General features: G+C 70.7%; 46 protein-coding genes and 1 pseudogene (2 of these 47 only partly in view). 17 read left to right on the plus strand and 30 right to left on the minus strand.

What is annotated here, in order from left to right:
- The 3 genes in view from WMF46_RS26655 to WMF46_RS26665 are tightly spaced (at most 41 nt apart) and all read right to left on the minus strand, a layout consistent with a single transcriptional unit that may run on beyond the window.
- Positions 1-235 carry the 5' end (the start) of a PEGA domain-containing protein gene (locus tag WMF46_RS26655; protein ID WP_437979779.1) on the minus strand. 1,016 nt of this gene lie to the left of the window's left edge, so only the first 235 of its 1,251 coding nucleotides appear in the window; its start codon is at positions 233-235; the stop codon falls past the left edge of the window.
- Positions 232-2,964 carry an FG-GAP repeat domain-containing protein gene (locus WMF46_RS26660; protein WP_437979780.1) on the minus strand — a complete coding sequence of 911 codons (2,733 nt, stop codon included), beginning with the start codon at positions 2,962-2,964 and terminating at the stop codon, positions 232-234. The genes WMF46_RS26655 and WMF46_RS26660 overlap by 4 nt, the downstream gene beginning before the upstream one ends.
- A 41-nt stretch (positions 2,965-3,005) precedes the next feature.
- The gene (locus tag WMF46_RS26665) at positions 3,006-4,718 is read right to left on the minus strand and encodes a serine/threonine-protein kinase (protein ID WP_437979781.1); all 1,713 of its coding nucleotides are present in this window, start codon (positions 4,716-4,718) and stop codon (positions 3,006-3,008) included.
- A gap of 272 nt (positions 4,719-4,990) precedes the next feature.
- On the opposite strand from WMF46_RS26665, the gene WMF46_RS26670 reads away from it, so the two are divergent.
- A complete protein-coding gene (locus WMF46_RS26670; RefSeq protein WP_437979782.1) occupies positions 4,991-5,773 on the plus strand; it encodes a hypothetical protein in 783 nt (260 codons plus the stop codon).
- Between the two features lie 136 nt (positions 5,774-5,909).
- Here WMF46_RS26670 and WMF46_RS26675 read toward each other — a convergent pair.
- Positions 5,910-6,122, minus strand: a pseudogene (locus WMF46_RS26675) (Hsp20/alpha crystallin family protein); the annotation flags it as partial.
- Positions 6,123-6,212: 90 nt separating this feature from the next.
- Here WMF46_RS26675 and WMF46_RS26680 point away from each other — a divergent pair.
- From WMF46_RS26680 to WMF46_RS26695, 4 genes are all read left to right on the plus strand, one after another.
- A complete protein-coding gene (locus WMF46_RS26680) occupies positions 6,213-7,343 on the plus strand; it encodes a hybrid sensor histidine kinase/response regulator (protein ID WP_437979783.1) in 1,131 nt (376 codons plus the stop codon).
- Positions 7,333-9,342, plus strand: a complete 2,010-nt coding sequence (locus WMF46_RS26685; RefSeq protein ID WP_437979784.1) for a PAS domain-containing hybrid sensor histidine kinase/response regulator — start codon at positions 7,333-7,335, stop codon at positions 9,340-9,342. The genes WMF46_RS26680 and WMF46_RS26685 overlap by 11 nt, the downstream gene beginning before the upstream one ends.
- Positions 9,343-9,454: 112 nt before the next feature.
- On the plus strand, positions 9,455-10,222 hold the full coding sequence (locus tag WMF46_RS26690) for a phosphotransferase enzyme family protein (protein ID WP_437979785.1): 768 nt from the start codon (positions 9,455-9,457) through the stop codon (positions 10,220-10,222).
- Between the two features lie 339 nt (positions 10,223-10,561).
- Positions 10,562-11,260 (plus strand): transcriptional regulator, encoded by a 699-nt coding sequence (locus tag WMF46_RS26695; protein ID WP_437979786.1) that lies wholly within the window; start codon positions 10,562-10,564, stop codon positions 11,258-11,260.
- Positions 11,261-11,279: 19 nt separating this feature from the next.
- Here the strand turns inward: WMF46_RS26695 and WMF46_RS26700 are convergent, their stop codons facing one another.
- Entirely contained in the window at positions 11,280-12,182 is a 903-nt protein-coding gene (locus WMF46_RS26700; protein WP_437979787.1) for a nucleoside hydrolase, read from the minus strand.
- Between the two features lie 132 nt (positions 12,183-12,314).
- On the opposite strand from WMF46_RS26700, the gene WMF46_RS26705 reads away from it, so the two are divergent.
- A complete protein-coding gene (locus WMF46_RS26705; protein WP_437979788.1) occupies positions 12,315-13,130 on the plus strand; it encodes a hypothetical protein in 816 nt (271 codons plus the stop codon).
- A 227-nt stretch (positions 13,131-13,357) separates the two neighbouring features.
- Positions 13,358-14,521 carry a PAS domain-containing protein gene (locus tag WMF46_RS26710; RefSeq protein WP_437979789.1) on the plus strand — a complete coding sequence of 388 codons (1,164 nt, stop codon included), beginning with the start codon at positions 13,358-13,360 and terminating at the stop codon, positions 14,519-14,521.
- Positions 14,522-14,665: 144 nt separating this feature from the next.
- Here WMF46_RS26710 and WMF46_RS26715 read toward each other — a convergent pair whose 3' ends face one another.
- Entirely contained in the window at positions 14,666-16,111 is a 1,446-nt protein-coding gene (locus tag WMF46_RS26715) for a hypothetical protein (RefSeq protein ID WP_437979790.1), read from the minus strand.
- A 413-nt stretch (positions 16,112-16,524) separates the two neighbouring features.
- Positions 16,525-17,193 (minus strand): glutathione binding-like protein, encoded by a 669-nt coding sequence (locus WMF46_RS26720; protein ID WP_437979791.1) that lies wholly within the window; start codon positions 17,191-17,193, stop codon positions 16,525-16,527.
- A gap of 76 nt (positions 17,194-17,269) precedes the next feature.
- On the opposite strand from WMF46_RS26720, the gene WMF46_RS26725 reads away from it, so the two are divergent.
- Positions 17,270-18,238 carry a LysR family transcriptional regulator gene (locus tag WMF46_RS26725; protein ID WP_437979792.1) on the plus strand — a complete coding sequence of 323 codons (969 nt, stop codon included), beginning with the start codon at positions 17,270-17,272 and terminating at the stop codon, positions 18,236-18,238.
- Between the two features lie 21 nt (positions 18,239-18,259).
- Here the strand turns inward: WMF46_RS26725 and argC are convergent, their stop codons facing one another.
- The 7 genes from argC to WMF46_RS26760 form a co-directional block, all read right to left on the minus strand.
- Complete coding sequence (argC, locus tag WMF46_RS26730; RefSeq protein WP_437979793.1) at positions 18,260-19,210, minus strand: N-acetyl-gamma-glutamyl-phosphate reductase; 951 nt, start codon at positions 19,208-19,210, stop codon at positions 18,260-18,262.
- A gap of 54 nt (positions 19,211-19,264) precedes the next feature.
- Positions 19,265-19,675, minus strand: a complete 411-nt coding sequence (locus WMF46_RS26735; RefSeq protein ID WP_437979794.1) for an RNA polymerase sigma factor — start codon at positions 19,673-19,675, stop codon at positions 19,265-19,267.
- A complete protein-coding gene (locus WMF46_RS26740) occupies positions 19,675-19,779 on the minus strand; it encodes a YgaP-like transmembrane domain (RefSeq protein WP_437979795.1) in 105 nt (34 codons plus the stop codon). The genes WMF46_RS26735 and WMF46_RS26740 overlap by 1 nt, the downstream gene beginning before the upstream one ends.
- Positions 19,780-19,839: 60 nt before the next feature.
- Entirely contained in the window at positions 19,840-22,887 is a 3,048-nt protein-coding gene (locus WMF46_RS26745) for a hypothetical protein (RefSeq protein ID WP_437979796.1), read from the minus strand.
- A 201-nt stretch (positions 22,888-23,088) separates the two neighbouring features.
- On the minus strand, positions 23,089-23,490 hold the full coding sequence (locus WMF46_RS26750; RefSeq protein WP_012237604.1) for a group II truncated hemoglobin: 402 nt from the start codon (positions 23,488-23,490) through the stop codon (positions 23,089-23,091).
- Positions 23,491-23,537: 47 nt separating this feature from the next.
- Positions 23,538-25,076 carry an FAD-dependent monooxygenase gene (locus WMF46_RS26755; RefSeq protein ID WP_437979797.1) on the minus strand — a complete coding sequence of 513 codons (1,539 nt, stop codon included), beginning with the start codon at positions 25,074-25,076 and terminating at the stop codon, positions 23,538-23,540.
- An 86-nt stretch (positions 25,077-25,162) separates the two neighbouring features.
- On the minus strand, positions 25,163-25,810 hold the full coding sequence (locus WMF46_RS26760; protein WP_437979798.1) for a TetR/AcrR family transcriptional regulator: 648 nt from the start codon (positions 25,808-25,810) through the stop codon (positions 25,163-25,165).
- Positions 25,811-26,010: 200 nt separating this feature from the next.
- On the opposite strand from WMF46_RS26760, the gene WMF46_RS26765 reads away from it, so the two are divergent.
- A complete protein-coding gene (locus WMF46_RS26765) occupies positions 26,011-27,645 on the plus strand; it encodes a hypothetical protein (RefSeq protein ID WP_437979799.1) in 1,635 nt (544 codons plus the stop codon).
- Positions 27,646-27,781: 136 nt separating this feature from the next.
- On the opposite strand, the gene WMF46_RS26770 is transcribed toward WMF46_RS26765, so the two are convergent.
- The 3 genes from WMF46_RS26770 to WMF46_RS26780 form a co-directional block, all read right to left on the minus strand.
- Positions 27,782-28,339: a chlorite dismutase family protein gene (locus tag WMF46_RS26770; RefSeq protein WP_437979800.1), complete on the minus strand. Its 558-nt coding sequence runs from the start codon at positions 28,337-28,339 to the stop codon at positions 27,782-27,784.
- 211 nt (positions 28,340-28,550) lie between these two features.
- Positions 28,551-29,576, minus strand: a complete 1,026-nt coding sequence (locus WMF46_RS26775) for an S-adenosylmethionine:tRNA ribosyltransferase-isomerase (RefSeq protein ID WP_437979801.1) — start codon at positions 29,574-29,576, stop codon at positions 28,551-28,553.
- Positions 29,573-30,385, minus strand: coding sequence for an SDR family NAD(P)-dependent oxidoreductase (locus WMF46_RS26780; protein ID WP_437979802.1), 813 nt, complete (start codon positions 30,383-30,385; stop codon positions 29,573-29,575). The genes WMF46_RS26775 and WMF46_RS26780 overlap by 4 nt, the downstream gene beginning before the upstream one ends.
- Before the next feature lie 90 nt (positions 30,386-30,475).
- On the opposite strand from WMF46_RS26780, the gene WMF46_RS26785 reads away from it, so the two are divergent.
- On the plus strand, positions 30,476-31,036 hold the full coding sequence (locus WMF46_RS26785) for a helix-turn-helix domain-containing protein (protein ID WP_437541399.1): 561 nt from the start codon (positions 30,476-30,478) through the stop codon (positions 31,034-31,036).
- Positions 31,037-31,072: 36 nt separating this feature from the next.
- Here WMF46_RS26785 and WMF46_RS26790 read toward each other — a convergent pair whose 3' ends face one another.
- From WMF46_RS26790 to WMF46_RS26840, 11 genes are all read right to left on the minus strand, one after another.
- Complete coding sequence (locus WMF46_RS26790) at positions 31,073-31,663, minus strand: TIGR00730 family Rossman fold protein (protein WP_437541404.1); 591 nt, start codon at positions 31,661-31,663, stop codon at positions 31,073-31,075.
- Positions 31,664-31,816: 153 nt separating this feature from the next.
- Positions 31,817-33,301 carry a type VI secretion system contractile sheath large subunit gene (gene tssC / locus WMF46_RS26795; RefSeq protein ID WP_437541406.1) on the minus strand — a complete coding sequence of 495 codons (1,485 nt, stop codon included), beginning with the start codon at positions 33,299-33,301 and terminating at the stop codon, positions 31,817-31,819.
- 3 nt (positions 33,302-33,304) lie between these two features.
- Positions 33,305-33,796 (minus strand): type VI secretion system contractile sheath small subunit, encoded by a 492-nt coding sequence (tssB, locus tag WMF46_RS26800; RefSeq protein WP_012237614.1) that lies wholly within the window; start codon positions 33,794-33,796, stop codon positions 33,305-33,307.
- 163 nt (positions 33,797-33,959) lie between these two features.
- Positions 33,960-35,639: a type VI secretion system protein TssA gene (tssA, locus tag WMF46_RS26805; RefSeq protein ID WP_437979803.1), complete on the minus strand. Its 1,680-nt coding sequence runs from the start codon at positions 35,637-35,639 to the stop codon at positions 33,960-33,962.
- A 164-nt stretch (positions 35,640-35,803) separates the two neighbouring features.
- Positions 35,804-36,778 carry a type VI secretion system-associated protein TagF gene (gene tagF / locus WMF46_RS26810; RefSeq protein WP_437902400.1) on the minus strand — a complete coding sequence of 325 codons (975 nt, stop codon included), beginning with the start codon at positions 36,776-36,778 and terminating at the stop codon, positions 35,804-35,806.
- A 342-nt stretch (positions 36,779-37,120) separates the two neighbouring features.
- Positions 37,121-40,837, minus strand: a complete 3,717-nt coding sequence (tssM, locus tag WMF46_RS26815; protein WP_437979804.1) for a type VI secretion system membrane subunit TssM — start codon at positions 40,835-40,837, stop codon at positions 37,121-37,123.
- A gap of 41 nt (positions 40,838-40,878) precedes the next feature.
- Positions 40,879-41,556: a DotU family type IV/VI secretion system protein gene (locus WMF46_RS26820; RefSeq protein WP_437979805.1), complete on the minus strand. Its 678-nt coding sequence runs from the start codon at positions 41,554-41,556 to the stop codon at positions 40,879-40,881.
- A gap of 34 nt (positions 41,557-41,590) precedes the next feature.
- Positions 41,591-42,952, minus strand: a complete 1,362-nt coding sequence (tssK, locus tag WMF46_RS26825) for a type VI secretion system baseplate subunit TssK (RefSeq protein WP_437979806.1) — start codon at positions 42,950-42,952, stop codon at positions 41,591-41,593.
- A 181-nt stretch (positions 42,953-43,133) separates the two neighbouring features.
- Complete coding sequence (tssJ, locus tag WMF46_RS26830) at positions 43,134-43,925, minus strand: type VI secretion system lipoprotein TssJ (protein ID WP_437979807.1); 792 nt, start codon at positions 43,923-43,925, stop codon at positions 43,134-43,136.
- Positions 43,926-44,018: 93 nt separating this feature from the next.
- Positions 44,019-46,718: a type VI secretion system ATPase TssH gene (tssH, locus tag WMF46_RS26835; RefSeq protein WP_437979808.1), complete on the minus strand. Its 2,700-nt coding sequence runs from the start codon at positions 46,716-46,718 to the stop codon at positions 44,019-44,021.
- Between the two features lie 36 nt (positions 46,719-46,754).
- Positions 46,755-48,632, minus strand: coding sequence for a transglycosylase SLT domain-containing protein (locus WMF46_RS26840; RefSeq protein ID WP_437979809.1), 1,878 nt, complete (start codon positions 48,630-48,632; stop codon positions 46,755-46,757).
- A 201-nt stretch (positions 48,633-48,833) separates the two neighbouring features.
- Between WMF46_RS26840 and WMF46_RS26845 the strand changes: the two genes are divergently transcribed.
- Together WMF46_RS26845 and WMF46_RS26850 are read left to right on the plus strand one after the other, a co-directional pair.
- A complete protein-coding gene (locus tag WMF46_RS26845; protein ID WP_437979810.1) occupies positions 48,834-50,126 on the plus strand; it encodes a type VI secretion system-associated FHA domain protein in 1,293 nt (430 codons plus the stop codon).
- A gap of 90 nt (positions 50,127-50,216) precedes the next feature.
- Positions 50,217-50,909, plus strand: coding sequence for a hypothetical protein (locus WMF46_RS26850; RefSeq protein WP_437979811.1), 693 nt, complete (start codon positions 50,217-50,219; stop codon positions 50,907-50,909).
- Between the two features lie 244 nt (positions 50,910-51,153).
- On the opposite strand, the gene WMF46_RS26855 is transcribed toward WMF46_RS26850, so the two are convergent.
- Complete coding sequence (locus WMF46_RS26855; protein ID WP_437541431.1) at positions 51,154-52,071, minus strand: hypothetical protein; 918 nt, start codon at positions 52,069-52,071, stop codon at positions 51,154-51,156.
- 507 nt (positions 52,072-52,578) lie between these two features.
- Here WMF46_RS26855 and WMF46_RS26860 point away from each other — a divergent pair.
- The 5 genes from WMF46_RS26860 to tssG all read left to right on the plus strand — a co-directional run bounded on the left by WMF46_RS26860 (position 52,579) and on the right by tssG (position 57,122).
- Entirely contained in the window at positions 52,579-53,094 is a 516-nt protein-coding gene (locus tag WMF46_RS26860) for an Hcp family type VI secretion system effector (RefSeq protein WP_437541433.1), read from the plus strand.
- A gap of 136 nt (positions 53,095-53,230) precedes the next feature.
- Positions 53,231-53,716 carry a type VI secretion system tube protein TssD gene (gene tssD / locus WMF46_RS26865; protein ID WP_437979812.1) on the plus strand — a complete coding sequence of 162 codons (486 nt, stop codon included), beginning with the start codon at positions 53,231-53,233 and terminating at the stop codon, positions 53,714-53,716.
- 46 nt (positions 53,717-53,762) lie between these two features.
- Positions 53,763-54,182: a type VI secretion system baseplate subunit TssE gene (gene tssE / locus WMF46_RS26870; RefSeq protein WP_437541436.1), complete on the plus strand. Its 420-nt coding sequence runs from the start codon at positions 53,763-53,765 to the stop codon at positions 54,180-54,182.
- Positions 54,183-54,255: 73 nt separating this feature from the next.
- The gene (gene tssF, locus WMF46_RS26875; RefSeq protein WP_437541438.1) at positions 54,256-56,025 is read left to right on the plus strand and encodes a type VI secretion system baseplate subunit TssF; all 1,770 of its coding nucleotides are present in this window, start codon (positions 54,256-54,258) and stop codon (positions 56,023-56,025) included.
- The gene (gene tssG, locus WMF46_RS26880) at positions 55,989-57,122 is read left to right on the plus strand and encodes a type VI secretion system baseplate subunit TssG (RefSeq protein ID WP_437292886.1); all 1,134 of its coding nucleotides are present in this window, start codon (positions 55,989-55,991) and stop codon (positions 57,120-57,122) included. The genes tssF and tssG overlap by 37 nt, the downstream gene beginning before the upstream one ends.
- 72 nt (positions 57,123-57,194) lie before the next feature.
- Here tssG and WMF46_RS26885 read toward each other — a convergent pair whose 3' ends face one another.
- Positions 57,195-57,305 carry the 3' end of a hypothetical protein gene (locus WMF46_RS26885; RefSeq protein ID WP_437979813.1) on the minus strand. Its footprint extends 597 nt past the window's final position, so 111 of the gene's 708 nt are visible here — the last part of the coding sequence; its start codon lies off the right edge, out of view — the gene reads right to left on this strand; the stop codon is at positions 57,195-57,197.

The following is a 57,305-nucleotide window of genomic DNA, read 5'->3' on the forward strand; positions in this document are numbered from 1 at the left end:
CGTACAGGCGCCGGTAGGCCTGGGCCAGCGAGAACAGCAGGGCAGGGCGCGGCGCCTTCCTGTACGCCGCCTCGAACGACTGCACCGCGTCGCGGTACCGCGTCGCCGCGTAGGCCTGGGCGCCGGCGTTGTAGAGCGCCTTGGCCTGCTCGATGTCCTCCTCCGCCGAGGCCGCGCTCGGCGCGAGCGCGGTCGCCGCGAAGGCCATGAGCACGACGCACAGCGAGGTCTTCATCGGCGGATCGGGACTCCTTCGTGGACGCGGAGCGCGCCGTCGCTGAGCACCGCGAGATCGTCGACCCCATCGCCGAGGACATCGCACGTCGCGATCGCGGAGCCGCCGGGGATGCCGTCCAGCTTGCGGAGCTGGTGCTGGCCGAGATCATGGCAGCCCGCCGCGCCGTCGCCGCACACGTCGAGCGCGTAGGCCGCGCTGCGCGTGAGCACGACGAGCGACCTTCCCATCCCGTCGTCGACGCGGGCGAAGTCGGCGCTGGTGACCTCGCTCGCGAGGTACTCGAGGCTGGGGTCGGGCACCTCGAGCTCGATCGGCGCGTCGAGCGCGCCCTCGCCCGTGTTCCAGAAGACGGCGAGCCGGCTCGCCGTGATCGTTCGCGTCCCTGGCGCCAGCTCGTACGCGATGCCCACCACGTCCGCGTGGCCATCGCCGTCCATGTCGCCGGCGCGGAGCCCCCCGTACAGCGTGTGAGGCGCGGGCGAGAAGGCCGCCTCCGGCGCCTCGAAGGCGCCGCTCGCGCCGCGGCGCACGAGGGTAATCGCGCCGGCCAGGGTCGGCGTCCCCGGCGCCGCGGCCGCGTCCTCGATCGGCAGCGAGAGGACGAGCTCGTCGGTTCCATCGCCGTCGAGATCGACGGCGACCCCATCCAGCGCCCACGCGGGCTCCCGGGAGGGAACGAGCTCCGCGGGCAGCGAGACGCGGTGCTTGGCCTCGTCGACCATGGCGATGGCGCCCGCGTCGACCGCCGGCAAGAGCCAGAGCTCGGCCGAGCCCCGGGAGGAGCCAGGGCTCGGAGGAGCGATCGTCAGCGAGGCGACCTCCGCCCGATCGCCCCCGAAGCGGCCGGCGACGCTCCTCACGGCGCGGAGCTCGCCTGCCTGCCGCACGTCGCCCGAGCGGACGAGCGGCAACGGCGGCAGCAGCGACCGCGAGCTGCTGCCCTCGATGAGGCTGAACGCGACGTCGCCGCGGTGCGAGAAGAGCACGCTGATGTCGTCCACGGCGTCGTCCGGCTCGGGGAGCCGCACCGCCGCGATGTCGAGGAGCCCCTCGAAGGCGCCGAGCCGCACCGGCGACTCCGGCGCCTTCATGTACCGGCCGAAGCAGACGGCCAGCGTCGGGTGCTCCGCGCTCGACAGCGAGCTGCCGGCGCTCTCGGCGAACAAGAGGTCCGGCAGGAGATCGCCGTCGAAGTCGCCAACGACGAAGCTCGAGACGTTGCCCAGCGTCGGGATCTTGAGCTCGTTGAGCTTGAAATCGGCGGCCTCGGCGCCGGGGACGCCGTTGAAGAACGTCAGATCCGTCGCGTCCGCGGAGCCGGCGACGACGTCGGGCGCGCCGTTGCCGGTCAGGTCCGCGATCACCGCGCTGGTCCAGCGCCGGCCGTTCGCCGGCGCGAGCCGGTCGAACTCGACCTGGTAGGGAGGAGACGGCCGGATCTTTCCGAGCCTCACGGCGTCGGGATCCACGATGTCGAGCACCCCGTCGTCGTTGAGATCGCCGATCGCGACGGGGGCCCCGAAGCCGGGCAAGCGCCCGGCGCTCATGCCGCCCGCCGGGTACGAGAGATCGCCGTACGGCGCCATGCCGCCGAACGCGCCGCCGCCTGCGCCCTCCGCGACGTCGAGCTCGTAGCAAGGCGCGCCCGCGGGCAAGCGGGGGTCAGGCTGCGCGCACGTGGCGCCCACGAGCAGATCGAGGACCTCGTCGCCGTTCACGTCCCGGAGGAAGGCCGCGCCGGCGATCCGCGCCCCTGCCGGGAGCTCCACCGCGGTGTGCGCGCCGTCGTCCGGCGAGTAGATGTGCACGGCCGAGTCGTCCGCGAGGGCGACGACCACCTCGTGCAGCGGGCCCCCGCCGAGCTCCGCGCTCGCGAGCGGACCGGCGACGTCGCGCAGCCCGCGCTGCCGATCGATGAACGACAGCCGGCCGCTCTCCGACCCTCGCACGACGGCGATGACATCCTCCGGCGCCGCCCCGCGCGTGTCGGTCCCGACGACCAGGGCGACCCACGTCTGTCCTTCCTCGCGCGTGCTGCCGACGGGCAAGAGCCGCGCGCCGCGGAGGGTCGTCGCCTCGGGCGCCGCGCCGAGCAGCGAGCCCAGGGGAAACACCGACGCGAGCACGGGGACCGGCGCGAACGTGCGGCCCGGCTCGCCGCTCAGGATCGCGACGCCAGGCCCCACGCTGAGCGCGATGTCCGTCGTCTCATCGTCGGTGAGGCGCGCGAGCGCGGGCGTGTCCCCTGCCGAGGGGATCGACACCTGGGTCCCCACCGTGCTGTTCGCGTCGAAATAGAGCGCCTCGAGGCTCGTCGAGCCGACGCCCACGAGGTCGCCGCGGCCGTCGCCGTCGAGATCACCCGTGATGAGCCGCTGCGCGCCGAGCGGCAGCGCGGCGCCGAGCGGCTTGAAATTGCCCGTGGAGACGCGGCACACGCCGTCGACCCCGCAGCCCCACCCGCTCGGGCACGTGCGGTCCACGTCGGTGCACACGAAGCGGCACTCGTTCTCGCTTCCGCGCGGGTTGCACCAGCTCGTCGAGGTCGCGCCCTGCGCGTCCTGCGTCTTCACCTCGCAGGGCGCGCTGGCCTCGAAGCAGTCGCAGTCCTCGTTGCGCGACGGCTCGATGACGCCGTTGCCGCACACGCCCGGGGAGATCTCGCCGAGCTCCACGCACCCGGCGGAGCCGGCGGCCGCGACGAGCAGCGCCGCGGCTCCCCCCATCGCGCGCACGTATCGCCTGGAGCTGGGCCGCGCGCGCATGCTCACTGGAACGGGTTTTCCAGGTCGCCCTTCCTGACGGCGCCCCTCGCGGTCGGCGCCGCCCTCTTCAACGACACGGCGATCGCGCCGTCCCCTTCGGCCGGGACCTCCTGCGCCTGCTCCTGGTACCCGGGCGCCTTGAAGGTGAGCTTCACGGCGCGCCCGCGCGGCAGGCGCAGCGGCCCCGGCGCCTTGCCGACGAGCTTGCCCTCGCTCCACACCTCGAGCTCCTTCGGGGTCGCCTGGATCCGGAGCTCGACGTCGGGCGGCGCCGCGTCGGCGCTCGCCGCGGCTGCGGCGGTCGCCTCCAGCGACGGAGACGGCGCGGCCGACTCCGGCGTGGCCTCGGCGACGGCGGAAGCCGGCAGGACGGGCGCGACCAGCGCGGCCTCCGTCCTCGGCATCGCCGCGCCCGACGCGGGCGCGCCCGGGGCGTCGGCCGCCGGCTCGCTGTGCCCGAGGTGCAACGTGAGCGCCGCGGCCGCGCCGACGCCGAGGATGGCGACCGCCGTGAGCGCCGCCCTCCGCCGCGACGCCGTGGTCGACGTGCTCTCCGGCTTGCTCGGCAGCGATCCCTGCAGCAACGTCTCGTTCCCGTGCAGCCCCGAGCTCGCTTCCGCGGCGTGGCCGCGCTGCGTCGGCGCGAGCCCAGCGTCCAGCGCCTCCACGGCCGCGCGGCGCCGCGCGGCGGCGTCGCCGGCGCCTCGCCCGACGGCGGCGTCGCTCGCCCGCAGAAGGCCACCGGGCAGCTCGTACCCCGCGCCGCGCGCGGCCTCCACGAGCGCCGCGGTCGCCTCGAGCAGCGACGCCGGGCGGCTCGCGGGGTCCTTCTCGAGCATCCGCAGGAGCGGCGCGTCGAGCGCCGGCGAGAGGTGCGTCGCCACCGTCGACACAGGGGGCGCCGCCTCCGACGTGTGCTTGATGAGGAGGTCGAACGCGTTCTCGCCGTCGAACGGCGGCGCGCCGGCGAGCAGCTCGTGCGCGAGGATCCCGAACGAGTAGATGTCCGTCCGGTGATCGACGTTCTTGCCGCGGCACTGCTCGGGGGACATGTAGAGCGGCGTCCCGATCAGGTGCCCCGTCCGCGTCTTGTGCACCGCGCTCGAGGACTCGCCGAGCAGCTTGGCGATGCCGAAGTCGAGCAGCTTCGGGAAGATCGCGCCGTCCTCGTCGAAGACCAGGAACACGTTCTCGGGCTTGAGGTCGCGGTGCGCGATGCCCGCCGCGTGCGCCGCGTCGAGCGCGCGCGCGATCTTGACGAGGATGGGCAGCGCCTCGGCGGGCGGGAGGCGCCCGCGCTTGCGGCGGTAGGCGTCGAGGGTCATCCCCTCGAGCAGCTCCATCACGTAGTAGTGCCGGCCGTCCTCGAGGGCGCCGAACGAGAAGATGTCGATGATGTTGCGGTGCCTGATCTGGTTCACGGCCCGCGCCTCCGCGACGAAGCGGGAGACGAGCTGCGGGTTCGCGGAGCACTGGCGGCTCAGGACCTTGATGGCCGCCGCCTTGCCGATGACGGGGTGGATCGCGCGGTAGACCGTGCCGAAGCCCCCTGCCCCGATCTTCGCCTCGACGCGGTACTCGCCGACCGGCGTTCCCGGCGCGAGCTCCGGATCGGCGCCAGGCGGGGCGGGCTCCGCCGCGAGCGTCTCGGCGTTTGTCGCGCAGGCAGCGACGCCGTCCGCATGCTCGGTTCGGCACGTAGGGCATGTCGACATGAGGAAACCACGGAGAGCCTACACGGGGAGCCCGGCGCAGCCCAGAGCCCCCGAGCGTCGCAAACCGGCGAGCGCGCTGTGCTCCGGCCTCCGGCGGGCGGGCGCAGCGTGACGCGTCGCTTCGGCGCCGCGTCGAGGCCCCGCGGGGCGCGAGGCGCGCGCCCGAGGTCTGACCACCTCGCGGCGCCGAGCAGGAGAGCCTCTGGCATTGTCTTACACGGGGTGTGGCCCTACAGGGCCCCGCGAGCCATGCGTGTCGTGCGGCGCGATCGATGGAGGCGCGGGCCTTCGTGCTGCTGAAGCTCGCGCTGGTGGGCGCGTCGGTGCTGCTCTCCTCGCTGGCGGCGCGCCGCTTCGGCCACGCGGTGGGCGGCACGCTCGCCGGGCTGCCGATGATCGTTGGCCCGATCATGGGCTTCGTGCTGCTGCAGGAGGCGCCCGCCCAGGCGGGCGCGATCGCGCTCGCGACGCTGGTGTGCGTCCCGGCCACGATCGTTCATGTGCTCACCTTCGCCTGGTGCGCGCGGCGGGGCCGGCGCTGGGGCGTGGCGCTGCTCACGGCCAACGCGGCGTTCCTGTCGGTGGGCGCGGCGCTGCTCGCGCTGCGGCTGCCCCCGCCGCTGGCCTGCGCCGCGGCGCTGGCGTCGCCCGCCCTGGGCGCGCTCGCCTTGCCGCGCCTGCGCGAGCCGCCCGCGGCGGTGGCCATTCCGCGCGTAGAGCTCGCCTGCCGGGTGGTCGCGGCGATGGCCATGGCCTGGTGCATCGTGCGCAGCGCTGGCGCCGCGCCGGCGGGCGTGAGCGGCCTGCTGCTCGCGATCCCGATCACCGGCAACGTCCTGCCGTGCTTCACCCTGCCCCGGCACGGCGCGGCCGCCACGGTGGCCCTGCTCGCGGGCTTCGTGCGCGGCCTGCTCGGCTTCGCCTCGTTCTTCGCGGCGCTCTACGTGGGGCTCGCGTGGTTGTCCCCGGCGGCCGCCTATGTCCTCGCGTGGCTGTGCGCGCTGCTCGCGGCGCTGGCGCTGCGCGCGACGCGCACATGGACAGTTGTCCGTTGATTGGGTCACAACCGAATGAGTTGTTCCGCCTCGTGGGTGCCAGCGTCGAGCGCCGCGGACCGATGGACGTCCAGCTGCATCCGACCGGTTCAGCACAAGAGCGTCCTGCGGCGGGCTCCGCCGCCTCGGAGCGACCGACGCCCGCGGGCAGGGTGAAGCTCCGGCTGAAGGTGCCATAAGAGCGCTCGAACGAGTAATATGTCTCCTTCTCTTCGCGTCTCTCCCCCTCGCGCTTCCCGCTCACAATGAGGCGGTTGCCCGCGAAGGACACGTCGACGTCCTTCTCCGGCATGTCCGCCTTGAAGACGTATGCGTTCCCGCTCTCCTTCACGTCGAAGTCGGGAGTGAACAGGGCCTCGCGCGCCGATCGGGCCATGACCTGAACGCTGTGGTAGGGCCGTTGCCTCTCATGTAATCTCGCGCCCGGAGCCGAGGCCGCATGGAACAGCACGAGCCCACATCCAGGGTGCTGGTCGTCGATGACAACGAACAGAACCGCGCCCTGGCCCAGGCCACGCTCGAGGACGACGGCTACGAGGTCGTGCTCGCCGTCACAGGCGAGGAGGGAATCGAGCAATTCCAGCGCCACAAGCCCGATTGCGTGCTCCTCGACGTGCGGATGCCGGGGATGGACGGGTTCGCGGTGTGCTCCCGGATCCGCAGCCTGCCCGAGGGCGCGAGCACGCCGATCGTCTTCTTGACGGCGCTCCGCGACGTCGACACGTTCGACAGCGCGCTGCGCGCCGGCGGCGACGACTTCCTGACGAAGCCGATCCGCCCGTCGGAGCTGCTCGTGCGGGTCCAGGCCGCCCTGAGGCTGCGCCGGCTCGGCGCGGAGCTGCGCGAGCACGTCGAGCTCGTCCGTCAGCAGCGCGACGCGCTGATGCGCCTCCAGCTCCAGAAGGAGCGGCTCATGGCGTTCGTCGTGCACGATCTGAAGAACCCGGTGAGCAGCATGGACCTGCACGCCCAGTTCCTGCTCCGGGACCGCGCGCTTTCGGAGCAGGCGCGCGACTCCGCGCGGCACGTCCGCGACCAGGCGCGGGCCCTGCTGCGGCTCATCTACAACCTGCTCGACATCAGCAAGAGCGAGGAGGGGAGGCTCGCCCCCGAGCGCGCGAGCGTCGATCTCCGCGCGCTCGTCCTCGAGGTGTTCGCCGCGCTCGACCTGCGCGCGAGCTCCCGGTCACTCTCGCTGCGCGAGGCCGTCGAGGTGCCCAGCGTCCAGGCCGATCCGGACCTGCTCCGCCGCACGCTCGAGAACCTCCTCGAGAACGCGATCGTCCACGCCCCGGCCGGGACCGCGGTGACCGTGAGCGCCGCGAAGCGCGGCGCCCACGTGGAGATCCGCGTCGCGGACGCGGGGCCGGGCATCCCCGCCGAGATGCGCGCGCAGGTGTTCGATCGCTTCGTCCAGCTCGGAGGCGACGCCCCGGCCCTCCAGCGCGCCGGCCGCGGCCTGGGGCTCGCGTTCTGCAAGATGGCCGTCGAGGCGCACGGCGGCGACATCCGGATCGAGGACAACGCCCCTGGCGCCGTGTTCTGTGTGAGGCTCCCCGATGACACATGAGATCTCCTCCGTCGAACGCCTGTCAGCCCCCGAGCAGGCGCCCCATGGACCTGGCCCTCGCCAGCTCGACGACAGCACGTTCCGCATGCTCATCGACGCGGCGCCCGACGCCATGGTGGTCGTCGACGAGCACGGACGTATCGTGTTCGTCAACGTCCAGACCGAGCGGATGTTCGGTTACACGCGCGGCGGGCTCATCGGGCAGGCGATCGAGATCCTGCTCCCGGAGCGATTCCAGCGCTCTCATGTCGCGAACCGCTCGGCGTTCATCGCCGCGCCCAAGGCGCGCCCCATGGGGTCGGAGCTGGAGCTGTTCGGCCGCCGGAGGGACGGCAGCGAGTTCCCTGTCGAGATCAGCCTCAGCCCGCTGACGACCGAGGGGGGCACGCTCTTCTCGAGCGCCATCCGCGACATCAGCGACCGCAGGCGCCTGGAGGCCGTGGCGCAGCGCACGAGCGACCTCCTGCGGAGCGCGGTGGAGAGCTTCCAGGGCGCGTTCGCCGTGTTCGACGCGCAGGATCGGCTCGCGCTCTGCAACAGCGTCTACCGGCACTGGCTGGGCGCGCGGGTGGACGGCCCCGTGATCGGGCGGAGCTATGATGAGATCCTCGGCGAGAGCCTCGCCGCGGGGCTGTTCGCCCTCGGCGGCGAGCCTGCGGCCGCGTTCCGCGAGAGGATGCTCGCCTACCACGCGGAGCCGGATGGCACGCTGGATCTCTGCACGAGCGACGGGCGCAGCCTGCGGGCGACCGAGCGCCGCACGGCCGAGGGCGGGACGGTATGCACCCTCTGGGACATGACCGGCGACGTGCAGCGCGAGGAGGAGCTGCGCAAGGCGCGGGGCATCGCCGAGGCCGCGAGCTCCGCGAAGAGCGAGTTCCTCGCCTCGATGAGCCACGAGCTCCGCACGCCGCTCAACGCGATCCTCGGCTTCGCGCAGCTCTTGCATCGCGACAGGAAGACGCCGCTCACCGATCGCCAGAAGGAGCGGATAGAGCACGTCCTCAAGGGCGGCGAGCACCTGCTCAAGCTCATCGACGACATCCTGGATCTCTCGCGCATCGAGGCGGGCCGCGTCACGGTGTCGATCGAGCCGGTGAACGTCCCCGAGGTGCTGGTCGAGGTGAAGACGACGCTCGACCCGATGGCCCAGCGCGCCGGGATCGAGATCGCCCTCGCGCCCCTCCCCGCGGAGCTCCCGAAGATCACGGCGGATCGCACGCGCTTCGCGCAGATCCTCATGAATTACGGCTCGAACGCGATCAAGTACGGCCGCAGGGGGGGCCGCGCCACGATCGCGGTGTCGATGCCGGATGACGGGGTCGTGAAGATCTGCGTGATCGACAACGGCATCGGCATCCCCCAGGAGCAGCACCCGAAGATCTTCCAGCCCTTCCAGCGCGCCGGCCAGGAGACGGGGCCGATCGAGGGGACCGGGATCGGCCTCGCCATCACGAAGCGGCTCGCGGAGCTCATGGGCGGCGGCGTCGGCTTCGCCAGCATACCGGGCGAAGGGTCCGAGTTCTGGATCGAGCTCCCGGCGCACCAGGAGCCGCCGGCGGTCGCCGCCCCGGCGCAGCCGGATGCGCGCCTGGAGGCGTCGCCGCTCGCCGCGCCCGGCGGCGCCCGCCATTCGGTCCTGTACGTCGAAGACAACCCGTCGAACATCGCGTTCATGGAGGAGCTCATCTCCGAGTTCGAGCGCGTCCACCTGATCACCGCGCCGAACGCCGAGATCGGCATCGAGCTCGCGCGCTCGCGGCAGCCCGAGGTCGTCATCATGGATATCAACCTCCCCGGGATGAGCGGCTACGAGGCCATGCGCAAGCTCGAGGAGTGGCCGGAGACGCGCGACATCCCCGTGATCGCGCTCAGCGCGGCGGCGATGGCCCGGGATACCCGCCGCGCCGAGCAGGCCGGGTTCTATCGGTACCTGACCAAGCCGGTGAGGGTCGACGAGCTGACCACCGTCCTCGAGGAGCTCCTCCTCCGGCCGTAGCGCGCCGAGGCGGGCGAGGTGCGTCAGGGGAGACCGCTATTCCGCGGACAGCGACGAAACAGGGGCCGACTCCGCCACCGCGGCGCCGGCGCCCCGGCGGAGAGGGCTCTGCATGGTCGACGAGCAGGTATTCAAGGGCGGCGTCAACACCGTGCGCCGGCGCGGCGACAGGGTCCACCGGCCCGCGACGGCGGCCACGCCTGCCATCCACCGGCTCCTGCGGCACCTCCGGGCGGCGGGCTTCGACGCGGCGCCCGAGCCGCTCGGGCGCGACGACGAGGGGAACGAGGTGCTGTCGTACCTCGATGGCGAGGTACACAACCCGCTCCCGGCCGAGCTGCGCACGCCCGAGCTCCTCGCGTCCGCCGCCACCCTGCTGCGCCGGTTCCACGACGCGAGCGCGACGTTCGTGTCAGGACCGGACGACCGGTGGCAGCTCCCGCCCCGCCCGCCGGCCGAGGTGATCTGTCACGGCGACCTCGCGCCCTACAACTGTGTCGTCCGCGGCGGCCGGGTCGTCGGCTTCATCGATTTTGATACCGCACATCCGGGCCCGCGCGTGTGGGACGTGGCGTATGCTGTCTACCGTTTCGCGCCGCTGCACGCGCCGAGCAACCCGGACAGCGCCGGCAGCCCCGAGGACCAGGCGCGGCACGCAGCTCGGTTCTGCCGCGCTTATGGCCTCCCGCCAGGGCCCCTGTTGCTCGACACCGTGGCCGATCGACTCGCGGCGCTGCTCGCCTCCATGCGCGCGCGGGCCGCGGCCGGCGACGTCGCGTCCCAGGCGCACATCGCGGCCGGGCACCCTGCGCTGTACGAAGAGGACATCCGCTATTTGCGGGCGCAGCGCGATCGGCTGCTGCGGGCATTCACCCCCTGATAGGCCGACGCCCCGGCCACCCGCCACGCGCTGAGCCGGGCGATAATGTGCTCGTGACGCGCAGAGGCGGCCGGGTGGCGCATCGGGTGAGCACCGCCCCCGCGCCACTTCACGCCAAACATGAGATCGGCCGCCTGGAAAGGCACCTCGACGCGCACGCGGTGAAGGTCACGTTCAGGGCGGTCGAGAGGCCTGCGCATATCGCACCTTCCGCTCCTCGACGCGTCGGCCACACCACGTTGTCATCCTGGCTCAGCCCGCTCGCCGGCGGTTGTTCCGGTCCGCGACGAGGCCCATTTCGCTCGACGAAACCGCGCTCGATCGGCGTAGCGTGGCTGTATGACCCGAAGGCGCGATCATGCCCTCTCCTGCACGACGCTCTTGCTCATCGCGTGTGGACTGGCCGGCTGCGGCAAGGCCTCCACGCGGCCCGCGGCCGCCCCCGAGCCGCTCGCACCGCTCACGCTCCGGCGATCGGCGGACGACATCATCCTGGCCGCGAAGCTGCCGCCGGAGACCGCGCCCCGCGCATCGCTCGAGATCCACCGCCTCGACGCTTACGCCGCGTGCAACGCGGCGCAGGTGCGCCTCTCCGCCAGCGTGAGCGCCCGCGCGGACGCGGGGCCGAGCGCGCTCACGCTGTCGAGCCTCGTCATCGGCGGCCTCGGGCTCGCGGGCGGCATCGCCACCACCGCGCTCGCCGCGGGCCTCGAGGCCAAGCCGATCCCGGCGGGCACGCCGTCGCTCCCGGACGCGGAGCCGCCGGACGTGGACGGCAAGACGGGCGTGATCGTGGCGGGCGTCGTCACGGGCGTCGTCGTCGTGGGCGCGGTCGTCGGGACGCTCCTGCTCGTCGGCGGCGACGACGACGACGAGGATCGCAAGCACAAGCTCGATCTCGGCGCCGGCGGCGCGGGGGGCCTCCGCGACGCCATCCGCGCCTTCGAGGCCGCGTGCCCGGACGAGCCGCCCGAGGACGCCCTCGCCGCGTGCATCGACAGGGCGCGCGCCCTCCGCACGACCTGCGCAGCCCGGTGAGGCGGGCTCCGCCGGCGGCTCAGCGCGCGAGCACGTCGAGGAAGCGCTCCTCGTGGAACCCGACCGAGATCCGCGTGTTCGTGCCCTCCGTGGCGCGCGCCCCCCACTCGCCCTTCTCGCGGTAGATCTCGACCTCGACGAAGTCGCAGACGCGCTCGTCGAGCGCGCAGGCGGCCGCCACGAGATCGTGCATCGCCTTGCCCACGCCCTTGTCTGCCAGGTACCGATCGAGCGCGTCGATCATCCTCGTCAGGCCGCTCCGCGGCGATCGCCCGGAGACCCGGCGGTTCAGCGCCTCGCGCATGGCCTCGGTATAGACGACCCCGTGACATACGTTCTTCGAGACGAACCTCCGCTCTCCGATCTGCGGTGAGGCGAGCAGCGCGAGCGTCTCCCGGGGCGCGCCGCCGGGGTTATAGCTCGGGCAGGTGAGGCGCCCGCGGAACTTCTCGAGCGGCTCGGCGACCAGGTTGTCGCCCGCGAAGCCGCCTTGCTGGACCCAGCGAGCGAGCCGGAGCCCCGGGACGTCGTTGAACGCCTTGCCGATGTTCTTGGGCGCGGCCCCGACGAGCACCGTGGCGTCCGGCTCGCGGAGCAGCTCGGCGAGCAGCGCGGGGCCGCCCGCGACCTCGCCGGCCGGGTGCTCCAGGATGCCGGGGCCGTAGCACGCCTGGTGGAAGCCGGAGACCCGCGCCTTCTTGCCCTCGCTCGTCGCCCACCAGGCGGGGCCGTGCAGCGCGCCGATCGGGACCTCCGCCCGCCCGCAGCCATCCAGCCCCCAGCGGACCAGCCGGCACTGATCCTCGGAGCCGGGCGTGACGAGCACGCCGAGCAGCTCGACGTCGGGGTGATCGGCGAGCCAGAGCAGCGTCATGAAATCATCCGGGTCCGCGGTCTCCATCTCGAAGATCATGCGCCTCACGCCGCACCTCCATGCCATCGCGCCGCAGAGCAAAATTGAATAGACTCGATCCGACCGGGCAGCCGGAGAGACGACCGGCCGCCCGACGGCGCCAGCGCTCGACCCGCGCTGCCGCACGACCCCGAGGAGCGAATGAAGCGCATACACCTGTTCGAGATAGAGGATTTCAGCTGGTTCCCCGGGTGGCTGCGGGCCTGCATGACACGCCTGCTCGTGATCATGCACAGGGCGCTGGGCACGCGCGAGGCGCTGGTCGAGCTGGTCGCCAGAGCATTGAAGGAGTCGAACACATCGAACATCGTCGACCTCTGCTCCGGGAGCGGCGGGCCGATGATCGACGTCGTGCGGACCCTGCGCGAGAAGCCCGGGTTCGAGGGCACCCGACTGACGCTCACGGACCTGTACCCGAGCAAAGAGGCGGCGGAGCTCATCAACAACCAGGAAGGGAGCCATGTATCCTACCAGGCAACCCCGGTGGACGCCACGAAGATCGGCGGCGACATAGCTGGGTTCAACAAAAGCCTCAGAACCATGGTCAGCAGCTTTCATCACATGAGGCCGGAGAACGCGAGGAAGATACTGGAGTCGGCCCAGCGGAGCAGGCAGCCCATCTGTATCTTCGAGATCAGCGACAACAGTCATCCGCTGTTCCTCGGGTGGCTCGCCCTCCCGATCAACTTCGTGATGTGCCTCCTCATCACGCCCCTGGCGAGGCCCATGACCCTGCGGCAGCTCGTCTTCACCTATATCGTTCCGATCATCCCGCTGTGCTTCGCGTGGGACGGGGCGGTCTCGAACGCGAGGACCTACACGCTCGATGACCTCGATGAGCTGTTGAGCGGGCTCCGGAACGAAGACTACAGATGGGAGAAGGGCGTGATCGGCGGGCGAGCGAAGAAGCTCTATCTGCTCGGCATTCCTACCCGCGACGCCGGCGCCGGCGGCTGAGCCGCTCCGACGCGGACGAACCGGTACGTACCGGTCATACAGATCGCCGGAGATCGCGCGGCGAGCGTCGCCCGAGGCGGTATGTCCCTCTCGTGCGCTCCGATGATTGGAGTAAGGCCATGCCTTCGTGCGCGTCGCGGATTGCACCCTACTATTCGCTTGCGGTCATCGATCTACCTTGTCATGCGCAATCCCGGTATGCCTGTCCGGTTGCGGAGGGGAATACGATGGCTGACGCAAACGGAGCACTGAGCTCGCTGGATGACTTTATCGCACACTCCACGGAGATGCTGTTCGTCGCCGGAGGCGACGGCGCGCTGCTGCGATGGAGCGACGCGCTGGGCCGGACGATCGGGCCCGCGCTCGCGCAAGGAACCCCGTTGACCGAGCTCTTCCACCCGGAGGACCGCGGCGCGCTCACCACAAGGTGGGAGCAAGTGCGTGAGAGCACGGCCCCCATTCACGTCCACGGCCGCGTCATGAGCGCGGAGCGCAGCTACAAACCGCTCGCCTGCGTCGTGCGCGGCGCGCGCTCGGAGGGGCTGGTCTACGGCTCGTTCCGTGACGCGCCGACCGGCGACGGCGCGCTCGACGAGCTGACCGAGCTGAGGGCACGGGACAGGATGCTCCGCGCCTTGATCAACGCTCTTCCGATAGCGATGTGGGCCGTCGATACCGACGGAACGTACCTCTACCATGAAGGCAAGGGGCTGGAGGCCGCCGGCCATCAACCTGGACAGCTCGTCGGCGCGAACATCTTTGACCTCTACGGCGAGGCCAGGGGCGCCGTCAGGCGCGCGCTGGCCGGTGACCCGGTGCACGGGCTGGCCGAGGTGCACGGCTGTGTATGGGAGAGCTGGATGGTCCCCCTCGCGGAGGAAGAGGGGCACGTCAGCACCGTCGTCGGGTTCTCGCTCGACGTGACGGAGGGGCAGCGCGCGCAGCAGGCCCTCCAGACGAAGCTCGACGTGATCGAGGCGCAGCAGCGGGTCATCCGGGAGCTCGCGGCGCCGATCATCGAGGTATGGGACGGCGTGCTGGCGCTGCCCATGATCGGCGTCGTCGACAGCGCGAGGACGGCCGACGCGATGGAGAGCCTGCTCGAGGCGATCTCGAGCCGCGGGGCGCGCTTCGCGGTCCTGGACCTCACCGGCGTGCAGATGGTGGACACGAAGGTCGCCGATCACCTGATCAAGCTCGTGCGGGCCATCCAGCTGCTCGGCGCCGAGGGGATCATCTGCGGCATCCGCCCGACGGTGGCGCAGACGATGGTGGCGCTGGGGCTCGACCTCAGCGCCATCGTGACCAAGGCCAACCTGCGGGCCGGCCTGATGCACTGCATGCGAAGTTTGACCGCGCGCCCGGCGCCGCCCCCCCGCAACGTCGCATAGCGCCACCGAGGGAAGTCGGGCTGGTGATCGGGCGCAGCGCCGCCGATGGCGCTGCTCCCAGGGCCCCGTGGACGGCGGGATGCCGCTAGTGTACGGCGGGGCGCTGTAGAGATCGCCGTCCTCGAAATCCTCGATGACGAGGCCTCATGTCGCGCAGATGAACAGCCCCTGGCATTCCGGATCGGAGCAGTCCGCGAGGCCGTCCCCGTCGTCATCGACGCCATTGCTGCAGGCCCAGTCGGTGTTCTCAATCGATGGCGTGCAGTACGGCAGCCACTGGCAGTCCGGATCGGAGCAATCTGCGAGGCCGTCCCCGTCGTCGTCGTAGACGTTGCTGCACGCCCAGTCCGTGTCCTCCCTCACCGGCGCGCAGTACGGCGTCCACTGGCAGTCCGGATCGGCGCAATCCGCGACGCCGTCCCAGTCGTCATCAGCGCCGTTGCTGCACGCCCAATCGGTGTCCTCGCGCAACGTCGAACAGTACGGATACCCCTGGCAGTCCGGATCGGAGCAATCCGGCAGGCCGTCCGCGTCGTCGTCCCAGCCGTTGCTGCACTCCCAATCGGTGTCCTCACCCACCGGCACGCAGTACGGCATCGACTGGCATTCCGGATCGGAGCAATCCGCGAGGCCATCCCCGTCGTCGTCGGCGCCGTTGCTGCACGTCCAGTCGGTGTCCTCGCGCACCGGCATGCAGTACGGCATCCACTGGCACTCGGGATCGGAGCAATCCGCGAGGCCGTCCCCGTCGTCGTCGTAGCCGTTGCTGCACGCCCAATCGGTGTCCTCGCGCCACGGCGAGCAGAACGGATACGCCTGGCATTCCGGATCCGCGCAATCCGCGAGGCCGTCCATGTCGTCATCGGCGCCGTTGCTGCAGGTCCAATCGGTGTCCTCGCGCACCGGCGCGCAGAACGGATACGCCTGGCATTCCGGATCGGCGCAATCCGCGAGGCCGTCCATGTCGTCGTCCCAGCCGTTGCTGCACTCCCAATCGGTGTCTTCGCCCACCGGCCCGCAGAACGGCATCCACTGGCAGTCCGGATCAGCGCAATCAGGGCGACCGTCCCCATCGTCGTCGTAACCGTTGCTGCACGCCACATCGGTGTCCTCGCGCAGCGGCGTCGTGTCGTCGACCCCGATGACGATGTCGAGCCTCCCCTGCCCGACCGAAATGACGTCGCCGTCGGCCCGGAACTGGAACGCCACGGTCGACGTCGCACCTTCGCCGATGTAGACCCACGCCGGATTCGCCGACGTGAGGGACGCCGAGACGGGCAGGTAACCGCCGCCGGTCGACCGCTCGAGGACCCAGCCCGGCCGGAGCGTCACGTTATACTGGCCGACCGGCAGCACCTCCGTGAGCGCCGGCGTGTCGCCACCTCCGTAGATGGTCCGCGCCGTCGGGCCGTAGATATCGAACCACGCTTGGGACAGGCGGTACGTCGCGCCCGAGGAGCTGTTCCCGACGAGGGCCAGGCTGAGCGAGCCGACCTCGGACTCCTGCGCGGCGTCATCCGGCGCGTCCGCCGTACAGCCGACCGGGATCGCAGCAATGGCCAGGACCGAACATACGAAGAGTTGTCGCAAGTGTCTCATAATGATTCTCGTATCAGAGCCGGTCGCGGGTGAAAAGCTGGATTCGTGGGGGGATGCCATGACGTCGCGCGGTCGTCGGTCATGTCGTCGGTCATCGGCCGGCCGTCGGTCATGTCGTCGGTCATCGGCCGGTCATCGGTCGGTCATCGGCCGGCCAATGGCCGGCCATACGCCCATGCGCCTATGCCTTGGTTGCGCCGCCCCGTCCCGTCATTCATCGAATCCTCCGGTCCTCCCATCGCCGCTTCTCATCGCCTCATCGCCCCTCGCCGGCTATCGCCTCCTCTCGCATTCCGTCCCCTCTGTCGGCTCGCGTCCCACGCATCGCCGCCCGGGTCCCAGTCCGTGATCGCAGCGGACCCAGCGCGCCCGCCGCCGGGCGCGCTGGGCGCGATCCGCTCGGGTCAACCGTTCGGCGCCGGCGCGTCGACGGCCTCGGCGGCCTTCGCGTGCCGCGCTTGCTCCCGGAAGTAGCCCTCCCGCTCCTCGGCGAAGGCGCGCGCCACGCTCGGACGTCCGTGGAGGCGCGCGTGGTACGTGGCGAGCGCCGGCCAGGACTTCAGGTCGATCGGCGTGACAACGGACCAGTTGAGCACCGCGAAGAGGTACGCGTCGGCGACCGAGAAGCGATCGAGCAGGAACTCCCGCCCTTCGAGCCGATCGGCCACCCAGCCGAGGCGGTGCGCTGCCCCGGCCAGCGCATGGGCCTTGACCTCGGCCGAGGCCGTCTTGTCCAGGAGCGGCATGTAGACCGCCTTGTGGAGTTCGCTCCCGATGAAGCCGAGCCACTGCTGGAGGCGCGCCCGGCCGAGCGGATCCCGCGGCGCGAGCTCCGCCTTCGGGAACCGATCCGCCACGAGCTGAAGGATCGCCGCGTTCTCGGCGAGGATCTCGCCTCCTTCGATCTCGAGCGCGGGGACGAACCCGAGCGGGTGGATCGCACGGTAGTCGGCGCCCCCCTCGGTCCGCTTCGTCTTCAGGTCGACCTCCACATACGAGGCCTCCGCGCCGGCCTCGTAGAAGGCGATGCGCGTGGCGAGAGAACATGCGAGCGGAGCGAAATAGAGCTTCATGAAAACCTCCTGACGGCGCCCAAGGTGCGCCTCGCGGGGCTGTGCGTCCAACGCATCGTCGTGATAGAGTCTATGCGTGTCACGCATACCGTCTCCCCCTGCGCCTCCCGCGATCGGACCGCGGCCACAGCTCGAGATCCGCGATCTGGAGCTCGTCCTCTCCCTGGCGGCCGCCGGGAGCACGGCCGGCGCCGCCTCGGCGATGCACATCACGCAGTCCGCCGTGAGCCGGGCGCTCGCCCAGGCGGAGGACCGCGTCGGCGCGCGCCTCTTCGAGCGCACCGCGCGCGGGGTCACGCCGACCGCCGCGGGAGAGCGGCTCATCGCGGGGGCCGGGCTCGTCCTCGCGCAGCTCCGGGAGCTCGAGCGAGAGGTCGCGGCGCCGGTCGCCGCGACGACGCGCGTCCGCCTCGTGTGCGAGTGCTACACGGCGTACCGCTGGCTCCCCTCCGCGATGACGAGCCTCCGGCGCAGGCTGCCCCGCCTCGAGATCGTGCTCGCGGTCGAGCACACCCACGATCCGGTCGCCGCGCTCGTCCGGGGGGACATCGACGTCGCGCTGCTCACCACGTCGTCCCTGCCGACCGACCGCGAGGCGGGCTGCGCGCTCGTGGAGCGGCCGCTCTTCTCGGACGAGGTCGTCTTCGTGATCTCGACCTCGCACCCGCTCGCCGGGCGGGCGTCGCTCACGCGAGACCACCTCCGCGAGGGCCCGCTGATCACGCCGAACGCGACGCCGGCCGAGGCGCGCTGGTTCATGGGCGCCGTCTTCGGGCGGCAGCGGCCCAAGATCGAGCTCCTGCGCTTCCCGCTCACGGAGGCCGTGGTCGACGCGGCGCGCGCCGGGATGGGGATCGCGACCCTCTCGGAATGGGTGGCGGAAGCCTACCTCGGCAGCGGCGATCTTCTGGTCAAGCGGCTCTCGTCCGGCCCGCTCCGCCGGCCCTGGCGGATCGCGTTCCGGCGCGCGTCGGCCGACGCCGCGGAGCGCCTGATCGGCGCCCTCGAGAGCGCGGCGCCGCGGCTCTACACGCGCGCCGGGTGACCCGGGTGACCCGGATGACGCTCAGTCGAGGCCGGTGGCCTCCGGCGCGCCCAGCATCAGGTTCAGGTCCTGCACCGCCGCGCCGGACGCGCCTTTGCCGAGGTTGTCGAGGCGCGCCACGACAAGGATCTGGTCCGGCTTGCCGAACACGAACACGTCGAGTCGGTTCGTGTCGTTGCACTCCACAGCGCCGAGGTAGCCGTCCTCCAGCGCGCCCTGGCCGCCGAGCGGCATCACCCGGATGAACGGCTCGCCGGCGTAATACGACGTGTAGAGCTCGTGGACCGCGGCGGGCGTCGCCGGCCGGGCCAGGGCGTCCGCGAACAGGGGCACCGAGACGAGCATGCCCTTGTAGAAGTCACCCACGACCGGCTGGAACAGCGGCGCCCTGTCGAGGCCCGCGATGGCGCGCATCTCCGGCAGGTGCTTGTGCTGCAGCGTGAGCCCGTACGGGCGCGGGCCGCGGAGCTGCTCGCGGCGCGCCCCTTCGGCCTGCTCGTAGGCCTGGATCATCTTGCGCCCGCCGCCGCTGTAGCCGGTGAGCGAGTGCGCGATCACGCGGGCGTCCCTGGGCAGGAGCCCCTGGTCGACGAGCGGCACCACGAGCGCGAGGAACCCGGTCGCGTGACACCCGGGGACGGCGACGCGCCGCGCGCCGCGGACGGCCTCGCGCTGGCCGGGGCGGAGCTCCGGGAAGCCGTACACCCACCCGTCGGCCGTGCGGTGCGCGGTGCTCGGATCGATGACGCGCGTCCTCGGGTTCTCGATCCATCCGATGGATTCGCGGGCGGCGTCGTCGGGCAGGCACGTGATGAGCACATCCGCCTCGTTGATCAGCGCGCGGCGCGCCGCCGGGTCCTTGCGGCGCTCGGGGTCGATCTCGAGCAGCTGGAGGTCGCGGCGGCCCTGCAGCCGCTCGCGGATCTGGAGCCCCGTCGTACCTTCCTGTCCGTCGATGAACACCCGATGCATGGTGGCCGTGTCCATACGCCGAGCGCGCCCTCGGGACCAGCGCTTCGCGTGAGCTCATCGACGCCTCCTCGACGCCGTCGCACACCCGCCGTCGTCGCACGGCGCGCGCGGCGCGCGGGGCGCGGCGGGCGCGCCATCGCGCCGGAGGACCTCCGCCCTCACCAGCTGCCGCGCCCGGTGCAGCCGGCTCTTCATGGCCGCCTCGCCCAGCCCCAGCGTCCGGCACACCTCCTCGCCCGTCAGGCCCTCGACGTCGCGCAGCACGAGCACCTCCCTGTACGGCCGCTCCAGCGCGGCGATCGCCTCGTGCACGGCGCGCACGAGGCGCCAGCGCTCGAGCGCCGCCTGGGGGTCGAGCTCGCCCGCCGGCACCGCGTCGGCGTCGTCCACGCGCTCCCCGAGCCGCAGCCGCTCCCGCGCGAACGGGCGCAGCAGGCGCGCGCACGTGTTCCGGACGACCGTCATCAGCCCGCGGCGAGCGGCAGCGGCGCCGCCCAGGCGCACGCCAGCAGGGCGAGCGCGCCGAGAACACGCAACAGCCGATCCTGCGTACCCACATTCCGTTTCATGAGCTCCTCCGTCCTTCACCCGGAGAAGTCCCGGCGCGGGGCGGAGGATTCAGGAAATCGTCACCGGCCCGGGACCGCCTCGCCCGCCGCGCGGCCGGCGACGTCGCCTGGTCCGTCGGCGCGGGGCTCGGGGCGAAGGTCCTCCACGGTGCTCGCCCAGCTCTTGCCCGCGCTCCCCGTCGCGTCGTCCAGCGTGCGCACCACCTCGTGAGCGAGCGCCTCACCGAGCAGCCGGTACGCCTCGAACTGGGCTTCGTCGAAGAACTGATCCGCGGTCGTCTGGTGCGGAAACTCGGGGTGAGACTCCGCATAACGCTGGACGTCGAGCGGCAGTCCCGGCAAGAGGCCGGCCTTGACGTAGACCACCGTGACCTCCTTGGTCGCCTCGGTCTTCTCGCCCGGATCCGGCTTGAACTTCCCCACAAGGATCGGCGTGCTCGGGGTGCGTTGCTCCCAGGTACCTCGCGGATCCTTCGGGCGAACGCGCTCGAGGTCCTCGCGCTTCAGCTCGAAGTTCAGCCCGCGATCCACGCGCAGGATACGCGCCGCCTTCGCGAGCTCGTCGCACGTCCACTCGGGATCGGCGCCGGCGTCGATGCACAGGATGAGCTCACACTCTCGCTCGACGAGCGTGGTCAGCCCCAGGTTGTCGTGGTGACCGCCATCGGAGACGAAGACCAGCGTGTCGCTCTCCTTGTTCCGCGCGAAGATCTCTTTGACGTGATAGGCGCTCCAGAAGTGCGCCCACCTCCGGAAGAGCACGAGCTGCTTGCCGGCGCGCCTCGCGAAGCGCGGGTTCCGGACCCAGACGCCGAGACCGCAGTTGAGCAGGGTGAGGACGACGCGCGCCCACCGCGGGATCAACGTGCCGCCCTGGCTGTTCACGGCTGCGGCGCTGATGGCGATCGAATGGGCCAGGGTGAGCGCGTCGCCATAGGCCTCGGCGGGCCCCCACCCGGTCGCTGGCCCGCCGACGGCATAGGGGCTGAACTCGAACCGCGCGGTGCCCCGTTTGTAGAGGACGGGGTCGTCCGACCCCGGGGTGTTGACCGTGGCGGTCACGACGTGGAGCGGCGCGCCGCGGCGCGGCCCGCCCAGGTTCCAGGGCGCCGGGTCCGCCGCGTACGTCCTCTCGACGCGCGGCTCGTTCGAGGGCCTCAGCGCAGCGAGCGGCCAGGCGGAGGGCGAATCGCTGGCTGCCCGACCGGAGTCGCCCGGCAGCGACAGGTAGGCACGACGGATCTGGTTGGCCCAGAACCTGTTGATCCCCGCGTAGTTCCTCGACGTTAGGAAGCTGAGCCCGATGAACACCAGGCACAGCGTCGCCCCGAACGTCAGCTCGACGACCTTCATCGGGTCCTGCTGGACAGGCACGTGGACGAGCCCGTCGATCGACCGAGCGAGCTTGATCGGCGCGAAGAGCAGCTGGTGAAGCATGCTCGCCCATGTCGACGTCACGCCCTTCACGACATCGTAGAGATCCGTGAACCTGAGCGCGAACACCTGTCCGCTGATGGCGACCCCGATGACCGCGAGGAGCTGCTCGCGCTTCAGGCGACTCAGCAGGACAGCGAGCGCGACGGCCAGGGCAGCGCACAGCACGAAGAGGGTGAGCAGGGGATCGGCCCGCAGCGCCAGCAGGGAGCCCCACGTGAGCACCACGAGCAGCGCCGCGCGAGCGGCGAGCCAGGTCCCCGCCTCGTGGACGGACGGCCACGAGAAGAGGATCCCGAGGTACATGACGAGCAGGGCGGCGAGAAGGACACCCCCTATCAGCGCCAGGACGAACACGAGGAGGTCGAGCACGGGGAGCTGTTTTGCGATCTCCCCAGGCAACGTGTCTGGCTTCGCAGAGGCGGTGGTGAAGAAGAGAGATCGCGCTCCGTCGACGTGGCAGACCACAGCGGTCACGCCGTGCTCGACCACACGCGCGAGGAACGCCTTCGGCGATCTCGCGCTCGAGTGGTGGAGGAACACGATCGCCGCGAACCCGGCGGTGAGGAGCGACAGCGCATTGGCGATCGCGCCGACGAAGATCATGAGGAGGGGCTGGAGCGTGTTCGCCGTGAGGCCGATTCCGCCGGGAATGAGGTAGTCGCCTCGCAGGCGGATCCTGTCGAGGAGGCGGTTCCATGACGCGGCTTCCAGCGGGTCGAAGCGGCGCTCACGCCCCGCGTCCCCCTCCGGCTGAGGGCCGGACGTCCGAGCCGTGAGCGCGCCCCCCGCCCAGCCGCCGCCGGACACGGAGCTCATGTAATCGACGTACCTGAGGATCACCTCACCGCTCTTCGTCGGGACCGTGGCGAGCCCTTTCAGGAAGCCGAGGCAGATGGTCGCCGAGCGGATGCCTCCGCCGGAGAGCGATAGCCCGACGAGGTGCGCGCCGCGCGGGTCGCCGTCGCCCGCGGCCTCGTGCTTCAGGTTCGCCGCGCGGCGCCGCGCCTGGATCCACTCGGCCTCGAGCGCGCGAAGCCGACCGATGTCGGGGTACACGGCTTCGTCCCTCGAAGGCCTCTCGGCGGACTCCCACGACTGCAGGATCGTCAGCAGCGTGCCGAGGATCAGCATCAGGAAGACGATGAACGAGCAACCCGCCTTGTACAGCGGGTCGGTGTGCTCGTTCCCGTGGACCGCGTACCACAGCGCCACCCCCCATACCGTGAGAAACATGCTCACCATCAGACCGACGGCGATCAAGAGCCCGCCGCGGCTCATGCGCTTGAGCCGGATCGAGCCCGCCGCTGGGGGTGGATCCTGCGGCGGGCGCCTGAAGAAGCCCCACAGGACAAACGCCTGAGGTGCCATGGACAGCAAGAAGACCAAGCTGATCGGGACCGCGTGCGCCAGGGCGCTGGCGAGCGCGCCGCGCTGCTCGATGACCGGAGTGACGAGCTTCGGCGGCACCCTGAACAGCACGGCCGCGACGATCACGCAGTAGGGCACCAGGAGCCGCCGAACGCGCGGATGCAGCTCGCCAAGGAGGCGCCTTACCCATGGCCACGGGCTGCGCCCCCCGGTGCGCGGCCCCTGCCGATCCGGCGCGTCATCGACGCGCGTGCTCCCTTGCTGCAGCGCGCGCCCTTCGTCCGGCGGCGTGGGCTTGGTCATCGGGTGCTCGTTCGGTTGGGACATCGTTCCCCGCACGGGTTCCAGGCGCCGCACGCCTGCCGTGGCGCCGCGGATTCTGCGGCGCTGGCATCAGGCGTCTCGCGCGACCTCACGAGAGCGGACGACGTATCGTACGGAAAATCGGGGAGCGATGGGGGCGTCCAGACGCGCGCGCCGCGCCGCGCCGGCCGGCGGTTCCCGTCAGCCCGGACGGTTTCGCATGAAGTCCGCCACCTCGGCGAAGCGCTGGTCGAGGAAGGCGCGGAGCGGCGCGGGCACGTCGAGCTCCGCCATGGCCGCCCGCATGCAGCGCATCCAGGCGTCGCGCATCGCCACATCGACGGGGACCCGCGCGTGGCGCATTCGCAGCCGCGGGTGGCCGTGCGCCGCGATGTAGTCCTGCGGCCCGCCCAGCCAGCCGATCAGGAAGAGCGCGAATCGGTCGCGGCTCTCTCGGGCGACCTGGCCGCCCTCATCGCAGACGTGGAGGCGCGCGAGCGCCGGCTCGTCGCGGCCCATGAGGTCGTAGAAGCGCTCGACGAGCCGGCGCACCGCCGGCTCGCCGCCCAGCAGATCGAAAGGGGTCTCGGACGGCTCGGCCATGGGCGATGCCCTCTACCGGATCTGCGCCGGCGCTGCACGCCGCCGGCTCAGGCCGCCGCGGAGCTGCCGCAGGCCGCGCCGAACCACGCGGCGAGCGCGCGGCGCAGCCGGCGGTGGGCGGAGGCCTCGGGCTCACCTGCCGCGGCCGCCCAGGCCACGTAGCCGTCGGGGCGAATCAGCAGCGCCTCCGCGGGGCGCGGCAGCGAAGCGCAGCGCGCGCTCACGACGTCCACGCGATCGGCCCAGGGCGCGGCGGCGCCGCCGAGCGCGGCGCCGCCGGTCAGGTCGAGCAGCAGGCCCCTGGCCCCGTGCATGAGCTGCGCGACCCGCGTCTCCCCCTTCTGCGTGGTCAGCGCGACGTCCGGCGCCCAGCGCCCGAGCAGCGGATGCTGCTCGCCGGGCTCGGTCGGCATCTCGTAACGGACGTCGGCCGCGTCCAGCATCTCGACGACATACCGCAGGCTCTGCTCGTGCTTGAGCAGCTCGCCGAGCAGCTCGCGCAGCGCGGCGACGCGCTCGTCCCGCATCATCAGCGCGCCCTGCGCCCGCGTGTGCATGATCACGCGCTTGCCCTCGGGGTGCCGCTCCGCGTGGTAGGTGTCGAGGAGCCCCGGCGGCGCCCAGCCGTGGACCTCCGCGGCCAGCTTCCAGCCGAGGTTGACCGCGTCCTGCAATCCGGTGGTGAGGCCTGGCCCGCCTGCGGGGAGATGGATGTGCGCCGCGTCGCCCACGAGCAGCACGCGGCCCGCGCGGTACGTATCCGCCTGGCGGCTGGCGTCGGTGAACCGAGACAACCACCGCGCCTCGCGGACGGGCAGATCCTCGCCGAGCGCCGCGCGAACGCTGGCCTGCAGCTCGTCGAGCGTCATCGGCGCGTCGCGGTCGAAGTCCGGCGGATACGGCTCCGACGTGACCACGCGAAACACGCCCGCTCCCAGGGGAACGAGGGCGATCCCGCCGAGCCCGAACCGAACGCGGCGACCACCGGAGAGGACGAGGTGCCCGTCCTCCGTCGCGCCCTCGGCGAGCGTGACGTCGGCGAGGCGCAGGAGCCGGGAGGGCGGGAGTCCAGGAAAGCCGATCCCGGCCAGCTTGCGCACGGCGCTGCGACCGCCGTCACACCCCACAACGAAGCGCGCCCGAAGCGGGTAGTCGCCGTCCGGGCCTCGGACGGTGACCGTCGCGCCCTCCCCGTCCTGATCCAGCCCGGCGAGCTCGTGACCTCGACGGATCTCCGTCGTCAGCTCGCGCGCGCGCTCTTCCAGCAGCGCCTCTATGCGCGCCTGATGGATGCTCAGGAAGCGCCTGGAGACGCGCGGAGGGTCGCCGCCGAGGCCCAGCGGTATCCCGCCGAAGTGCACGAAGCGCGTCATCTCTGCGGCGCTCTGCTCCGCGCGGAAGCGATCGAGGAGGCCCCTGTGGTCGAGGATCTCCACGGCGCGCCCGCCGAGGCCGAGCGCCTTGGAGAGCCCGGTGGGCTCGGGCAATCGCTCCAGCACCACGGGGCGCACGCCGGCCAGCCGCAGCTCGCAGGCCAGCATCAACCCGGTCGGACCGCCGCCCACGATGACGACATCGACGTTCATACGCGTTCTCCTTGTCGAGCAACGATCGATTGACAACGATTGTTCAGCGACGACCTGTGGGCGGCGACGGACGAACGAGGCTCACGTCACGTGGCCTCTGACGCGCCCGCGCGGCCGCCCCATTCAGGCGTGGTCACGCCATCCAGCACGAGGCTCACGGTCTGCTCGCCGAGGCGCGCGGCGAGCTCGAGATCGCACGAGAGGCGCGCCCGGAGGTCCGAGAAGCGCGGCCCGAAGATGCCGATCCCGGCCAGCGCGCCCACGACGGTGCAATAGAGGAGCTCGAACTCGCAGTCGCGCCGGAACACCCCGCTGGCTTGGCCTCGCGCGTAGAGATCGCGCAGCTGCGACGGCAGCATCGCGAGCGTCGCCGGCGGCGCGGCCTGCCAGCCGCTCATCGCCTCGTGCATCGCGAGCGGCATGCACAGGGGGCGCGAGAGGAGCAGCCGGAAGAACATCGTGAACGCGTGCCAGAGACCCTCGCGCGGATCGAGCGCCGCCGACGCCTCGAGCGCCGGCCGCCACCCCTCGATGAGGCCGGACCACTGGTCCTCGAGGACCGCGCGGTAGAGGCCCTCCTTGCTCCCGAAGTGATGGTAAATCATGCGCTCGTTGACCCCGGCGCGCCCCACGATGGCGTGCACGCGGGCCCCGTCAGGCCCATGCCGCGCGAACTCCTCGGCGGCGGCGTCGAGGAGCGCCCGCCGCGTCTCCTTTTTCTCGTCTCCCGGCATCAGGTAAATGTTTATTTACTCATGAACGGGCGGCGGTCAAGGGCGCGACCTGGCCGCGTCCCCCTCGCGCGGTGGAACAGGCGCCGGGCGCGCGCTCTCCCATCTCGGGCATCGTCAGAGAAAACCGGCGGTTCCCTGGACATCTTGCTGTAGGCTCGGCCCCTGGTCAGGTCTGGCCCCTGGCCAATGTGCTTGTTGGCATGAACCAGAAAACGACATTCCTCCCTGCGTTGGTGCTCGCGGCGGGCGCGCTCACGGTGAACCTGACCGGCTGCGAGCTCATCGTCGCCGTCGATCGCAGCCGGATCTCCGATACGGGCGGCGCCGGCGGCGCCGGCGGCGCCGGCGGGACCGGTGGCTCCGGAGGCGGCACGACGACGACGAGCAGCAGCGCTAGCTCGTCGTCAGGCACCGGCGGCTCGGGCGGCACCGGCGGCTCAGACGGCACCGGCGGCGCGGGCGGCACCGGCGGCACCGGCGGCACCGGCGGCACCGGCGGCACCGGCGGCTCAATGGTGTGCTCCGGCGGCGCGACACCGTGCGACACGATCGGCGATTGTCCGGCCCCGGCCACGGAGTGCGTGAAGGCCACATGCGAAGCAGGGTGCTGCGGCACGACCAGCGTGCCCGACGGCACCGCCACGATGGCGGGCCAGACGGCGGGTGACTGCAAGCAGCAAGTCTGCAACGGCAACGGCGGCACGACGTCGATCCGCGACGACACCGACAAGCCGGCCGACGACGAATGCAACGTCGGCACGTGCCCGGGCGGCTCTCCGGGCAGCTCACCGAAGACCGCTGGCACGAGCTGCACCACCGGTGGCAAGGTCTGCGACGACAACGGCGCCTGCGTCGGCTGCCTCTCGGGCGCCGACTGCACCGCGCCCCAGCTCTGCGATCCGGGGGGCACGCACACGTGCGTCAACGTGTCGTGCACCGACGGCCTGCTGAACGGCAGCGAGACCGACGTCGACTGCGGCGGCATCGACGACGGCTCCGGCTGCGCGCCCTGCGCCGACGACCTGGAGTGCACGCTCGGTTCGGACTGCGCGAGCGGCTACTGCAACACGGCCGGCCTGTGCGCGACGCCCAGCTGCATGGACACCGACCAGAACGGCAACGAGACCGACGTCGACTGCGGCGGCGCCTCCTTTCAGGGCGCTCCGGCCTGCAACAAGTGCGGTGTCGGGAGGAAGTGCGACCTCGCGGACGACTGCACAACGGGCTTCTGCGACGGCGGCACCTGCGCGGCCAAGCCGGACGGCGCGTCCTGCGTGACCAACGCCGAGTGCGCCAGCGCGCGCTGCGTTGACGGCGTCTGTTGCAACACGGCGTGCACCGGCGCCTGCCAGGCGTGCTCCGCGGCCAAGAAGCTCGGCGGCTCCGACGGCGTCTGCGACTACATCGCGGCCGGAGGCGATCCGGACGACGAGTGCCCGGACACGGGCGCGGCGTCGTGCGGGACCAACGGGTTCTGCGACGCTGCGGGCGCCTGCCAGCGCTACGCGGCGGGCACGGAGGTGCCGGCCGGGCAGACGCCGGGCGATTGCCAGAGGCGCGTATGCAACGGCGCCGGCAGCCCCACGACGGACGATGACGTCACCGATCTCCCGGTGTCAGCGACCGTCTGCTTGACGGACGCCGCGTGCACGGGCACGCCGGCCATGCCGATCTTCTCGACGGCGCCGGCGGGCACCGACTGCGCCGCCGACGGCCTGCCCGGCAAGACGGTGTGCGGCAGCGGGCTCGCGGCCGGCACGTGCGTCGAGTGCAACGACGACTCGAGCTGCACCTCGCCGGCCACGTGCAACACGACGACGCACGTCTGCGAGTGATCGCGACGGCGTGGAGAGCGCCCGGGGCAACCTGGGCGCCCTCTTCGTTTTGTCGGCGTGCTCGAGGTGCAGCAGAACTCGAGTCGGGGCGAGAGCGCTCGCAAAGACGGGTCGGCCGTCGCGGGCCGACTCCGTACTATGCGCTCGACAGCCGCACCTCGATCTCCCGCTCCACGTAGGACCACTCCTCCGTCTCGCGCAGCCTGCCCACGAGCTCGTCGAAGGCGCCGGCGTCGCCCTCGGCGAACTCGAACCAGGTCAGGAAGTCGAACGGGCCGCCGAGATCCCGGCTGTGGTAGAGCCGCCTCGCCACGGCCGGCAGGTACTCCAGCCCGATCTTGATATGGCGCGACCTCGCCTCGAAGATGGCCCGCCGCTCGTCCTGCGCGAGCGCCCACCACGCCTTCGATTTCCTGAGCGGGATCAGCGCCGCCTGCGAGCTCGACGCCCGGCCGAGGTCCTCCTGGACGGCGACGAGGCGCTTTCTCTCCTCGAGCTCGACGTAGCGCTCGTTGCTCCTCACGCCGTTCAGGACCCAGGCCGCTCCCGGCGGCGCGACGAAGCTGCTCCCCTCGACGCGCTGCAGCCGCGGCGCCACGGGCATCTCCTCGCCTCGCACGAGGACCGTCCTCTCGACCCGCCACTCCCCGGCGGAACCTCCGACGAAACTGACCCGAACCGGATTTCCTTCCATGGATGGCTCCGAGGCGACGGCAACGCCGGGCGAATCCCACCGACCCGAACGGCGGGCGGCCGTACCACACGCCCTCTCGTCACGAGAGCGCCCGGGAAGGCGGCTGCGCTCGGGCTCGCCGCGCCGGCCGAGCCCGACACGCAACGCGGTTGATGATGTGCGGACAGGGGTTTCGCCGTGGTTTCCGCGCGATGATTTTCCGTCGCCCGCGTCAGCTCAGAACAAGATAGGAGTCGCCGAACTCGTGACAGAGATACCCTGCCTCCTCCGCATAGGAGTTCGCGCGGTGGAGCAGCGGGGCAGGCGCGAACGCCTCGAGGAGCCGGAAGTGGCTCTCCGTCGGATCGTGCACGCCGGTCAGGAGCCCGTCGACCACCCTCGGCCGGAAGCCGGGGTGAAGGACCAGGTCGGTGACCCCCGGCCCGGCCTGGAGCTCACCCCCGTACTGGGCGGCGCAGCCCTCGAGCGCGCGCGTCACCGTCGTGCCGACCGCGACGACCCGGCGCCCGCGCGCCTTGGCCTCGCGCACCGCCGCCACCGTCTCTTCGGGGATGTCGAAGCGCTCCGGCAAGGGGAGCAGGGCGTCGAGGGCCGCCTCGCCCGTCGACGAGATCCCGGCGGCGTGCGTGAGCGAGGCGACGCGCACGCCGCGGCGGATCAGCTCGAGCAGCAGCCCCCAGACGAGCGGCCGCCCGGCCGAGGGGAGCTCGGCGCAGAGAGGCCGGCTCGCGTAGCGCGTCTGCGTGTGCCAGATCGCGAGCGGGGCCGCGACGTACGCATACTGGATCGGGCGCCCCCGCCGGTACAGCGCCGACCAGAGCGGCGCGCCCCGCTCGCGAAAGGCGATCTCGACGAGGCGCGGCGAGGCCGGAGACACGCGCTCGATCACGGCCGACAGATCGTCTCCGAACGTCACCGCGTCCCCCGGACCGAGGGCGGGCGGCGCCGGCCGATCCTCGGTGCGCGTGCGCCAGTCGCCGGCGCCGAACAGCAAGGCCGAGTAGCGCCCCTCGGACACCTCGCCGATGAGGCGCACCTCGACCGCCGCGCCGCGCTCGGTCGCGCCGTGGAGCGACGCCGGCAGCGTGGCGCCGTCGTTGACGACCAGGAGATCGCCCGGCTCGAGGAGCGCGGGCAGATCCGCGATGCGCGCGTCGCGCAGGCGCCCCTTCCGCGGATCGACGTGGAGGAGCCGCTCTTCGAGCGGGCTCTCGCGAGGCCACACGGCGGGGCTCATGGCGCCTCCTGCAGGCGCGCGGCCTCGAGGCGCGCGCCGCTCGGCACCTCGCCGGCGCGGCCGACGAGCGCGGCGATGCGCCTCGCCACGTCCGCTGGATCGGCCAGCGTGCTCGGGTCGGCGTCGGGGATGGCCTCCGCGTGCATCCGCGTGTTCATCTCGCCCGGATCCACCGCGTAGAACGCGACGCCCGTCCCCTCGAGCTCGGCGGCCCAGGTGCGGCTCAGGTGATCGAGCGCCGCCTTCGAGGCGCCGTAAGCACCCCACCGCGGATAGGCGTTCACCGCCGCGTCCGAGCTGATGTGGACGACGACCCCGCGCCGCCGCAGCGCCATCGCGCCGGCGACCACCTTCGTCAGGCGGAACGGGCCGACCACGTTGACCTCGATCACGCGCCCGAGATCCTCGCACTCGGTGTCGAGCAGGATCGGCAGCGGCGTCTTGCCGAGCGTGCTCGCGTTGTGGATGAGCAGGTCGATCGGCCCGACCAGCGCCGCCGCCGCGCCTGCGATCGCGTGCGTCTGGCCCTTGTCCCCGATGTCCGCCGCGAGCGGGTGCGCCTCCCCGCCCTGCGCGGCGATCTCGGCCGCGACGGCCTCGAGCGGCGCGCGCTCGCGCGCCACGAGGACCACCTTCGCCCCTTGCCGGGCGAGCTCCCTGGCGAGCGCGGCGCCGAGCCCGCGGCTCGCCCCGGTGACCAGCGCCGCCCGCGGCGCGAACCGCTCGCCCCGCGCGGCGCGGGGGAGCGACGGGTGGGAGCTCCCTTCGGCCTGGATCAGCGCCTCGCTTCCGGTCGATTCGTCGTTCATGGTGCCTTCCTCCTCGACACCAGCCTAATCCGGTCGGGTTCTCCCGTTGGAGTGGGCGCCAATATCCTGGAAGAGTGCTAATCTCCGGGCATGGACCAGGACGCGGAGCTGGCGGGGCGGCTGGCGAAGAACATCAAGCAGCTGCGCGAGGCGCGCGGGCTGACGCAGCAGCAGCTGGCCAAGCTCGCCGGCGTGCCGCGGGCGACCTGGGCGCACCTCGAGTCCGGCGCGGCGAACCCGACGCTCGGCGTGCTGCACCGGGCCGCCGCCGCGCTCCAGGTCTCCATCGAGGAGATGCTCTCCGCGCCCCGCGCCACGTGCCAGCTCTACGCGCGCGACACGCTCCCCACGCGCTCTCCCGGGCAGGCGTTCGTCCGCAAGCTCCTGCCGGACCCGATCCCAGGCATGGAGATGGATCGCATCGCGATCCCCCCGGGCGGGCGGATGACGGGCGTCCCGCACACCCCGGGCACCCGCGAGTACCTGACGTGCGAGTCGGGGGAGCTCCAGCTCGTGGTCAGCGGAGAGCGGTTCACCCTCGGCTCCGGCGACGTCGCCGTGTTCCGCGGCGATCAGCGCCACTCGTACAACAACCCCGGCAAGCAGCCGGCGGTCGGCTACTCGGTCGTGGTCCTCGCGCGCGTGCTCTGAAGGGGCAGGGGCGCGCATCACACGGCGCCGCGGCGCCTACCGCTCGCCGGGCGTCATCCACTTGGGCTCGGCGCCCGGGCGCCACGCGGCGAGCAGATCCAGGAGGGCCGGCGCCTCCTCGGCGACCTGCAGCACGGCGCGGTGGGCCGGCTTCATGAACTGCTCGGCCACGACGTGATCCAGAAAGGCGATCAGCGGGCGGTAATACCCCGCCACATCGAGCAGCCCGACCGGCTTGTCCTGAGAGCCGAGCTGCGTCCATGTCCACACCTCGAACAGCTCTTCCAGCGTCCCGACGCCTCCCGGTAAGGCGATGAACGCGTCCGCGAGGGCGGCCATCTCTGCCTTGCGCTGGTGCATCGTCTCGACCACGCGGAGATCGGTCAGCCCGCGGTGCTCGATCTCCCGCTGGTTGAGGAACCCCGGGATGACGCCGATCACCTCACCGCCGCGCGCGAGCACCGCGTCGGCGATCACGCCCATGAGCCCGACGCGACCCCCGCCGTACACGAGCCCGATCCCTCTCGCCGCGAGGAGCTCACCGAGCCGCACGGCCGCCTCGCGGTAGGCCGGCGACGCGCCGGGGCTCGACCCGCAGTAAACGCAGATCCTGGAGAGCGTTCTCATGGGCCCGAGCCTACGCCGGCAGGCGAGCTCGTCCAAGCGGGGAGCGGTGGTCCGGCGCGCCGTGGAGGGTAGCTTTCTCCCCGGCGGCGCGCCCTGGCACCCCCGCGCCGCGGCCTGGCACCCCCGTGTGGCGGTGGTGCCGTGGCCGGCGGATCACTCCTTGTCGAGCTTGCCGACGAGGCTCAGCGTGAAGAAGGCGCCCATGTACTTGAAGTGCGGGCGCACCTGCATGTCGACCTTGTACCAGCCGGCGTTCCCCGGCACCTCGGTCACGATGATGCGCGCCTTGCGGAGCGGCCTGCGCCCGCGGGTCGCCGCGGAGACGACGTCCTGATCGGCGACGTACTGGCCGATCCAGTCGTTGAGCTCCTTCTCGAGATCGCCGCGCTCCTTCCACGTACCGATCTGCTCGCGCTGCAGCACCTTCAGGTAGTGCGCGATGCGGCACATGATGAACATGTACGGCAGCTGCGTGCCGAGCCGGTAGTTCATCTCGGCCGCCCTGCCCTCGTCGCTCTGCCCGAAGAACTTCGCCTTCTGGGCGGAGTTGGCCGAGAAGAAGCAGGCGTTGTCCGAGTCCTTGCGGAACGTGAGCCCGATGAAGCCCTCCTCGGAGAGCTCGAACTCGCGCCGCTCGGTGAGCATGATCTCGGTCGGCACCTTCGTCTGGATCTCGCCCATCGCCTCGTACTGGTGGAGCGGCAGGTTCTCCACGGAGCCGCCCGCCTGGGGGCCGATGATGTTCGGACACCAGCGGTACTTGGCGAAGCTGTCGGCGAGGCGGGTGGCGAACGCGTACGTCGCGTTGCCCCAGCAGTACGCGTCGTGCTTGCCGACCACGTCCTCCTCGTAGTTGAACGCCTTCACCGGGACGGTGTTGGCGCCGAAGGGCAGGCGGAGCAGGAAGCGCGGCATCACGAGCCCGACGTAGCGCGCGTCCTCGGTCTCGCGGAACGCGTTCCACTTCGTGTACTGCGGCCCCTCGAAGAGCGCCTTGAGGTCCTTCAGGTTGGGCAGCCCCTGGAAGTCCTTCAGGCCGAAGAACTGCGGCCCTGCCGCCGCGATGAAGGGCGCGTGCGACATCGTCGCGACCGCGGCGCACTTCTGGAGGAGCGCGATGTCCTGGGGGCCCGGGCCGAACTCGTAGTTCGCGATGATCGCGCCGACCGGCTTGCCGCCGAACTGCCCGAACTCGGCCGAGTAGACGATCTTGTAGAGCCCGCTCTTCGGCACCTCGGGGGCGTCCTCGAAATCGGCGAGGAGGTCCTCCTTGGAGCAGTTGAGCATCTCGACCTTGACGTTCTCGCGGAAGTCACACCGGTCGATGACGAACTTGAGGCCGCGCCACGCGGACTCGAGCTTCTGGAAGCTCGGGTTGTGGAGGATCTCGTCGATCTGCCGCGACAGCTTGACGTCGATCTCCGCGATCAGCGCGTCGACGAAGGCCTTGTCGACCTTCTCCCCCTCGCGCCGCGGGGCGACGAGCTCCGAGATGAAGGCCTGCACGCCCCGCTTGGCGATCTCGTACCCCTCGTCGCCGGGCGTCATCTTCGTCTCGGCGAGGATCTCATCGAGCAGCGACCCCCCCTCGAGGGTCTGGACGCCCGCGCTCCCCGCGGCCTGTGTCTCCGTCGCCATCGCTTACTCCCCTTCCTTGTCGAGCCCGAGCTCGCTCACGATCTTGTTGCGCTGAGCCGGGTCGCTCAGGATCTGCTGAATCTTGTTGCGGAACGCCTTCTCGTTTCCGAGCGGGCCCTTGAGGGCCGTCAGCGCGGCGCGCAGATCGAGCAGCTTCTTGAGCTCCGGCACCTGGTTCGCGATCGCCTCGGGCTCCATGTCGCTCAGGCGGCGGAACTTGAGGTTGACCGTGAGCTCGCTGTTCTCTTGCTCGGACAGGACGTCCTTCACGTTGAAGGTGAGCGCGAGCTTCTGCTCGCTCATGACCTTCTGGAAGTTGTCCTTGTCCACGTTGATGGGCTTGCGGTCCTCGAGGGGCCGCGGATCCGGCCGCTGCGTGTAGTCGCCGAGCATCAGGAGCTTCAGCGGCAGCTCGACGTCCTCCTTCGCGTTCCCGGTGGCCGGCTTGTACGTGATGTTCACGCGCTCTTTCGGCGCGACCGATCCCTCTTTCATCGCAGGCTCCTTTCCCCGTCAGCAGCGGGCGGAGCGCCCGCAGGCCGAACGAGCATAGAACAAAACCCCCGCCCCTCGGGCAAGCTTCTCGGCGCGACGCGCATCCCCGTCTTTGCCACTCGGCCACGCTGCCACGCTGCCCCCCTGCCCCCCGGCATCCGGCTCACTCCCCCAGCGACATCTTCAAGGCGAGCGCCGCGTCGAGCTGGCAGACGCGCTCGAAGCAGAGCGTCTCCTTCGCCTTGGCCTCGGGGGTGGCCTCGTAGCCCTGGTTCAGGACCCGGTAGCACGTGTGGAGCGCGGCGTAGAGCTCCGCGCAGAGATCCGGCTGCCAGGTGGTGAGTCGGTGGTGGTCGACGAGGTGCTCCAGCGCCTCGAGCTGCGCCCGCGCCACGAGGAACTGGGACAGCTCTATGTTGATCTGGGCCATCGCGAGCCTCACGCGGAAGCGGTCCAGCGCCGTCGGAGCCGCGGCGGCGGCCTTCTCGAGGAGCGCCATTGCGTCGATGGGCTGCTGGTTCGCGACGAGCCCTCGGGCGTCGGAGAGCGGCTTGTCGAGGTAGCTCCGGGGCCTGGCCGGGGCTGCGGCGCCGCTCGCACCCGAGCCGCCGAGCGCGGCCGCGACCTCGGACGAGAGCCACGCCTGCGTCTCGCCGTCGGCGAACGGCGTGCCGTCGCTGAACTTGAGCGTCGGCAGGAGCGGCGCGCGGAGCAGCAGCGCGCCCACCTCGACGAGCACCGCCCGCTTGGCGTCGGCGTAGTCGTCGCCGAGCTGCTCGAGCGCGTTCGCGACGTACCTGTGCGGATCGAGCCAGAGGGGATAGCTCTGCGCGTACTCGTCGGCGACCTGCAGCAGATCGGCGAACGCCCCCTGGGTCGTGAGCGCCGGGAGCGTCTGCAGCACGTGCTCGGGCGGCGGCGGGATCGCCGTGCTGCCCGTCGGAGACGACGCGCCCGGATCGTCGAGGAGGTCGACCCAGAGCCCCACCCGGAGGATGCGGTACGCCGACGCCCGCTTCGGATCCGCCGCCCGCAGCGCGTCGCCCGCGCGCGCCATCAGGGGCGAGCACTTGCCGAGGGCGGCGAGCGCGGAGTCTTCGTCGACGATCGCCTCGAGGCTGAGCGCCGGATCACCCGCGGCAGCCACGGGCGCGGGCGGCGGCGGCGGCGCGGCGGCCGCAACCGTGGCCGCCGGCGGCGCCTCGGCCTTCGGCGGCTCGACCCGCGGAGGAGGAGGAGGCGGCGGCGGAGGAGGAGGAGGCGGCGGCGGCGCCTCCGCGGGCAGGCTCGCGACGAGGCTGCGCATCGCGTTCCGGAGCGGGCTGAGCCCTCCGTACGCGTCGCCGAGCTTGTCGGCGAGGTCGACGTCCAGGGCGCGGCTCATCTGGTCGATCGCGTTCACCACGTCGCGGTCCGCGGCGGAGACGGTGATGCCGGTGAGCGTCCCTGCCGCGATGTCTCCGAACCAGGAGCACAGGTTGCCGCGCGCCTTGGGCCGCTTGATCGCGGGATACATGGTGTCCCAGAACGCGTTGTTCAGCTCTTGCACGAGCACGAGCCCGTCGAGCAGGCCGGGCAGCTTGTCGATCTGCGACTTCGCCGCCGCGTAGTAGAGCGCGACGCGGAAGTCCTTGGATTTCTCGCTCAGGAGCTCATCGGCGACGCTCGCGATGCGCCCCCAGTCGACCTTGCCGCCCGCGAGCGACTGCAGTTTGTCGACCTCGTTCTTGAGGCCCTCGAACGCCTCGTCGTAGGTGACGTCGGCGCCGACGCCGCCGTTGATGGGCGCGTACAGCGCCTCGATCCGCTCTTTGGATTGTTGGATGGCGTCTTCAGCGGCCATGGGGCGCGCAGGATATCAAGGTGTCCTGGGTGTGGACGGCGAATCAGACGAAGACTGCACGACGACCGCGCGACGGCTGCACGGCGACTTCGGCGGTGAGCTGGGCGGCGCACCGGAGCGGCCGCGCGCCGGGTGGAGCGGGTGCCTTCGGCGCGGGCATCGGCTCAGCCGAGGGATTCCAGGAAGCTGTCGAGCGACAGGTCGGTCCGGGCGACGAGCGCGTCGAGCTCTGGCCCGAGCGCATGTCGGGAAACGTGCTCCTCGACGCGTGGGGGTCCGCAGAGGTCGGCGATGTGCTCGGCCTGGGTGGTGGGCGCGATCATCTCGCGGAACGAGCCCACGTGGGGGGTACCGAGGTGGAGGAGCAGGGTGCGCTGGGGTGTCCAGAACGCGTTCATCAGCGTGCGTCCCCATTTCGACAGGCGGCGGGTCATGTCCATCCACACGGCGGCGGCGTAGGCGTCTCCTGCGCCGAGCGGCAGCCGGAGGGCGAGCCCTGTCCTCGGGAGCTCCTGACCGCGGAAGGGGATCACCGAGTCGAGGATGTTCTGCAGCACCCAGAAGCGGCTCGCGTCGGTGCCGAAGCCGGCGTCCCAGAGCGCCTTCATCGGGTGGGTCCTTAGCCATGCGCGGTAGGCGGCCTGCGCCGATTCGGGGTCGTCGAGCGACGGCGGCGTGATCTGGGAGACGCGGTGGAGGAAGGCGTCGACGGGCAGGGTCCTGCCGTTTGTCGCGGCGTCGTGGGCGGCGGCGAGGAGGGGGAACAGGGTGATGGGGAGCGACGGCCCGGCGGAGACGAGTTGATCGTAATCGTAGGACCCGAACACCACCATCGGGTAGAGCCGCCCGGCGTTATCGCCGCTGGCGGCCCAGGCGCCCACGAGCCCGCGGGTGGGCGGCTCGTCGCCTTTCGGTTCGCCGTGGAAGACGAAGAGGCCCAGGGCCGTCTGGTAGTGCGCATCGAAATGGGCGCCCATGGCGCGCCGGGCGAAATCGATGGACGCGCCCAGCCAGCGATCGAAGGCCGCGAGCTCTTCTCCACCTGCGTTCAGCCGGATGAAATCGCCCGTGGCGGGCAGCTTGCCGAAGCAGCCGATCTGCGGCGGAGCGGCAGGGCCCTTCTTGCGGCGCCAGAACATGACTGCTGGGAGTGAACCACGAACCGCTCACCGAGCGCTACCACCTTCCCGGTTGCGCCAGGAACGTGCGAGCGCCCCCCGAACCACGTCAAAGGTTCCACGCCCCCTCGCCCCCCCGTTTCACAAAGAGCCAGCGGGGGAGGGGGTGTCGTGCGGGGGGCCGGCGGGGTAGGGCCCCGCGAACCCGAGCGCCGGCCCGCCCCGGAGCCGGTCGCGCACGGTCTCGGCCCCCCCGTTCACACGGCAACAGCCCCCCAAAAGGCGCGAGTTCGCGGGAGGGGGTCCCCGCCGGCCCCCCGCACGACGCCCCCTCCCCCGCTGGCTCCGTTGCTGCTGCCTACCTCACCCTTTGCCGAAGCGATCGCCGATGCTTGCAGGGCAGTTGGTCGCCCGGAAGAAGCTCGTCGGGAACGGGTGGTTCCCCCGGGTCGGCCTGATCTCCATGGTCACGGTCACCGGCGGCGCCGTCATCTGCCAGGTCACCGTGAACAGCTCGTCGTTGTCCTTCTGGGCGGTGGTCGTCCCGGCCTCGAAGAGCCGGAAGATCCCCCACGGCCCTTCGCGCACAAGCTCCTCGTCGAGCCCCCCCGCGCCGCGCACCTGGATCCTCGCCCCCTTCGCGCCTTCGCCCGGCCAGTTGAAGGTGTGCCAGAACTCTTTCTCGTTGCGATAGAGCCTCTTCTGGCCGTCGACCTCGAAGACCACCTCGCTCACGATCGGGCTGACCGTCTTCATGTTGATGTGGAAGACGACCTTCGGATCCGCCCCGCCGCTGCTCCCGAAGAGCGCGTCGGAGATCTCGTTCGAGCGCCTCAGGCAGTTGTACAGGTTCGCGCTGAACGGCGTGAACGGCTTCGCCGCCTGCGGCTGCCCCGACAGGTGCGCCTTCGGGAAGAACTCGTGCCCGACCTGGTAGTGGAAGCCCTTGAGGTACGTCTCGTAGAAGCCCCAGAGCACCCCGTCCTTCGGCTTGAAGAAGGCCATCGCGTCCTCGAGCGACGCGTCGCGTGAGGCGGCGAGGTTGAACGGGTAGCGGTCCTTGATCTTGTCGCGGTAGTGCGGCCAGACCTCGACCTCCCAGATCCCGCTCGCCGCGCCGCCTGCGCGCCGCACGACGGCCTTGTACGCCTGCCGGAGGGGGTTCATGAGGAGCGGCTCCATCAGCCGCTGCCCGTTCTGGTCCATCGAGAGCAGCAGCCCCTGGGTCTCCTTCACCGCGTCCTGGAAGGCCTCCGTGGCCTTCGAGGTGTCCGCATCCGGCGGCCCGTCCTCGACGACGCTCATCTCCCCTGCCAGCCGCTCGAGGTGGCCCACGTACTGGCCAAGCTTGGGCGGGGGCGGCGGAGGCTGCCCTTCGCCCGCCGGCGGCTGGGGCACCCCGAAGCTGGCCATCGACTCGAACTTGTCAGGCACCGGATCGTAGTGCTCGCGCTGGTTCCCCGTGAGCATCGAGTCGATCCGCACGCCCGTCCGCTGATCGACCTTCTGCGCGATCATGTCCTTGGCCCTGTCGAGCAGGCCGCCGTCCGCCGTCAGCAGGCTCGGCTTCTCGTCCTTCCCGAACTGCGTCTCGTCCGAGAGCCGCTGGAGCAGCCGCCGGTAGGGCCAGTCGGGCGTGGAGAGCACCCTGAACTCGTGGATCGCGTCCCGGTTCGTCTTCGGGACGTCGACCTGGATGTCGCGGAAGAACGCCTCCCACTGCGCGATGTACGCGTTGTCGTAATCCTGCCGGACGCGGTCGAGCTCCTTCTGGATCTGGTCGCCCTGCCGCTTCTCGTCGCTCGACAGGGGGAGCACCCAGAGCTCGCGCTCGAGCTTCTTCCTCCCCTCCTTCAGCGACTCGAGCACCTGCGCGTGCCCCTTGGCCGTGTAGGGCCCCTGCACCTCGAGCCACGTCCCGGCCCGGTTCTTCTGCGCGCTGTGGACGACGGTCAGCACCTCGGGCCGATCCGCGAACATCTCGTTGAGCGACACCGGCGGGTACTTCAGGTTCTCCGGCGTGTTCGGCCCCGACTCGTCGTACTTCTGATCGATCAGGCTCGTTACAAACTGATCGTAGTAGCGCTTCGTCGGGTCGACCCGCAGCAGGTCGGCGCGCGCCCGGGCGACGAGCGGCTCGTTCAGCTCCTCGGCCTCGAGCTTCTTCCGCCGCACGAGGTCGATGTAGTACGCGACGTGCGGCGTGAGCCGCTCCTTGAGCTCGCTCTCGGGCAGGTCGGTGAACGGCTTCAGGGTGTCGGCCCAGACCTGGACGAGCCGCCCGGTCTGCCACCGCGCCGCCTGCTCATCCATGTGGCCCTGGTACTCCTTGCCGAGCAGGAGGTAGCTCCGCAGGGCGTTGTAGCCGTCCAGGAACTCCCCCTCGCGCACCCTCTCGAGCTTCGCCTCGAGCTGCGCCTTCGCAGGGCTGACGAAGCCCTGCTTCAGGCTCGTGATGTACTGGCCCATCGTCGGCGGGAACAGCTTGTCCCCCTGGAACATGAACCAGCTGTACTCGATCGGCGTGTTCTCGACGTAACCGTCGAGCCGCCCCACGTGCTCCTGCAGCCGATCGAGCTTGTCGATGTTCGCGCGCACGTTCGGCGGCGTGCCGCTCCGCCCCGACCAGTCCACGAACGCGATCTCCTCCGAGATGCGCCGGGTCTCGGCGACGAGCCCCTTGTTGTTGAAGTACGAGATCACCGCCGGCAGGAGGAACAGGAGCGCCACGAGCGCCGCGGCCGCGGCCACCAGGATCCGCTGCATCCGCCGCCGCCGGAGCTCCGCCTCGGAGCGCGCGGCGAGGTCCTGATCCGGGAAGACGACGTTGGTGAAGACGTCGTGCAGGAAGAAGCTCTTCGACTCCTTCGGGGCCGCCGCGTCCTCCTCGCCCTCGCCGAGCCCCGCGCGGAGCCCGAACGCGCGCCCCATCGCCCCGACCACGCGGTCGAGCGGCCGCCCCTCCTGGACGCCGCTCGTGAAGTAGAACCCGCGCAGGATCGGCGTGGGCGCCGCGCCCGCCTTGGGCGCGAACGCCGCCGCGACGAAGTCCGACAGGTTGCGCTTCACCGCCGCGAACTCGAGCGGGAACTGGTAGCTCTTCTCCTTCACCTCGCGGTTGCGCTCGCCGATGAGCCGCTTCGTGAGGCGCGCGTGGAGCTTCTCGACGAGCACGTCGAACTCGCGATCGAAGATCTTCCCGGGCTCGTCCTTGTTCTCGTCGAGCCGCACGGTGGCGCCCCACGCCTGGGCGCGCTCGCTCTTCTTCAGGTCGCCGAAGTACTCGGTGAAGCCCGCCACCAGGTCGCTCTTCGTGAAGAGCACGTAGACCGGCAGGACCATGTGCAGCGTCTGCTGCATCTCGTCGATGCGCGCGCGGATCTTCTTGCCGGTCTGATCGATCTGCTCGTCGCTCGCGTCGAGCAGCTCGCTCAGGCTCACCGCGACGATGACGCCGTTCAGCGGCTTGTGCTCGCGGTGCTGCAGCAGGGTCTCGAGGAACGCCATCCACTCGTCGTGGTCGTCGCTCTCGGTCGTGTACCGGCCGGCGGTGTCGAGGAGGATCGCCTCGTTCGTGAACCACCACTCGCAGTTCCTGGTGCCGCCGACGCCGCGCACGCCGGTGCGCTCGGGGTCGATGTACGGGAACACGAGCCCGGAGTGCCGGAGGGCGGTGGTCTTGCCTGCCCCGGGCGGGCCGACCATCACGTACCAGGGGAGGACGTAGAGCGCGTCGGCGCCCCGCTTGCCCCCGCCGAGCTTCGAGGCCTTGAGCGCGGCGATGCCCTCCTGCATCTGCCGGTTGAGCTCCTGGATCTCCGCGCGCCGCTCCGGCTTCGCGTTGATCACCTGCTCCTGCGCCTGCTGCGCGATCGCCTTCTCGAGCGCCCGCGCGGCGCGCGCCGCGCGGATGCGCCGATAGACCGCCAGCCCGACGAGCAGGGCGAGGACGACCGCCGTCGCCACGAGCGGGATCTCGATCGGGAACGCCTCGGCCCCCTCCCCTGCCGCCGTGCGCAGCATGAACCACACTCCCCACACGGCGGTGAGGAACAGGGCGCTCAGGATCCACAGCCACATCGCAAGTCTCCCTCGGGAACAGCAGAGGACGGCGGAGTCGCCTAGGTCCCCGTGCTGATCAGCTTCTTGATCTGGTCGGCCACGCCCTCCGCGTCCGAGGTCACGACGAGCCGGAGCACGATGACCACGAGGACGGCCAGCACGAGCAGCCCGAGCGCGATGGCCAGGAAGGGCAGCTCGCGGCGCACCGCGTTCGCCCCGCCGTCCTTGCGCTCCGCGTTCGGCGCGAGGGCCTCACCGCCGCCCTCGGCGACAGCGACGTGGTTGCCCACGCCCTCGATAACGGCGCCGAGGCCCTCCTGCTGGCGCAGACGATATTTCCCCTGGAAGCCGAGGGCCAAGCAGAGGAAGTAGATTTGCGCGACGTGGTTCCTGCCGCGCTGGCCGTACAGGTTGTCGAGGTTCGTGAAGAACCCGTCGCCGGCCGTGTTCAGCTGGAAGAACTGGAACTGCAGCGGGTTCTGGAGCCACTGCGTCCTCCCCGGCCAGTTCGAGTTGAAGATCACCTCGTCGGCGAAGGCCGCGAGCGCGAACTTCGCGTCGATCATGTCCTGCTCGGGGATGCGCGCCTCCCGCCCGTTCTGCATCATCGTGTCGAACAGGCCGAGGACGCGCCGCTGGAGGATGTCGGGCGCCGGGAGGTCGCGCGAGTTCCTGAGCTGCAGGATCAGCGAGAGCACGTCGGAGCACACAAAGTACATCGTCTGCGAGAGGCTCATGGGCTCCTCACCCGGAAGGGGCGGCCTGACACGTTCACTTTCCTGCCGGGACGGCGATCAGCCGGAGATCGACCTTTTGCGGTTCGATCGGCTGGTAGATAGCGATCGTGCCAGAGCCGAGGATATCGTTCCAGTAATCGCCGGTCTGGTTGACGCGGAGGTAGACGAGCCCCGGCTTGACCGGGATGGCGCCCGGCGGCCGGTACTCGATGGCGACGTTCACGCCGGGCGTCGCGGAGTGCAGGATGTGGCCGATCTGCGTCCACGAGCCGATCTTGAGCAGGCGCGGGAGCCGCTCGCGCAGCGTGCCCTCGTCCGTGCCCTTCGCCTCGAGGAACATCTCGTGGCTGCGGGGCAGCTTCGGGTCCTCGAACCTGCCGAGGTACATGCCGTCCTCGCGCTTCTCGAGCGGCACGATGACGAACTGCTCCGTGACAACCTCGTTGATGAGCTTCCAGGCCCGGTCGAACATCGGGTCGAGGACGCCATCGAGCTCGAGGTAGTTGAACTTGGGGATCGTCGTCGGATCGCTGTCGGTGGCCGCAAAGGTGCAGAGCTCTCCGATGAGCGAGCCGAGGACGACATAACACTGCTCCGGGTGCGCGCCGCCGTGGTCGACGAGGTGCGACACGATCGGGATGTACGAGTTCAGGGTGTGGAGCAGCCAGAACTTGGTGAGGTCGGAGGCCTGGAAGTCGACCGACGCCGCGTTGCGCATGCGCCGCCCCTCGACGAGCGACTTCTGCTTGCCGACGAGCGCCGAGAGCACGCGGCGGAGGCCGGACATGATGTGGTCCGACGTGTTGATGCGAAGGACCGACGGGATGAAGCTCTTCCGCAGGGCGATCGCGCCGGAGCTGTCGCGGACGAGCTGCGCGATGCGCACGGTCTGGTACGCGTCGCGCGGCTCGGTGCCGAAGAGGAGCCGCAGGTTGGTGCGGGCCCAGGTGACCGACTGCTCGTTGCGACCGGAGTTCACGTCCGGGACCGTCGTCTGGGCGGCCACGAACCGCTGCGCGGGGCCCGCCTTCGCCGGGTCCAGGCTGATGTTCGCGGCGGTCTCGCGCAGGTTCGGGATGCCGAGGAAGACGTCGAGCGTCTTCAACGCGGCCGGGAAGGCGCCCTCGAGCGGCCGCGCCTCGACCTGGTCTTCGCCGCGATCGCCGATGAAGAACGGCGTGCCGTCGGGGAAGACGCCGTGGCATTTGACGACCTTGAACTGCCCGGCGGAGAGCGCGCGCTCATCGAACTGGGCGGACGTGATGCCCCAGTCGTAGCCCACGACGGCATGGAGGCGCGCATGGAGCAGCGTCTCGTGGTAGGCGTCCGTTTGCTGCAGGTGCTGAGGGGTCATGAAGAGCCCCTCGGTCCAGACCGGCTTGCGCGGGTGAATCATGTCGCCCGTCCAGTCTTATCAGATGTGCCGTTCGCGGCGTCGCGAAAGCGGGTCAGGCGCAGGGAGCGCCGACGCTGCGCTGCGCGCATCGGGCCGCTCGTCGTCGCCGAGCGCCGCGCGGTCACGTCGCGCACGCCGCGTGGACTGCCGCTGGGAGGACGACCTGCGCGCGCCACGGCGATCACTTCCCCGGGCGAGCGGGCGCCTCTGGCGCTGCCACCTTCTTCGGCAGGCTGAGCCGGCGAACGGCGCTCGCGTTGGGGAACATCGACTCGTCGAACTCGACCCCGTTGTCGATCTTTGTCGAGTCGATGAAGAACGCGACCCGCGGATCGGCCACGGGCGGACCTGCGTCGGGCTCGCGGCCGCCGCACTGCGCCTCTCCGGGCGGGAGCGGGAACTCGTAGAAGGTCTTCCAGCTGTTGCCCTTCGGGCTGTGGAACAGGGCGGCGCCGACGAGGTGGCTCGCGTCGGGCAGGCGCTCGAACTTCACCTCGACGAGGTCGTTCGGGAAGACCTCGACCTCGTCGACCTTGGCGAGGTCGTCCTCGAGCGTCTCCTTGTCCTTGAGGAGGATCTGGTCGTATGTCGCGTTCTCCATGCGCGCGCTGCTCTTCAGCTGGTAGAGCCGCACGACCACGGGCCGCGGGTTCCCGTTCTCGTTGGGGTTGATGTTGTCGGACGCGTAGATTGAGAGCGTCACGATCTGGACGTCGCACGGCTCGGGGGCCGCGGGCGGCGGCGCGGCGGACGTGCAGCCCGAGAGCGCGGCGGGCAGCGCGGCGCCGAGGAAGGCGGCGAAGGTCGCCGCGGCGATGGCCGCCGCGACCTTCGCCGGGGCCGCCCCGCGGAGGAGCGACGCCGGCCGACGTCGAGGCCCCGGCTGGCGCGCCGAGCCCTCCCCTGCGGGGGAGGGCGAACGGGGCTCCCCGATCCACATCGAACGCTGTAGGAGCTTGGCGAACGGGACCATGCTCCGCCCAATTTATGCGGAGTCTCGTGGCCGGTACAACTTTCGGTGTGCGAGCGGCGTCGATCGGTCTGATTCGGTCTGATTCAGTCCGTTTCAGTCCGAGAACGAGATCGTGAAGTTCTTCTCGGCGTCGACCCCGATCTGGAGCCGCTTGGGGAGCGGCCCCTCCGCCATCTTCTCGAGGACGGCGACCGAGAGCAGCGGCAGGAGCGACGCCCGGAGGATATGGTCGATGTTGCGCGCCCCCGTGTCGACCTCGGTGCAGCGCGCCGCGATCGTCTCGACGAGCGTGTCCGAGTACGACGCCTCGATCCGCTGGCTCTTGCGCAGGCGGTCGACGAGCGCGTCGAGCTTGAGCCGGGTGATCTCGCCGAGCGCGTCGGGCGAGATAGGCAGGTACGGCACCGTCGTCATGCGCGCGAGCAGCGCCGGCTTGAAGTGCGCGGAGAGCGTCGGCTTGATCGAATCGACGATCTCCTTGATGAACTCGCCGTCCGCGTCGAGGCGCCGCGACGGGTCTTCTTCCCGCGCCGCGACCGTCATGTTCGTGATCTTGTCGGTCGCGAGGTTGCTCGTCAGGATGATGACCGTGTTCTTGAAGTCGACGAGCCGCCCCTCGCCGTCGCTCAGCATGCCCTTGTCGAACACCTGGTAGAACAGGTTCAACACGTCGGGGTCGGCCTTCTCGACCTCGTCGAGGAGCACCACCGTGTAGGGCCGCTGGCGCACGGCCTCGGTGAGCATGCCGCCCTCGCCGTAGCCGACGTAGCCGGGGGGCGAGCCGATGAGCCGGGAGACGGTGTGCTTCTCCTGGAACTCGGACATGTTGATGACCGTCATCATCCGCTCTCCGCCGAACATGAGGTCGGCGATCCCGAGCGCGGTCTCCGTCTTGCCGACGCCGCTGGGCCCCACGAGCAGGAACACGCCCTGCGGCGTGCTCAGCGGCTTCAGGCCCGCGCGCGCGCTCCGGAGCTCCTTCGAGATGCTCACGATGCCGTGCGTCTGCCCCTTGATCCGCCGGGTCAGCCGGTCCTCCATCTCGAGGAGCGCCTTCACGTCGTCCTGGACCATCTTGCCGACGGGGATGCCCGTCCACGCCGCGACCACGCTCGCGACCATGGCCTCGTCGACGTCCGGCCGGATCAGCGGCACCTCGCCCTGGCTCTGCTTGAGCTCGTCGAGGGCCTTCACCACGTCGCGGCGCGCGGCGTCCCGCTCCTCGTTCGTCTTGGCCTCGTCCATCTTCTTGCGGGCGTCGATGACCCGCTGCGTGCCCGCCGTCTCCTTCGCGTAGTCGGCGCGCACCGACTCGAGCTCGGCCTTCGCCTTGGCGAGCTTGTCCTTGAGCTCCGCGACCCGCTCTTGATCGATCTGGACGCCCTTGTCGCGATCCCGCTCGAGCGCCTTGAGCTCGGTCTCGGTGTTCACGATGAGGATCTCGGCGTCCTCGACAGCGGCGGGGCGCTGCTGCAGCGCGACCTTCACGCGGGCCGCGCAGGTGTCGAGCAGGTCGACCGCCTTGTCCGGAAGCTGCCTGCCGGTCAGGTAGCGCGCCGACAGCCGCACGGCCGCGGTCACCGCCTCATCCTGGATGATGACGTTGTGGGCCGCCTCGAACTTCGGCCGGAGCCCCCGGAGCATGACGACGGCCGCCGGCTCGCTCGGCTCGTCGACCTTCACCGGCTGGAAGCGCCGCTCCAGCGCCGCGTCCTTCTCGAAGTATTTCTTGTACTCGCTCCACGTCGTGGCCGCGATCGTCCGGAGCTCGCCGCGGGCGAGCGCCGGCTTGAGCAGGTTGGCCGCGTCGCCGCCGCCTTGCTGGCCGCCCGCGCCGATGAGCGTGTGCGCCTCGTCGATGAAGAGGATGATCGGCTTCGACGACCCCTTCACCTCGGCGATCACCTGCTTCATCCGGTTCTCGAACTCGCCCTTCACGCCGGCCCCTGCCTGGAGCAGCCCCATGTCGAGCCCGAGGATGTCGACGCCCTGCAGGAGCGGCGGCACCTTCGGGTTCTCCGGCGTGCTCTCGACGATGAGCAGCGCGAGCCCCTCGACGAGCGCCGTCTTCCCGACGCCCGCGTCGCCGACGATGATCGGGTTGTTCTTGCGCCGCCGCGCGAGGATATCGATGACCTGCCGGATCTCCCGCTCGCGGCCGAAGATCGGATCGATCTGCCCCGCGCGCGCCTTCCCCGTGTAGTCCACGCAGAACTTCGCCAGCGCCGAGTCGGGCCCGGCGCTCGCCATCCCGGCCGGCAGCTTCCCGGGCGCGCCTGCGCCCGCCGCCGCCGCCGCGGCCTCCGCCTCCTCCTTGGAGCCGGAGACGATCTTGGGGAGGTTGTTCTTGAGATCGTCTTTCGAGATGCCCTCGAGATACGCGCCGATGCTGCTCACCGAGTACCGGGTCGGCTGCTGGACGAGGCGCTGGAAGAGCACGCCGCTCCGGACCCGCTGGTAGCCGTACTCCATGGATCCGACGAGATAGGCGTCCTGCATCCACTCGAGCATCGTCGGCGAGAGCACGGGCCTCCCGGCGTTGCCCTTCCTCAGCTCTTCCAGGCTGCGCTGGAGCGCGGCGCGGAGGTGCGACGGGTCGAGATCATAGTGGGATACGAGAAACGCGATGTCGGAGTTCGCGTCGTCGAGCAGCGCGAGGAGCAGGTGCTCGAGCGTTACCTCGTAGTGGCGCGCGTTGACACACTGGCCAATCGCCGCCTCGAGGGCAGAGGTGCAGTTCTTGGTGAGTCGCTTGACGATGGCTTTGGTGTCGACGAGCTGCATGCGCGGCATGCTAGCCGAGGCGCGCCCTCGTCCGAAAGCGCCTCGTCAGCCTCGCCCCTTGCGCTTCTTCTCCGCGGCCTCCGGGGCGCGGCCCTCGGCCCCGCCCGCCTCTCCGCGCTCCCGCGCGGCCGGCTTGGCCCCCCCGCGGGTCGCGTCGCCTCGCGGCGCCGGCGCGGCGTCGTGGGCGCTGTCGTCCTTTTCCTGCGCGGCGAGCGGCTCGCCTGCCGCGACGCGGTCCACCATGTCAGGCCGTATCCGCAGCTTGAGCAGGGCGCCAACGCGGAGCTTTTGGTCCGGCTCAATACGGTTATCGCGCGCGACGTCCTCGACGTCTATGACGAACTGCCGCGCCACGCCGATCAGCGTATCGCCGGGCGCGACGCGGTAGAGCATCACCTCGCGCGCGGACCGCGACTGCCCGCGCGCGGCGCGCGTCCGCAGCGGGGCGCGCGAGACGTCGACAGCGTCGTCGTCGGACGAGCCCTCCGCGCCGTCGTCGAGCGAGGACGTGGCCACGGGATCGCGCATCGAGCGTCGCTTGCCGAGCGCAGGCCGGTCGTCGTCGTCCGCGTCCGCCGTCTCGGCCGCCCGCTTCCGCGCGGGCTTCGGGAGGAGCGAGAGCAGGCTCTCGTCGTCCCGGCCCCCCCTCCGCGGCGCGAAGTCGCGTCCGCCGAGCAGATCGACCGGATCGAGGATCGACGCGTCGTCCGTGGAGAGCAGCTCCGTGGAGAGCATCGCGGGCAGGGCGGCCTGCGCTCGAGCGAGCGTGTCCGGCGGGAGCATCACGAGGTAGTCTCCCCGTCCGGGCGGCACGCGGTCCCCCAGGATGTCGGGGTTCAGCTTCCGCAGCGTCGAGGTCCCGATGCCGGCGGCCTTCGCCAGCGTCTTGAGCGGCGTCCCCGGGGACACCGCGATCTCGGCGGCGTCGATCGGCCGGCTCACCGCGACCTCATCGAACCCGAACCGCTCCAGGTTGTTCGCCACGATCGCCGCCGCCCCGATCTTCGGCACGTACGCGGCCGTCTCCGAGGGGATCGCCTCCTGGCGCGCCAGCTCGTTGAAGTCGGACGTCCCGTAGCGATCGATGCGGTCGAGCAGCTGCTCGTAGCCCATGTTGTAGGCCGCGAGCGCGAGGTCCCAGCTGCCGAAGCGCAGGTAGAGATCGCGCAGGTGGTGCGCCGCCGCCTGCGTGGCGAGGCGCGGGTTCTTCCGCTGGTCGAGGTGCCGCGTCTGCTGGAGCCCGTAGACCGCGCCTGTGGCGGGCATGAACTGCCAGAGCCCCACGGCGCCGACCGGCGATTTCGCCCGCGGGTCGAAGCCGCTCTCGATCATGGACACCCAGATGAGATCCTCCGGAAGCCGTCGTTCCCTGAGCTCGGCCTGGATCATCTCCTGGTAGCGCCCGCTCCGCTTCAGCCACGTCTCGAACATCTGCCGCCCGCGGTCGGTGCGCGTGAAGAAGCGGACGTATTTCAGGGTGCGGCGCGACACGGCGAGCCGGAGGTCGGGCAGCTGCAGCTTCGAGAGCGCCTCGGCGCCGGCCGAGTCGAGGTCGTCCACGTCGTCGGCGTAGCTGCCTTCGGCCGAGAACGCGCGCGGCGGCCGCGAGAAGCTCGGCCGATCGAGCTCGCACGCGGCGCCCTCCCGCGCGTCGCGCCCCGCCGCCTCGCGCAGCCGCCACAGCTCCCGCGACTCGCCCCCCGGCGGCGCTGCCGGACCGTCGGCCCCTCGCGCCGGCGCCGCGTTCGGCGGCGGCGCCGCGGCGAGCGCCCCGACCGGCACCGTGGCCCGCGCTGCCCCCAGCTGGTAGGTCGATACCGCCGACTGGACCGACGTGATCGCCGACTGGGGCGCCGCCATCCCGACCCCGTAGCCAAACGCCAGGGCCGAGACCAGGGGAGGGATCTTGTGGACGAGGCTCATTGGTGCGTGGTTCAACGTCGCACCATGTAGGCAAACAGGTCAACAAACCGACCGGCCCCGGCGAGCCGGGCTCGGCGCGCCGCTGGGTGGGCCGGCCTCGGCGTGGCCTCTGGGTGGGCTGCACGCAGACTGGCGGGCCGCATGGTGCCGATGGACGTCAGGCACTCCCGTCCGGCGAAGCGGGTCTGCTAGTCTGCACCCATGCCGGCGGCGCTCTCGGCCCGCGTGTCCGACACCCAGGCCAACCAAAGCTTCGACGTTTCGTTCGAGCGCTTCCCTGTCCGGATCGGCAGGAATCAGCTGAACGACCTTCACATCGACCGGCCCTACATCTCCCAGTTCCATGCGGCGGTGGACGTCCGCGATCGCCGGATCTTCGTGCGCGACCTCGGCTCCACCAACGGGACGATGTTCGCGGGGCACCGGCTGGCGCGCGACACCTCGGTGGACGTGACCGGCCAGCCGGAGATCACGATCGGCCCGATCCAGATCCGGCTCGCGATCATCGAGGCGCCGCTGAAGTCCGAGAGCCCGAACGACGGCACGCTGCTCGGCACCGGCGGAGACAACCTCTCCGCGCTGATCAGCCCGCAGAAGCGCGCTGCTCCCGGCGGCGAAGACCCCTACCTGCGTCAGGTGGTCCCGTACCTGGAGGCGTACCGGACCGCGTGGGCCGCGGTCTACCGGATGATCTGGGATCATCTCGCGCGCCTCCCGCCCGACGCGCGCCAGAGCTACTTGCGCCGGCTTGGCGAGGAGCACCCGAGCGTGCTCGCGGAGCGGGATTTTCAGAAGATCTCTCAGTACTACGGCGTGGACTACCGCACGCTCGGCGAGCTGGCCCCCGCGAACGCGGCGTTCGCAGCGCTCTCCGAGCTGGCGGGCGCCCTCGCGCCCGGCGCGAAGCCCCCGGACGACGTCGCTGGCATCGTCAACTTCGCGCGGCGGCTCCGCGACACGATGGAGGTCTTCCTGAAGTGCTTCGTGAGCTTGCGCGACGGCTACCAGGAGTTCGAGGCCGAGGTGCTGGCGCGCGATCGCTCCGCCGAGACGGACAAGGTCGCGAACGCGCAGGACGCGAAGGAGCTCGGCACGGTCCTGCTCACGCCGGTCGGGGGCCAGGACGCCGCGCGGCACCTCCACGAGATCTTCGTGGATGTCATGAGCCACCAGCTCGCGCTCCTCAACGGCGTGATGGGGGGCGTGAGATCGCTGCTCGTCAAGCTCTCCCCGAAGACGCTCGAGGAGAAGCTCGAGCGCGCGGGCAAGAAAGGCGGGCTGTTCTCGAACAAGTACGAGGAGCTCTGGAAGCTCTACGAGCGCCGCCACGGCGACTATTCGGGGGAGGACAAGGAGACTTTTCGGGAAATATTTGGCGAGCAGTTCTCTCGGGCGTACGCTGCGACCGCCGCAGAGGACTATGGGTCGTCCGGCGAGTCGGGAGGCCGGAGCATCGTCCGCTTCCCCGGCTCTGGGAATCCGAACAAACGCTAGCGCCCCAAAACGGCGGGGTTTCGCGCGGCGAGCCGCGCCTTGGGCTCGCCGCTCTTCGCCGGAGGCGCGGCCGAACGCGAGGCGCCGTTCATGCGAATCAGGGAGAAAGTCGTAGCAGCAGGTTGTCTGGCCGTCGCCGCGTGCCTCCTCGCCCCGCGCGAGGCGGCCGCGCAGACGACGGTCCAACGCGATAAGAACTGGGCCACGGTCTCGGACGTGAGCCTCGTGCTGGGAAGCTCCGTCGTTTTCCTGATGCCGCGTGTCTATTACAGCGATCCCGAGGCCACGGTCGGCTGGAAGGGGCGCTGGCATTTCTCGGTCATGGCGCCCGCCATGACGATGACCGCGCTGACGCTGCTCGTGGACCTGCCGATCAAGAACGCGCTCGAGTCGACGCGCCGTGGCTGCTCGATCGACGAGACGAAGGCGGCGGTGTCCGACTCGGGCTGCGAGTCGTTCGGCGGCCCGTCGACGCACGCGTTCGCCTCCTGGGGCGCGACGGGCGCGGGCACGGGCATCTTCGTGGTCGATACGTTCCGCTACTCGTCTGGCCGCTTCAACGCCGGCGCCTTCATCGGCAATGTGGCCTTCCCCCTCACCGCCTCGGTCGTCACCACCATCGCCCGCGGCGTCGCCCCCGGCGACACGCGGCCGCACGAGCACGCCGGTCAGATCGCGATCGGCGGCGTCACCGGCTTCCTGAGCGGCCTCGCCGTTGGCACCGCCTACGCGATGCTCCAGCGCCCGAACTGCGGCTACGGCAACGCGCTGTTCTGCTGGTAGCCGCCTCTCCGGCAGGCCTCCCTCCTCCCCTCGCCAGCAAGCCTCCCTTCCTTCGCTGGCGAGCCTCCCTCCGCTCGCTGGAGCGGCCAGGGGTCGTGGGGGCAGCGCGGGGGGTGGGCCGAGGTTCGAGCAGATCACGCGCGCCTCGTCCGCGCGCCATGCGCGGGCGAGGCGCTCTTCCTGCGGGTGCGGCGGCCCCCGCCCGCCCCCCGCGCTCCCCTACCCCCTGGCCTCGGCTGGTGTTCTAGTCCTGTCCGACGACGCGCTCCCAGAGCGGATCGTTCGACGAGAAGAGCGTATCCCGCTCCACCCGGAGGAATCGCTGGAACTCGACGCGGCGGAGCTCGCGGTCGCTGTCGCGGTTACCGTCGTCGTGCTTCACGATCTTCACCCGCACCTGCTCGAGCAGCTGAATGCCGTTCGGTTTGTAGGAGACGTCGGTGCGCAGCACGTAGCGGGCGTAGAGCCCGCGCTCGGTGACGGAGGGCACCACCGCCGTCCGCTCCAGGTCGACGGACGCCGCCTCGATCAACCGTCCCCTTCGCGCAAGGTAGAAGTGCGCTCGTTGTCGGCAGTCGTCGGGATCAGGGCAGTCCTTCGTCTCGGCCACGACGAGGTTGTCGTTGCCGAGGCGCACCGGGGACAGCTTGGTCCCCTTCGCGGGCGCGCGGAAGCTGCCGACCCCGTAGACGTCGGCGCGATCGCCGGCCGCTCGCACGAGCGCGACGAGGCCGCCCTCGTCGCCGTTCTCGAACTTGAGGACGCGCACCCACACGGCGCGAAGCCCCTCCGGCCCGGAGCGGATCTCGACCTCGTCGGGGTCGATCTTGCGGGGCCAGCCGGACTTAGAGATGCCGCCGCGCAGGGTCTCGTTGGCGAACACGTACTGGCCGGTACAGTCGACGTCGGTCGGCCCGATCCCTCGTTCCTCGCTGTAGCCGGGAATGACGACGCTCAGCCACTGGTCTGGGTCGAGGGTGCGGACGGCCGCCTTGCCGCCCGCCCCGCGCTTCGCAGGCGGCAGCTGGGTCGTGCACACCGGGATCGGATTCTGCTTGCGTGTCTGGAGCTCGCCGTGTGGCTGCTCTGGGTACGATCCGCAGCCCGCGAGGGCGGCGGCGAGCCCCAGGCCGACGACGGAGCCGAAGCGAACGATGCTCACGCGCTCTTCGTATCATGCAAGGCGTCGCCAAGGCGAGTTCGCGACCTAACGCCCTGGCCGGCCAACGGGGCTGGCCGGCCAACGGCCGTGGCCGGCCAGCTCGCCTCGTTCTCCGTGTCGGCGGTCGCGCGCATGCCAGCATCACGCCGTGGCCCTGCGCGTCGTCACGTTCCCCACACGCCCGCAACGCGATGGACACGCCCGCGTCCTCTTATCGAAGCGATGGCTCCGTGACGGAATATTGCGCGCGCTCAGGAACCAAACGCGAACCCAAAGCGAACCGAATGCCAAGAAACCCGCGCTGCTCCCGGACACAAAAGTCTTGACGCTCCCAAAGAGGGAGTTACCTTCTGGACTCCCTGAGAGAGACAGGGGTAGAGATACGATAAGAGTCTTATCTCTGCGTCTCTGAACTCCTAGTCCCGACGGAGCGCACCGTCTGCCAGCGCGCAATGGGGCGTAGACTGAGCCCAGGCGGCGAGTTCTTGAAGGAAGAGGCATTTGATCATGGCGTTGCAAGCTCACCTCGTTTTGAAGGGCGTTACCCAGGGCCCGATCGATGGCTCGGTCACCCAGAAGGGTCGCGAGAAGTCGATCGCTGTCATCGCGGTGCAGCATCAGGTCGTGAGCCCGCGTGACCCGGCGACCGGGCTGCCCAGCGGGAAGCGCCAGCACAAGCCCTTCGTGATCACGAAGGAGCTCGATAAGTCGACCCCCCTTCTCTACAACGCCCTGGTCAACAACGAGAGCATCTCGGAGTGGACCCTGAAGTTCTACACGCCGGGCACCGCGGCATCGAAGAACGTCGGCAAGGAGCAGAACCACTACACGGTCAAGCTCACGAACGCGACGGTCGCGAGCATCGACTTCCACATGGACAACACGCGCGGTGGGGACGGCGCCAAGGATCGGCCGGAGTACGAGCGGGTCTCCTTCACCTACCAGAAGATCGAGTGGTCGTTCGATGACGGCGACGGCGCGCGTCAGGCGGACGACGACTGGGAGACGCCGCAGGGCAACTGACGCCTAGCTGCTGACGTCTCGTCGCACGGGCGACCTTCGGGTCGCCCGGTTGCGTTTGTCGTCCTGACGTTGGGGCATCAGGGGGTTCCTCAAAATCAGGCATGGCCATCACGCGCAGCAAGCTCAGAATGTTGGCATGCCCCTCAGCGCCTACCTCAGACTCGTCGGCGAAAGACAAGGGGAAATCAGGGGCTCCGTCACCCAGAAGGGGCGAGAAGGTAGCATCCTCGTCACCGAGGTGTTCCACTCGCTGGTGGGGCCGCGCGACCCGGTCACCGGGCGCCCGACGGGCAAGCGGATGCACAAGCCCTTCATCGTCACCAAGGACCTCGATCGGTCCACGCCGCTCCTCCTCAGCATCCTCAGCCACAACGAGGGCATCCCCCGCTGGGAGCTCCAGTTCTACAGGTCGATCGCGATCGGCGTCGAGAAGCCTGTCTTCACGGTCCAGCTCACGAACGCGAACATCTCGAGCATCCAGTTCCACATGCTCAACGTGAGGAACCCGGGGCAATCGCGCCTGCCCGAGCAGGAGGAGGTCGCGTTCACGTACCAGAAGGTCGTCTGGACCTGGAACGACGGAGGCGTCTCCGCGGAAGACGACTGGCTCACCCCGCGCTGAGCGGGCGGGCTTCCGCTCGAGGCGCGAGCTGAGCTACGATCCCGCCGTGGCCGGCGCTTCCCTCCTCACCCGAATCGCGCACGCGGCCGACCCGCACTCGACGGAGCGGCACACTTACCGAGATCACGACCTCGAGTCGGCCATCCTGACGCACCTCGGGCACATGCTGAACACCCGCCAGGGGAGCTCGCTGACCTGCCCGGACTACGGCCTCATGGAGGTCTCGGAGGTCCTGCACGAGTTCCCCGAGGCGATCGGCCTGGTGCAGCGCTCGCTCAAGAACTGCATCCAGACCTACGAGCCGCGGCTGAAGAACGTGCAGGTCCGGCACCTGCGCAGCGACGCGATCCAGTCGATGGTCCTCGAGTTCGAGATCACCGCGCAGATCCACTTTCCCGACGGCCGGCGGCAGGCGCTCCGGCTCGGCGCTGCAGTGGACCAGAGCGGCAACGTCCGGATGACGTAGCCCCCGCCCGGCGGCCTGGCTCACGGCGGTTGACAGCCTTCGGCCCCGGCGGTCGACTGGCGGTGGCGAGAGGATGTTCAACAAGTACTACCAGGACGAGCTCACCTACCTGAGGGATCTGGGGCGCGAGTTCGCCGCCGCCTACCCCGGGATCGCGCCCATGCTCGCGGAGAAGGGCGGGGACCCCGACGTCGAGCGCCTGCTCGAGGGCGTCGCGTTCCTGACCGGCAAGATCCGCCAAAAGCTCGACGACGAGCTCCCCGAGGTGATCCACTCGGTCGCGTCGCTGCTCTTTCCGCACTACCTCCGCCAGATCCCGGCGACCTCGATCATCGAGTTCACGCCGCTCCCGAACGTGGTGCGCGAGAAGCTCGTCGTCGCTCGGCACGCGGAGGTCGGGTCGGTGCCGGTCGACGGCGTCTCATGCCGGTTCCGCACGACGCAGGACGTCGAGCTCGTCCCGCTCGCGGTGGAGGACGTGCGCGTCGACACGGGCGCGCAGCTCGCGCAGACGCTCCGCATCGAGCTCCGCCTGACCGGCGGCGCCGCGCTGTCGGGCCTGTCGCTCTCCTCGCTGCGCTTCTACATCCACGGCGAGCGCAGGCTGCAGGACGACCTCCGCCTCTGGGTCGGGGCGCACGTCGACACCGTCGCGCTGGCCGCGGTGGACGCCGCGGGGCGCGACACGACGATCGCGTCGCTCCCAGCGCGCGCCGTGCGGCTCACCGGCTTCTCCGATGAAGAGTCGCTGATCCCGTACCCGAAGACGGTCTACCCGGGGTTCCGGCTCCTGCAGGAGTTCTTCACGCTCCCGCAGAAGTTCGCGTTCTTCGAGGTGACCGGCCTCCAGGCGCTCTCGGCGGAGCGGATCTCCGACCGGTTCGCGATCCTGCTGCAGTTCAGGGACGGGCTCCCGCCGGGGACGCGGATCGGCAAGGAGAACATCCGGCTGTTCTGCTCGCCGGTCGTGAACCTGTTCGAGCACACGAGCGATCCGATCAAGCCCGAGGCCACGAAGCACGAGTACCTCTGCCGCCCGGCGGGCGCGGCGCCCGCGGCCTTCGAGATCCACAGCATCGACAAGGTCGTCGGCATCGCCCGGCGCACGAGCCAGCGCGTCGAGATCCCCTCGTTCTTCAGCTTCCAGCACGAGCTCGATCCCGAGGCCGCCGCGCGGACGATCTTCTACCAGGCGCACCTCCGCCCGGCCGCCATCGGCGACGGCATCGACATGTACCTCTCGTTCGGCTCCCCGCAGGACGCGGGGGCTCTCCCCGAGTTCGACGTGATCAGCATCGAGGCGACGAGCACGAACCGCCGCCTGCCGGCGCAGCTGAAGCTCGGCGATCTCAGGGTGCCGACGGCGACCTCACCCGCGGTGGCGAGCTTCACCAACCTCACCGGCGTCACCGCGCCGCTCCCGCCGCCGCTCGGGCGCGAGCTGCAGTGGCGCGTGCTGGCCCACATGGCGATGAGCTACCGCTCGATCACCGAGCTCGAGGTGCTCCGGGCGACGGTCGATCTCTACAATTTTCAGGCGATCGTCGATCGTCAGGCGGCGCGCGCGAACCAACTCCGCCTGGCGGCGATCAAGGCGATCCGGGTGCGGCCGACGGATCGGCTGTACCGAGGGGCGCCGGTGCGCGGCGTCGCCGTCGACATCGAGCTCGACGAGGGCGGGTTCGTCGGCGAGGGGGAGATGTACCTGTTCGCGAGCATCCTGAACGAGATGCTCGGATCCTACGTCTCGCTGAACTCGTTCACGCAGCTGACGGTCACCGGCACGAATACACGCGTGGTGCACAAATGGGACCCGAAGAGCGGCAGCCTGACGCTGATCTGAAGCCGGCTGCGCCGAGAGGCGCCGCGAGCGCCGACCCCGTCGCGCTGGAGACGCTCCGGCGCTTCGCGGATACCGCGCCGCGCTTCTCGTACTACCGCCTCATCTACCTGCTCGAGCGGCTCTTCCCTGCCGCTCCGCCGGTGGGCCAGCTCGGGCCGGTGCAGGACGAGCGCATCCGGCTGCGCGGCGACCCCTCGCTCATCTTCGCCTCGAGCGACGTGAGCGAGCTCGCGCCGGTCAAGGCCGCTGACGGCGTGGAGCGCGCCCGCGTCTCGACCACGTTCCTCGCCCTGTACGGCTCGGTGTCGCCGCTGCCGGCGTACTTCATCGAGCAGATCGCGCAGGCCGACTACCAGGGCGGCCCGCAGCCGATCCGCGAGCTCCTCGACGTCTTCCACCACCGGCTCCTGTCGCTGCTCTACCGCGCGTGGACGAAGTACCGCCTGCCCGTCACGTACCGCAAGCAGGGCGCCGATCCCTTCTCGCGCCGGATGCTCTGCGCGGTCGGCATCGACGGCTTCCGCGGCTACGAGACGCCGCTCGATCGCTTCTTCTTCCTCCGCTACGCGTCGGTCCTCGCCTCGAAGTCGCGCTCGGCGAGGAACCTGGAGACGGTGCTGTCCGAGATGCTCGGCAACATCGGCGTGAAGATCGAGCAGTTCGTCGGTCACTGGACGAAGATCGAGAAGCCGTTCAGGAACAAGCTCGGCGTGATGAACCACCAGCTGGGCGAGAGCCTGACGCTGGGGCGCTACGTGTTCGACGGCTCCGGCCGCTACAAGGTCGTGCTCGGCCCGGTGGGCTACGACGAGTACCTCTCCTTCTTGCCCGGGGGCCGGCGGCAGGATCTGGTCCGCGGCGTCATCGAGACGTTCACGCCGGGCATCCACGACGTGATGCTCGAGATCCACGTCGACACGGAGGAGGCGCCGCGGTTCCAGCTCGGCTCGCCGCGCGCCGCGACGCTCAAGCGCACCGCGTGGATCGGCGGATCTGCGGCGGAGCGGCTCGTGATCACGATCCCCCTCGACGACAAGCACCTCGCGGGCGGCGACGACGAGGACGACGACGATCGGGGCGAGCCCCCGCCGATGTGACCGAGGCCGAGCGCCGCCGCCGCGGGCCGCCGGGAGGCGCGGCGGCGCTCGCGCCGTGGCCCCGCCCTGCGCTCAGTAAACGGTGAGGCTCTGCAGCGCGGCCGCGATCTCGTCGGCGTTCGCGTCGACGTTCTCGTGGTGCACGACCTGCACGAGCAGGATGCGGCGGGGGCTCCGGAGCAG

Origin of the sequence: Sorangium sp. So ce117 (genome assembly GCF_051524395.1) — a bacterium.
Classification (GTDB): Bacteria; Myxococcota_A; Polyangia; order Polyangiales; family Polyangiaceae; genus Sorangium; species Sorangium cellulosum_B.

Excerpts from the sequence above, each read along its gene's own strand:
- WMF46_RS26665 (WP_437979781.1), bottom strand. The coding sequence starts at position 4,718 with ATGTCGACATGCCCTACGTGCCGAACCGAGCATGCGGACGGCGTCGCT.
- WMF46_RS26755 (WP_437979797.1), bottom strand. The coding sequence starts at position 25,076 with ATGAACGTCGATGTCGTCATCGTGGGCGGCGGTCCGACCGGGTTGATG.
- WMF46_RS26660 (WP_437979780.1), bottom strand. The coding sequence starts at position 2,964 with ATGGGGGGAGCCGCGGCGCTGCTCGTCGCGGCCGCCGGCTCCGCCGGG.
- WMF46_RS26750 (WP_012237604.1), bottom strand. The coding sequence starts at position 23,490 with ATGGCCGAGCCGTCCGAGACCCCTTTCGATCTGCTGGGCGGCGAGCCG.
- tssA (WP_437979803.1), bottom strand. The coding sequence starts at position 35,639 with ATGGCCGCTGAAGACGCCATCCAACAATCCAAAGAGCGGATCGAGGCG.
- tssC (WP_437541406.1), bottom strand. The coding sequence starts at position 33,301 with ATGGCGACGGAGACACAGGCCGCGGGGAGCGCGGGCGTCCAGACCCTC.
- tssF (WP_437541438.1), top strand. The coding sequence starts at position 54,256 with ATGTTCAACAAGTACTACCAGGACGAGCTCACCTACCTGAGGGATCTG.
- WMF46_RS26670 (WP_437979782.1), top strand. The coding sequence starts at position 4,991 with ATGGAGGCGCGGGCCTTCGTGCTGCTGAAGCTCGCGCTGGTGGGCGCG.
- tssJ (WP_437979807.1), bottom strand. The coding sequence starts at position 43,925 with ATGGTCCCGTTCGCCAAGCTCCTACAGCGTTCGATGTGGATCGGGGAG.
- tssM (WP_437979804.1), bottom strand. The coding sequence starts at position 40,837 with ATGTGGCTGTGGATCCTGAGCGCCCTGTTCCTCACCGCCGTGTGGGGA.
- WMF46_RS26745 (WP_437979796.1), bottom strand. The coding sequence starts at position 22,887 with ATGACCAAGCCCACGCCGCCGGACGAAGGGCGCGCGCTGCAGCAAGGG.
- tagF (WP_437902400.1), bottom strand. The coding sequence starts at position 36,778 with ATGTTCTGGCGCCGCAAGAAGGGCCCTGCCGCTCCGCCGCAGATCGGC.
- WMF46_RS26820 (WP_437979805.1), bottom strand. The coding sequence starts at position 41,556 with ATGAGCCTCTCGCAGACGATGTACTTTGTGTGCTCCGACGTGCTCTCG.
- WMF46_RS26790 (WP_437541404.1), bottom strand. The coding sequence starts at position 31,663 with ATGAGAACGCTCTCCAGGATCTGCGTTTACTGCGGGTCGAGCCCCGGC.
- WMF46_RS26705 (WP_437979788.1), top strand. The coding sequence starts at position 12,315 with ATGAAGCGCATACACCTGTTCGAGATAGAGGATTTCAGCTGGTTCCCC.
- argC (WP_437979793.1), bottom strand. The coding sequence starts at position 19,210 with ATGCATCGGGTGTTCATCGACGGACAGGAAGGTACGACGGGGCTCCAG.
- WMF46_RS26840 (WP_437979809.1), bottom strand. The coding sequence starts at position 48,632 with ATGAGCCTCGTCCACAAGATCCCTCCCCTGGTCTCGGCCCTGGCGTTT.
- tssG (WP_437292886.1), top strand. The coding sequence starts at position 55,989 with ATGGGACCCGAAGAGCGGCAGCCTGACGCTGATCTGAAGCCGGCTGCG.
- WMF46_RS26740 (WP_437979795.1), bottom strand. The coding sequence starts at position 19,779 with ATGAAACGGAATGTGGGTACGCAGGATCGGCTGTTGCGTGTTCTCGGC.
- WMF46_RS26785 (WP_437541399.1), top strand. The coding sequence starts at position 30,476 with ATGGACCAGGACGCGGAGCTGGCGGGGCGGCTGGCGAAGAACATCAAG.
- tssD (WP_437979812.1), top strand. The coding sequence starts at position 53,231 with ATGCCCCTCAGCGCCTACCTCAGACTCGTCGGCGAAAGACAAGGGGAA.
- WMF46_RS26720 (WP_437979791.1), bottom strand. The coding sequence starts at position 17,193 with ATGAAGCTCTATTTCGCTCCGCTCGCATGTTCTCTCGCCACGCGCATC.
- WMF46_RS26770 (WP_437979800.1), bottom strand. The coding sequence starts at position 28,339 with ATGGAAGGAAATCCGGTTCGGGTCAGTTTCGTCGGAGGTTCCGCCGGG.
- WMF46_RS26735 (WP_437979794.1), bottom strand. The coding sequence starts at position 19,675 with ATGACGGTCGTCCGGAACACGTGCGCGCGCCTGCTGCGCCCGTTCGCG.
- WMF46_RS26860 (WP_437541433.1), top strand. The coding sequence starts at position 52,579 with ATGGCGTTGCAAGCTCACCTCGTTTTGAAGGGCGTTACCCAGGGCCCG.
- WMF46_RS26690 (WP_437979785.1), top strand. The coding sequence starts at position 9,455 with ATGGTCGACGAGCAGGTATTCAAGGGCGGCGTCAACACCGTGCGCCGG.
- WMF46_RS26845 (WP_437979810.1), top strand. The coding sequence starts at position 48,834 with ATGCCGGCGGCGCTCTCGGCCCGCGTGTCCGACACCCAGGCCAACCAA.
- WMF46_RS26780 (WP_437979802.1), bottom strand. The coding sequence starts at position 30,385 with ATGAACGACGAATCGACCGGAAGCGAGGCGCTGATCCAGGCCGAAGGG.
- WMF46_RS26765 (WP_437979799.1), top strand. The coding sequence starts at position 26,011 with ATGAACCAGAAAACGACATTCCTCCCTGCGTTGGTGCTCGCGGCGGGC.
- WMF46_RS26695 (WP_437979786.1), top strand. The coding sequence starts at position 10,562 with ATGACCCGAAGGCGCGATCATGCCCTCTCCTGCACGACGCTCTTGCTC.
- tssH (WP_437979808.1), bottom strand. The coding sequence starts at position 46,718 with ATGCCGCGCATGCAGCTCGTCGACACCAAAGCCATCGTCAAGCGACTC.
- WMF46_RS26850 (WP_437979811.1), top strand. The coding sequence starts at position 50,217 with ATGCGAATCAGGGAGAAAGTCGTAGCAGCAGGTTGTCTGGCCGTCGCC.
- WMF46_RS26760 (WP_437979798.1), bottom strand. The coding sequence starts at position 25,810 with ATGCCGGGAGACGAGAAAAAGGAGACGCGGCGGGCGCTCCTCGACGCC.
- WMF46_RS26710 (WP_437979789.1), top strand. The coding sequence starts at position 13,358 with ATGGCTGACGCAAACGGAGCACTGAGCTCGCTGGATGACTTTATCGCA.
- WMF46_RS26775 (WP_437979801.1), bottom strand. The coding sequence starts at position 29,576 with ATGAGCCCCGCCGTGTGGCCTCGCGAGAGCCCGCTCGAAGAGCGGCTC.
- WMF46_RS26685 (WP_437979784.1), top strand. The coding sequence starts at position 7,333 with ATGACACATGAGATCTCCTCCGTCGAACGCCTGTCAGCCCCCGAGCAG.
- tssK (WP_437979806.1), bottom strand. The coding sequence starts at position 42,952 with ATGATTCACCCGCGCAAGCCGGTCTGGACCGAGGGGCTCTTCATGACC.
- WMF46_RS26680 (WP_437979783.1), top strand. The coding sequence starts at position 6,213 with ATGGAACAGCACGAGCCCACATCCAGGGTGCTGGTCGTCGATGACAAC.
- tssB (WP_012237614.1), bottom strand. The coding sequence starts at position 33,796 with ATGAAAGAGGGATCGGTCGCGCCGAAAGAGCGCGTGAACATCACGTAC.